This window comes from Arthrobacter sp. NPDC093128 (assembly GCF_040683875.1).
Classification (GTDB): Bacteria; Actinomycetota; Actinomycetes; order Actinomycetales; family Micrococcaceae; genus Arthrobacter.
The window spans coordinates 55,760-111,829 of record NZ_JBFBEY010000018.1; the positions used below are offsets into that span (position 1 = coordinate 55,760).

General features: G+C 67.0%; 50 protein-coding genes and 1 pseudogene (1 of these 51 running past the window's edge). 22 read left to right on the forward strand and 29 right to left on the reverse strand.

Annotated features, from left to right (window positions below):
- The 4 genes in view from AB0N24_RS19985 to AB0N24_RS20000 are tightly spaced (at most 53 nt apart) and all read left to right on the forward strand, a layout consistent with a single transcriptional unit that may run on beyond the window.
- Positions 1-175, forward strand: partial view of a sugar ABC transporter permease gene (locus tag AB0N24_RS19985; RefSeq protein WP_364128021.1) — the end only. Its footprint begins 857 nt before the window's first position; only the last 175 of its 1,032 coding nucleotides appear in the window; its start codon lies off the left edge, out of view; it ends in the stop codon at positions 173-175.
- A gap of 7 nt (positions 176-182) precedes the next feature.
- Positions 183-1,043 carry a carbohydrate ABC transporter permease gene (locus tag AB0N24_RS19990; protein ID WP_364128023.1) on the forward strand — a complete coding sequence of 287 codons (861 nt, stop codon included), beginning with the start codon at positions 183-185 and terminating at the stop codon, positions 1,041-1,043.
- A gap of 53 nt (positions 1,044-1,096) precedes the next feature.
- Positions 1,097-1,873, forward strand: coding sequence for a ThuA domain-containing protein (locus AB0N24_RS19995; protein WP_364128026.1), 777 nt, complete (start codon positions 1,097-1,099; stop codon positions 1,871-1,873).
- Entirely contained in the window at positions 1,870-2,991 is a 1,122-nt protein-coding gene (locus AB0N24_RS20000; RefSeq protein WP_364128029.1) for a Gfo/Idh/MocA family oxidoreductase, read from the forward strand. The genes AB0N24_RS19995 and AB0N24_RS20000 overlap by 4 nt, the downstream gene beginning before the upstream one ends.
- Before the next feature lie 28 nt (positions 2,992-3,019).
- On the opposite strand, the gene AB0N24_RS20005 is transcribed toward AB0N24_RS20000, so the two are convergent.
- Positions 3,020-3,418 (reverse strand): hypothetical protein, encoded by a 399-nt coding sequence (locus tag AB0N24_RS20005; RefSeq protein WP_364128032.1) that lies wholly within the window; start codon positions 3,416-3,418, stop codon positions 3,020-3,022.
- A 161-nt stretch (positions 3,419-3,579) separates the two neighbouring features.
- Here AB0N24_RS20005 and AB0N24_RS20010 point away from each other — a divergent pair, with 161 nt between their 5' ends.
- From AB0N24_RS20010 to AB0N24_RS20025, 4 genes are all read left to right on the forward strand, one after another.
- On the forward strand, positions 3,580-3,756 hold the full coding sequence (locus tag AB0N24_RS20010; RefSeq protein ID WP_104175021.1) for a CsbD family protein: 177 nt from the start codon (positions 3,580-3,582) through the stop codon (positions 3,754-3,756).
- A gap of 219 nt (positions 3,757-3,975) precedes the next feature.
- A complete protein-coding gene (locus tag AB0N24_RS20015; RefSeq protein WP_364128035.1) occupies positions 3,976-4,923 on the forward strand; it encodes an ATP-binding cassette domain-containing protein in 948 nt (315 codons plus the stop codon).
- Between the two features lie 2 nt (positions 4,924-4,925).
- On the forward strand, positions 4,926-6,176 hold the full coding sequence (locus tag AB0N24_RS20020; protein ID WP_364128038.1) for an ABC transporter permease: 1,251 nt from the start codon (positions 4,926-4,928) through the stop codon (positions 6,174-6,176).
- 29 nt (positions 6,177-6,205) lie between these two features.
- The gene (locus AB0N24_RS20025; protein ID WP_364128041.1) at positions 6,206-7,189 is read left to right on the forward strand and encodes a CapA family protein; all 984 of its coding nucleotides are present in this window, start codon (positions 6,206-6,208) and stop codon (positions 7,187-7,189) included.
- Here the strand turns inward: AB0N24_RS20025 and AB0N24_RS20030 are convergent.
- The 12 genes from AB0N24_RS20030 to AB0N24_RS20085 all read right to left on the reverse strand — a co-directional run bounded on the left by AB0N24_RS20030 (position 7,186) and on the right by AB0N24_RS20085 (position 23,364).
- On the reverse strand, positions 7,186-7,392 hold the full coding sequence (locus tag AB0N24_RS20030) for a hypothetical protein (RefSeq protein WP_364128044.1): 207 nt from the start codon (positions 7,390-7,392) through the stop codon (positions 7,186-7,188). The genes AB0N24_RS20025 and AB0N24_RS20030 overlap by 4 nt on opposite strands.
- A 104-nt stretch (positions 7,393-7,496) precedes the next feature.
- Positions 7,497-8,222 carry a hypothetical protein gene (locus AB0N24_RS20035; RefSeq protein WP_364128047.1) on the reverse strand — a complete coding sequence of 242 codons (726 nt, stop codon included), beginning with the start codon at positions 8,220-8,222 and terminating at the stop codon, positions 7,497-7,499.
- A 30-nt stretch (positions 8,223-8,252) separates the two neighbouring features.
- Positions 8,253-9,131 (reverse strand): CPBP family intramembrane glutamic endopeptidase, encoded by an 879-nt coding sequence (locus AB0N24_RS20040; RefSeq protein ID WP_364128051.1) that lies wholly within the window; start codon positions 9,129-9,131, stop codon positions 8,253-8,255.
- Between the two features lie 101 nt (positions 9,132-9,232).
- Positions 9,233-11,896, reverse strand: coding sequence for a magnesium-translocating P-type ATPase (gene mgtA / locus AB0N24_RS20045; RefSeq protein ID WP_364128053.1), 2,664 nt, complete (start codon positions 11,894-11,896; stop codon positions 9,233-9,235).
- 46 nt (positions 11,897-11,942) lie between these two features.
- A complete protein-coding gene (locus AB0N24_RS20050; RefSeq protein ID WP_364128056.1) occupies positions 11,943-14,036 on the reverse strand; it encodes a S8 family serine peptidase in 2,094 nt (697 codons plus the stop codon).
- Positions 14,037-14,179: 143 nt separating this feature from the next.
- Positions 14,180-15,994: an FAD-dependent oxidoreductase gene (locus tag AB0N24_RS20055; protein ID WP_364128059.1), complete on the reverse strand. Its 1,815-nt coding sequence runs from the start codon at positions 15,992-15,994 to the stop codon at positions 14,180-14,182.
- A 25-nt stretch (positions 15,995-16,019) separates the two neighbouring features.
- Positions 16,020-16,856 (reverse strand): aldo/keto reductase, encoded by an 837-nt coding sequence (locus tag AB0N24_RS20060; protein ID WP_364128062.1) that lies wholly within the window; start codon positions 16,854-16,856, stop codon positions 16,020-16,022.
- Positions 16,853-17,689 carry a TIM barrel protein gene (locus AB0N24_RS20065; protein ID WP_364128065.1) on the reverse strand — a complete coding sequence of 279 codons (837 nt, stop codon included), beginning with the start codon at positions 17,687-17,689 and terminating at the stop codon, positions 16,853-16,855. Before AB0N24_RS20065 ends, AB0N24_RS20060 begins: the two co-directional genes overlap by 4 nt.
- On the reverse strand, positions 17,686-19,797 hold the full coding sequence (locus AB0N24_RS20070) for an FAD-dependent oxidoreductase (RefSeq protein ID WP_364128068.1): 2,112 nt from the start codon (positions 19,795-19,797) through the stop codon (positions 17,686-17,688). The genes AB0N24_RS20065 and AB0N24_RS20070 overlap by 4 nt, the downstream gene beginning before the upstream one ends.
- A gap of 3 nt (positions 19,798-19,800) precedes the next feature.
- On the reverse strand, positions 19,801-20,925 hold the full coding sequence (locus AB0N24_RS20075) for a Gfo/Idh/MocA family oxidoreductase (protein WP_364128070.1): 1,125 nt from the start codon (positions 20,923-20,925) through the stop codon (positions 19,801-19,803).
- Between the two features lie 75 nt (positions 20,926-21,000).
- Positions 21,001-22,377 carry an MFS transporter gene (locus AB0N24_RS20080; RefSeq protein WP_364128072.1) on the reverse strand — a complete coding sequence of 459 codons (1,377 nt, stop codon included), beginning with the start codon at positions 22,375-22,377 and terminating at the stop codon, positions 21,001-21,003.
- A 156-nt stretch (positions 22,378-22,533) separates the two neighbouring features.
- A complete protein-coding gene (locus tag AB0N24_RS20085; RefSeq protein WP_364128075.1) occupies positions 22,534-23,364 on the reverse strand; it encodes an IclR family transcriptional regulator in 831 nt (276 codons plus the stop codon).
- Positions 23,365-23,414: 50 nt separating this feature from the next.
- Between AB0N24_RS20085 and AB0N24_RS20090 the strand changes: the two genes are divergently transcribed.
- The 6 genes from AB0N24_RS20090 (at position 23,415) to AB0N24_RS20115 (ending at position 28,595) form a co-directional block, all read left to right on the forward strand.
- Positions 23,415-24,350, forward strand: coding sequence for a LysR family transcriptional regulator (locus AB0N24_RS20090; protein ID WP_364128078.1), 936 nt, complete (start codon positions 23,415-23,417; stop codon positions 24,348-24,350).
- Between the two features lie 162 nt (positions 24,351-24,512).
- A complete protein-coding gene (locus AB0N24_RS20095; RefSeq protein WP_364128081.1) occupies positions 24,513-24,833 on the forward strand; it encodes a YciI family protein in 321 nt (106 codons plus the stop codon).
- A gap of 12 nt (positions 24,834-24,845) precedes the next feature.
- Entirely contained in the window at positions 24,846-25,949 is a 1,104-nt protein-coding gene (locus tag AB0N24_RS20100) for an alcohol dehydrogenase catalytic domain-containing protein (protein ID WP_364128083.1), read from the forward strand.
- A complete protein-coding gene (locus AB0N24_RS20105; protein WP_364128086.1) occupies positions 25,946-27,631 on the forward strand; it encodes an FAD-dependent oxidoreductase in 1,686 nt (561 codons plus the stop codon). The genes AB0N24_RS20100 and AB0N24_RS20105 overlap by 4 nt, the downstream gene beginning before the upstream one ends.
- Before the next feature lie 365 nt (positions 27,632-27,996).
- On the forward strand, positions 27,997-28,227 hold the full coding sequence (locus tag AB0N24_RS20110) for a hypothetical protein (RefSeq protein ID WP_307052004.1): 231 nt from the start codon (positions 27,997-27,999) through the stop codon (positions 28,225-28,227).
- A gap of 128 nt (positions 28,228-28,355) precedes the next feature.
- On the forward strand, positions 28,356-28,595 hold the full coding sequence (locus AB0N24_RS20115; RefSeq protein WP_364128090.1) for a hypothetical protein: 240 nt from the start codon (positions 28,356-28,358) through the stop codon (positions 28,593-28,595).
- Positions 28,596-28,698: 103 nt separating this feature from the next.
- Here the strand turns inward: AB0N24_RS20115 and AB0N24_RS20120 are convergent, their stop codons facing one another.
- A complete protein-coding gene (locus AB0N24_RS20120; protein WP_364128093.1) occupies positions 28,699-29,265 on the reverse strand; it encodes a type 1 glutamine amidotransferase domain-containing protein in 567 nt (188 codons plus the stop codon).
- 206 nt (positions 29,266-29,471) lie between these two features.
- Here AB0N24_RS20120 and AB0N24_RS20125 point away from each other — a divergent pair, with 206 nt between their 5' ends.
- Positions 29,472-29,960 carry a hypothetical protein gene (locus AB0N24_RS20125; protein WP_364128096.1) on the forward strand — a complete coding sequence of 163 codons (489 nt, stop codon included), beginning with the start codon at positions 29,472-29,474 and terminating at the stop codon, positions 29,958-29,960.
- A gap of 102 nt (positions 29,961-30,062) precedes the next feature.
- On the opposite strand, the gene AB0N24_RS20130 is transcribed toward AB0N24_RS20125, so the two are convergent.
- The 4 genes from AB0N24_RS20130 to AB0N24_RS20145 all read right to left on the reverse strand — a co-directional run bounded on the left by AB0N24_RS20130 (position 30,063) and on the right by AB0N24_RS20145 (position 34,817).
- The gene (locus tag AB0N24_RS20130; RefSeq protein WP_364128099.1) at positions 30,063-30,719 is read right to left on the reverse strand and encodes a response regulator transcription factor; all 657 of its coding nucleotides are present in this window, start codon (positions 30,717-30,719) and stop codon (positions 30,063-30,065) included.
- Complete coding sequence (locus AB0N24_RS20135; protein WP_364128102.1) at positions 30,716-32,557, reverse strand: histidine kinase; 1,842 nt, start codon at positions 32,555-32,557, stop codon at positions 30,716-30,718. The genes AB0N24_RS20130 and AB0N24_RS20135 overlap by 4 nt, the downstream gene beginning before the upstream one ends.
- A 228-nt stretch (positions 32,558-32,785) precedes the next feature.
- A complete protein-coding gene (locus AB0N24_RS20140) occupies positions 32,786-33,466 on the reverse strand; it encodes a response regulator transcription factor (RefSeq protein WP_364128105.1) in 681 nt (226 codons plus the stop codon).
- Positions 33,459-34,817, reverse strand: a complete 1,359-nt coding sequence (locus AB0N24_RS20145) for a histidine kinase (RefSeq protein ID WP_364128108.1) — start codon at positions 34,815-34,817, stop codon at positions 33,459-33,461. Before AB0N24_RS20145 ends, AB0N24_RS20140 begins: the two co-directional genes overlap by 8 nt.
- Positions 34,818-35,061: 244 nt before the next feature.
- On the opposite strand from AB0N24_RS20145, the gene AB0N24_RS20150 reads away from it, so the two are divergent.
- Together AB0N24_RS20150 and AB0N24_RS20155 are read left to right on the forward strand one after the other, a co-directional pair.
- Entirely contained in the window at positions 35,062-35,547 is a 486-nt protein-coding gene (locus tag AB0N24_RS20150; protein ID WP_364128110.1) for an ATP-binding protein, read from the forward strand.
- Positions 35,548-35,637: 90 nt separating this feature from the next.
- Positions 35,638-37,008: an LssY C-terminal domain-containing protein gene (locus AB0N24_RS20155; RefSeq protein ID WP_364128113.1), complete on the forward strand. Its 1,371-nt coding sequence runs from the start codon at positions 35,638-35,640 to the stop codon at positions 37,006-37,008.
- A gap of 23 nt (positions 37,009-37,031) precedes the next feature.
- Here AB0N24_RS20155 and AB0N24_RS20160 read toward each other — a convergent pair whose 3' ends face one another.
- Together AB0N24_RS20160 and AB0N24_RS20165 are read right to left on the reverse strand one after the other, a co-directional pair.
- The gene (locus AB0N24_RS20160) at positions 37,032-37,964 is read right to left on the reverse strand and encodes a threonine/serine dehydratase (protein ID WP_364128116.1); all 933 of its coding nucleotides are present in this window, start codon (positions 37,962-37,964) and stop codon (positions 37,032-37,034) included.
- 1 nt (position 37,965) lies between these two features.
- Complete coding sequence (locus AB0N24_RS20165) at positions 37,966-38,763, reverse strand: IclR family transcriptional regulator C-terminal domain-containing protein (RefSeq protein ID WP_364128119.1); 798 nt, start codon at positions 38,761-38,763, stop codon at positions 37,966-37,968.
- 271 nt (positions 38,764-39,034) lie between these two features.
- On the opposite strand from AB0N24_RS20165, the gene AB0N24_RS20170 reads away from it, so the two are divergent.
- Positions 39,035-40,363 carry an MFS transporter gene (locus AB0N24_RS20170; protein WP_364128122.1) on the forward strand — a complete coding sequence of 443 codons (1,329 nt, stop codon included), beginning with the start codon at positions 39,035-39,037 and terminating at the stop codon, positions 40,361-40,363.
- Between the two features lie 45 nt (positions 40,364-40,408).
- Here AB0N24_RS20170 and AB0N24_RS20175 read toward each other — a convergent pair whose 3' ends face one another.
- Together AB0N24_RS20175 and AB0N24_RS20180 are read right to left on the reverse strand one after the other, a co-directional pair.
- Complete coding sequence (locus tag AB0N24_RS20175) at positions 40,409-40,825, reverse strand: hypothetical protein (protein ID WP_364128124.1); 417 nt, start codon at positions 40,823-40,825, stop codon at positions 40,409-40,411.
- A 111-nt stretch (positions 40,826-40,936) separates the two neighbouring features.
- Complete coding sequence (locus AB0N24_RS20180; protein ID WP_364128126.1) at positions 40,937-42,871, reverse strand: primary-amine oxidase; 1,935 nt, start codon at positions 42,869-42,871, stop codon at positions 40,937-40,939.
- Positions 42,872-42,993: 122 nt separating this feature from the next.
- Here AB0N24_RS20180 and AB0N24_RS20185 point away from each other — a divergent pair, with 122 nt between their 5' ends.
- Positions 42,994-43,590 carry a TetR/AcrR family transcriptional regulator gene (locus AB0N24_RS20185; RefSeq protein WP_364128128.1) on the forward strand — a complete coding sequence of 199 codons (597 nt, stop codon included), beginning with the start codon at positions 42,994-42,996 and terminating at the stop codon, positions 43,588-43,590.
- A 215-nt stretch (positions 43,591-43,805) separates the two neighbouring features.
- Positions 43,806-44,765 carry a helix-turn-helix domain-containing protein gene (locus AB0N24_RS20190; RefSeq protein WP_364128131.1) on the forward strand — a complete coding sequence of 320 codons (960 nt, stop codon included), beginning with the start codon at positions 43,806-43,808 and terminating at the stop codon, positions 44,763-44,765.
- A 15-nt stretch (positions 44,766-44,780) separates the two neighbouring features.
- Here the strand turns inward: AB0N24_RS20190 and gdhA are convergent.
- Positions 44,781-46,116, reverse strand: a pseudogene (gdhA, locus tag AB0N24_RS20195) (NADP-specific glutamate dehydrogenase).
- Between the two features lie 216 nt (positions 46,117-46,332).
- Here gdhA and AB0N24_RS20200 point away from each other — a divergent pair.
- Positions 46,333-46,986, forward strand: a complete 654-nt coding sequence (locus tag AB0N24_RS20200) for an AmiS/UreI family transporter (protein WP_364128133.1) — start codon at positions 46,333-46,335, stop codon at positions 46,984-46,986.
- Here AB0N24_RS20200 and AB0N24_RS20205 read toward each other — a convergent pair.
- The 3 genes from AB0N24_RS20205 to AB0N24_RS20215 form a co-directional block, all read right to left on the reverse strand.
- Positions 46,963-48,438 (reverse strand): APC family permease, encoded by a 1,476-nt coding sequence (locus AB0N24_RS20205; RefSeq protein WP_364128136.1) that lies wholly within the window; start codon positions 48,436-48,438, stop codon positions 46,963-46,965. The genes AB0N24_RS20200 and AB0N24_RS20205 overlap by 24 nt on opposite strands.
- Positions 48,439-48,712: 274 nt before the next feature.
- Positions 48,713-50,266: a cytosine permease gene (locus tag AB0N24_RS20210; protein WP_364128139.1), complete on the reverse strand. Its 1,554-nt coding sequence runs from the start codon at positions 50,264-50,266 to the stop codon at positions 48,713-48,715.
- A 15-nt stretch (positions 50,267-50,281) separates the two neighbouring features.
- On the reverse strand, positions 50,282-50,680 hold the full coding sequence (locus AB0N24_RS20215; RefSeq protein ID WP_364128142.1) for a nuclear transport factor 2 family protein: 399 nt from the start codon (positions 50,678-50,680) through the stop codon (positions 50,282-50,284).
- A gap of 277 nt (positions 50,681-50,957) precedes the next feature.
- On the opposite strand from AB0N24_RS20215, the gene AB0N24_RS20220 reads away from it, so the two are divergent.
- Positions 50,958-52,367: an aldehyde dehydrogenase family protein gene (locus AB0N24_RS20220; protein ID WP_364128144.1), complete on the forward strand. Its 1,410-nt coding sequence runs from the start codon at positions 50,958-50,960 to the stop codon at positions 52,365-52,367.
- 215 nt (positions 52,368-52,582) lie between these two features.
- On the opposite strand, the gene nagB is transcribed toward AB0N24_RS20220, so the two are convergent.
- From nagB to AB0N24_RS20235, 3 genes are read right to left on the reverse strand one after another with little or no spacing between them, the layout of a single operon-like run.
- Complete coding sequence (gene nagB, locus AB0N24_RS20225) at positions 52,583-53,389, reverse strand: glucosamine-6-phosphate deaminase (protein WP_364128147.1); 807 nt, start codon at positions 53,387-53,389, stop codon at positions 52,583-52,585.
- Positions 53,370-54,671 (reverse strand): amidohydrolase family protein, encoded by a 1,302-nt coding sequence (locus tag AB0N24_RS20230; protein ID WP_364128150.1) that lies wholly within the window; start codon positions 54,669-54,671, stop codon positions 53,370-53,372. Before AB0N24_RS20230 ends, nagB begins: the two co-directional genes overlap by 20 nt.
- On the reverse strand, positions 54,661-55,935 hold the full coding sequence (locus tag AB0N24_RS20235) for a PTS transporter subunit EIIC (RefSeq protein ID WP_364128153.1): 1,275 nt from the start codon (positions 55,933-55,935) through the stop codon (positions 54,661-54,663). The genes AB0N24_RS20230 and AB0N24_RS20235 overlap by 11 nt, the downstream gene beginning before the upstream one ends.
- Between the last annotated feature and the right edge of the window lie 135 nt (positions 55,936-56,070).

Genomic DNA, 56,070 nt, shown 5'->3' on the forward strand with positions numbered 1-56,070 from the left:
GACCAACGGCGGCCCCGCCAACTCCACCCAGACCATCGCGACGCAGTCCTACGGGCTCTCCTTCCAGGAGTTCAAGTTCGGCGAGGGCGCCGCACTGGGCAACATCCTGGTGATCATTTCGCTGGTGTTCGCGGTCCTGTACCTCCGCGCCAGCCGGCGAGCCGTAGATGAGTGAGGAAACCATGACGACGACAACCACCTCCCGCACGGCCCTCACCCGTAGTTCCGGCCCCGCTCCGGACCGCAGGAACTGGGGGTCCACGGCGCTGGCCATCTTCTTCCTGGCCATCATGCTGTTCCCGGTCTACTGGATGGTCAACGCCTCGCTGCAGCCCAACGGCACCACCCTGGAGACCTCCTGGCTGCCGCTGAAACCGGACTTCACCGGCTACGCCACCGCCATCAGCGAGCAGGGCGGCAACCTGGGCACCAGCCTGGTCATTTCGCTGGGCAGCGTGGCGCTGAGCCTGGCCATCGCCGCTCCGGCAGCGTACGCATTGGCCTACTTCAAGGTCCGCGGCGCCGGCGTCGTGCTCTTCGCGATCCTGATCAGCCAGATGATCCCCGGCATCGTGGTGGCCAATGCCCTGTACACCGCCTACAACGACCTGGGCCTGCTCAACTCCATCCCCGGCCTGATCCTGGCGGACTCGGCGCACGGCATTCCGTTCGCGATCCTGATCATCCGGGCGTTCATGAACGGCATGCCGGCCTCGGTGATCGAGGCGGCCAGGGTGGACGGCGCCGGCCACATCCGCGCGTTCTGGTCCATCGTGCTGCCGCTGAGCCGGAACTCGCTGATCACCGCCGGGCTGTTCACCTTCCTGTTCGCCTGGAGCGACTTCCTGTTCGCCCTGACCCTGACCACCACCGAAGCCGTCCGGCCGGTGACGCTGGGCATCTTCCAGTACATCGGTGCCTACGTGAACGACTGGAGCTCGGTCATGGCGACGGCGGTGCTGGCCTCCATTCCGGCCATCATCCTGCTGGTCGCGGCCCAGAAGTACATCGCGGCAGGCACGACCGGCGGAGCCGTCAAGTAACAGCGCCGTCAAGTAACAGCGTCTTTCAACACTTTCAACACAAGGAGAGAACCATGACTGAAACCAAGAACCCCGTCCGCGTCACCGTCTGGAGCGAGAACCGGCACGAAAAGCGCGACGAGCTCGTCGCCCGTCTCTACCCCGAGGGCATGCACGGCGCCATCAAGGCCGGCATCGAGGAAAACCTTGGCGCCAAAGCCAGCGTCCGCACCGCCACGCTGGACGAGCCCGAACACGGCCTCACCGAGGAGGTCCTGGCCAACACCGACGTCCTGACCTGGTGGGGGCACATGTCCCACGGCGACGTGGAGGACGAGATCGTGGAGCGCGTGCACCGCCACGTCCTCGCCGGCATGGGCCTGATCGTGCTCCACTCCGGGCACTGGTCCAAGATCTTCACCAAGCTCATGGGCACGTCCTGCACGCTGCGCTGGCGTTCCGAGCAGGACCGCGAACTTGTCTGGACCGTGGACCCCACGCACCCCATCGCCAAGGGCGTGCCGCACCCCATCGTGATCGACCAGCAGGAAATGTACGGGGAGTTCTTCGACATCCCCACCCCCGAAGAGCTGGTGTTCATCAGCTCCTTCAGCGGCGGCGAAGTGTTCCGGTCCGGCTGCACGTTCCGCCGCGGCCACGGCAAGATCTTCTTCTTCAGCCCGGGCGACCAGGACTACCCGGTGTACCACCACAAGGACGTCCGCCGCGTCATCGCGAACGCCGTCGAGTGGGCCGTCACCGACCGCCCCGAGCGTGCCTACCCCGAGCTGCTGCGCTACGAGACGAACGATTTCTTCAACGGCAAGAGCTACCAGGGGGCCACCGCGTGAGCACCCCGTTCGCCACCATTCCCGACGACGGAACTCCCCTGCGCGTCGTCGTCGTCGGCGCCGGCGGCATGGGCCGCGCCTGGCTTCGGACCGTGGAAGAGTCACCGTTGGTGGAACTGGCCGGCATCGTGGACCTTGACCAGGGTGCCGCCCGTGCGGCGGCCGCCGCCGCCGGACGCCCGGACCTTCCGGTCGGGACCGGCACCGCAGCGCTGGCGGCCGACGTCGGAGCGCGGGCCGTCATCAACGTCACCGTCCCGGCCGCGCACCACCCGGTGACCACCGAGGCGCTGTCCGCCGGCCTGCCGGTCCTGGGCGAAAAGCCGGTTGCCTCCACCGTGGCGCAGGGCCTGTCCCTTGCCGCCGCCGCCGAAGTGTCCGGCCAGCTGTTCATGGTCAGCCAGTCCCGCCGCTACAACCGGCAGCTTTTCGAGGCGAAGCGCCTGGCCGCCTCGCTGGGCAGCGTGGGGATCGTTTCGGCCGAGTTCTTCAAGGCCCCGCACTTCGGTGGCTTCCGCGATGCCATGGACCACCCGCTCCTGCTGGACATGGCCATCCACCAGTTCGACATGGCCCGGTTCCTGCTCGACGCCGACCCGGTCTCCGTCTTCTGCGAGGAGTACAACCCATCGTGGAGCTGGTACCGCGGAGATGCCGGGGCCAGCGCCATCTTCGAGATGACCGGCGGCGAACGCTTCGTTTTCACCGGCAGCTGGTGCAGCCCCGGACAGGAGACGTCGTGGAATGCTTCATGGCGGATCAGCGGCGAACACGGCACCGTGCTGTGGGACGGTGACAACGAGCCCACGGTGGAGTCCACCGAAGCCACAGGGGCGACAGCCAGCTCCGATCCCGGCCAGGAAATCGCCGGCTCGCTGCGGGACTTCGTGGCAGCGCTCCGCACCGGGAGCACCCCGATGGGACAGGTCCACCGCAACATCATGAGCCTGGCGATGGTGGAGGCCGCCGTGCTCAGCGCCTCAACCGGAACCAGGGTTTCCGTCGATGCCCTGCTGGAAGAGTCCCACCGGCAGGCAATCCTGGAAGAGCGCGATCCCGGCGCGCTGGAGGTCCTCAAGTCCTGGCCTTCGGCCCGGACGGCCTTGTCCGCGTCCTAGGCTGTCCGCGCCTTAGGCTGTCTGCACCCTAGAACATCGGCAGCAGGAAGCCGGCAACCATGGCTGCCGCCCCGATGCCGGTCAGGATCCAGCCAAGGACTCCGGCGGCTTCTCCCCGGACCTCCGGGGCGGTGGCCTGCCACCGGGTGGGCGTCTTCACCGCGTAATGAATGGTGACGGCGTCACCCGGCGCCATGTGACGGATGTCGTGCGGAGACATCGGCGCGTTGTGGACCTGGTAATGGTGGTCGAACCAGCGGAAGCCGACGCCGCTTTCGTCGGAGTAGACAACCCCCTCCGACTTGGTCCACTGATCCTCGAACCGCCTCATTGTCCCCACGGTCACCAGAAGTATCAGGCCGGCGGGCAGGCAAATCCAGGTCAGCACTTCCAGGATGGGGCCTGCAATGTCGAGAACTCCGGGCATGATCTTGATGGTACCGTTCCCGTGCGCCCGATGCGGGGCGGTGGACTTACAAGGACCTGAAAAGTCGGGTGGCAGAAAGCGCAGCCGGTTGCACCTAGGGTGGAGGGGCAACGGTCGGCATCCGCCCGCCTGCGACTGATCAACTGATTGAGGAAACAAACATGGGTTTGGGCGACAAGATCAAGAACGCAACCGAGAAGGCAATCGGCGAGGCCAAGGAAGCATTCGGCAAGCTGACCAACAACAGCAAGCTCGAGACCGAAGGCAAGATTGATCAGGGCACGGCCGACGCGAAGCACGCCGCCGAGGACGTCAAGGACACCATCAACGACAAGTAGTCGTTACCGGATGGCCGGGCCGCGGAGACTTCCGCGGCCCGGCCATTTTTTATGCCCTGCCGGAGGGAATGGCTCAAGTTGCCGTTCCAGGTTCCGGCCCGCGGCCCGGGACCTTCGCCCCTTCCGTTGGCGAGCATCCGCAGCCAGTCTGGTCACATGGCAGCCTGCCCCGGGGGAACAGACACCGGCGGGCAATGATCGGCACAGGCGGCGACAGCCATGGACGAGGCAGTGGTCCACATCAGCGGCTTCCGGATGGACTTCGCGGGAACCACCGTGGTCCGCGATCTGTCCTTCGACGTCCGAGCCGGCGAGACGTTCGGATTCCTGGGCAGCAACGGCTCAGGCAAGACCACCACCATCCGCGCCCTCCTGGGCCTCTACGAGCCCACGGCAGGGATCCTGCACGTCAACGGGCGGCCTTTCAAACCGGAACACGGCAGCCGGCTGGGCTACCTCCCGGAGGAACGCGGGCTCTACAAGAAGGAAAAGGTCATGGACGTCATGACCTACTTCGGCCGGCTCAAGGGCATGGACCGGCACGCCGCGCGGCAGTGGTCCCTGGCCTACCTGGACCGCGTGGACCTGTCCGGCAAGGCCGCCACCCAGGTGGACAAGCTCTCCAGCGGCGAGCAGCAGAAGGTCCAGCTCGGCGTAACCATCATGAACCGTCCCGAGCTCCTCATCCTGGACGAACCAACCAAGGGCTTCGATCCCGTGAACCGCCGGCTGCTGATGGACATCATCGCCGAGCAGAAGGACGACGGCGCCACGGTGGTGATGGTGACGCACCAGATGGAGGAAGTGGAGCGGCTCTGTGACCGCATCGTCCTCCTGAAGGACGGCACGTCCGAGGCCTACGGCACCATCGATGAGGTCCAGAACAGGTACGGCGGCAGGATTGTCCGAATCCGGCACTCAGGGCGCATTCCGGCCTCGCCCCACTATGCGGTGACGCTGGACGAAACCAACTATGCGGAACTGTCCATTTCGGACAACACCGATGAAGCGGCCGTCCTGCGGGAACTCATGGACGCCGGCGTGGTGATCCGCAGTTTCACCACCACCAAGATCTCGTTGGAGGACATCTTCATCCGCGTCTACGGCGAGCAGAACACCCCGTCGTCGCCAGTCGCCACCGGCGTGGGCATGAGGGCGGGGGCTTAGCCGTGGCGCAGCACAATCTGGGCACCGTGATCAGGTTCGAGTTCGTCCGTACCGTCACCAAGCCGCGCTTCTGGATCGGGACACTGTCCGTGCCCGTCATCATGGCCATCGTGTTCGGGCTGATTTTCCTCAGCAACACCAGCAGCAGCACCGCCGCCGAGGCCCAGCGGAACGCCCAGTTCAGCATCTCCTACGTGGATGCCTCCGGCCTGATCACTCCCGCCGACGCCGCCGCATTCGGCGCCACTGCGGCGGCTTCGTCCGAAGCCGGGATCCGCGACGTCCAGTCCGGTGCCGTCGAGGCCTTCTACGAGTTTCCGGCACATCCCGAGAACACCGCAGTGAAGGTGTTTGGGGCGGACAAGGGGGTGTTCGAGAACGGCAAGTACGCCGCCGTCGCCCAGGCCATGCTCGCCCGCGCCGTGGCCATGAGGATCGGCTCACTGCAGCTGTCCAACCTGGCGGCCGGGGCTGTGCAGGTGGAAACCGTCACGTACCAGGGCTCCGAAGTGGCCGGGGGCATGAACTCCGTGATTCCGCCACTTGCCTTCCTGGTGGTCTTTTACGGACTTGTGGTGCTCCTCGCGGGACAGATGCTGAATTCCACGCTGGAGGAAAAGGAGAACAGGGTCACCGAAATGATCCTGACCACGCTGAAGCCAACCACCCTCATCACCGGCAAGGTGCTGGCCCTGTTCATGGTGGGCGTTGTGCAGGTGGCCGTTTTCGCGTCCCCGGTCCTGATCGGCGCGCTCTTCTACCGTGACGCCCTGAGCATCCCCGAGTTCGAGGCGTCCCAACTGGTCTTCGACCCCGCCCGGATGGGCGTTGGCTTCCTGATCCTCGTGGGCGGCTTTGCCCTGTTCACCACCACCCTGGTGGCCATCGGCGCCGTGATGCCCACAGCCAAGGAGGCGGGTAATTTCATGGGCGTCATGATCGCCTTGATCTTCATTCCCTTCTATTCAGTCAGCCTGGTGGTCTCCGAGCCGCACTCGCCCATCGTGCAGGTGTTCACCTACTTTCCGTTCTCTGCGCCGGTCACGGCGCTGCTGCGGAACGCCTTCGGCTCACTGGGCATCTTTGAGGCAGCGATGGTGATTGCCGTACTCTACGTCGGGGCCGCAGTGATGCTCCGTGTGGCCGTGCGGCTCTTCCAGTACGGCTCGATCTCCTACACCTCAAAGGTCCGCATCAGGACCGCCCTCAAAGCGGGGTCCCGGCATGCTGTGGCCGGCCCGGCGGAGCCGTAGGCGTACTTTCGGAGGACCGGAGGCGCAACATGCGCTTGGTGTTGCTGGGTGACGTGATGCTGGGCCGGCTGGTGAACCAGCGGCTCAGATCGGCCACGCCTGCCTTCCCCTGGGGCGACACACTTTCCGTCCTGGCGCAGGCGGATATCAGGTTCGCCAACCTCGAATGCGTCCTGGCCGACGGCGGGACGCCGCAGCCGGGAAAGGTGTTTCATTTCCGCTCGGATGCCCGGAACGTGGCCGTCCTGACGGCGGCCGGCATCAGCGTCGTCTCCCTCGCCAACAACCACGTGCTGGACTACGGGGCGGACGCCTTGCGGGAGACCCTGCCAGCGCTGGACCGCAGCGGAATCCTGCACGCCGGTGCCGGGACGGACCACGAGACCGCCCGCCGGCCCGCGATCAGGCGGGTGGGCCGGACCGCCGTCGGGTTCATTGCCTTTACGGACAACCAGCCGGACTGGGAAGCCGGGCCGCGGCAGCCAGGGATCTACTACGTACCTGTGGACGAACAAGCCCGGGACGACACCCGGGTCCGGGAGCTGCTCTCGTTGGTCCGCCGCACCAAGGCCCGCGCGGACCTGCTGGTGGTTTCGGCGCACTGGGGCGGCAATTGGGGAGCCGATGTGCCGCCCGGGCACCGGCACCTGGGCAAATCCCTGGTCGACGCCGGGGCGGACGTGGTGTTCGGGCACTCAGCACATATCTTCCGCGGTGTGGAGATCCACCGCGGCCGGCCCGTCATCTACAGCGCCGGTGACTTCATTGACGACTATGCCGTGGATGCCGGGGAGCGCAACGACCAGTCCTTCATTTTCTGCGTGGAAACCGCCGGCGGCGTGCCCGTCCGGCTGCACCTCAATCCGACTGTCATCACCGGTTTCCAGGCGCGGCTGGCCGGGAAGAGCGCGCAACGGATCGCAACACGGATGCAGGGGCTGTGCGCCAAGCTGGGAACACGGAGTGAGTGGTCGGCCGAAACGAATGTGCTGGAAATACCGGTGCGCAGTTAGTCCCGTTTGTCCCGCTCGCTGAATTCCTCATCGAGGTCGTAGTGCCGGAATTCGGTCTCCGGGTTCGGTTCGCCCTCGGCCACATACTCGTAATCGAGTTGGCGCTGGACCTGGCTGTCGAGCACCTGAAGGTCCTTGTCCTCGACAGTGGAAAGATCCTCCGGAAACTCGTCTTCCGGGGTGAGATGCAGCTTCTCTGACATGTGGGGCCTCTCTTGGCCAGGAACTGGGGTGCTGTTGTGGCAGCATCCTGACTTCCCCAGATTATCCGCACCTGCCAGTGGGCGGAAGCCCGAAGAGCGGCAGCCTAGCCGGCGGAAGCCCCCGCGCCGGCCTTCCCGCGCCATGCCACCACGAGCAGCCATCCGGTCCAGGCAAGCATCAGCACAATTCCGCCCAGCGTGGGCAGCGCGTTGGACGCCGAAAACCCTTCCGTGCCGATGACCCAGCCCTGCGCCAGGTAGGCCACCCCGGACAGCGCCATCAGGTATCCGATGAACCGGGAGACCCTGCGCGTGGCGGCGATGGCGGCGCCGAACAGCAGGAGTGCCGCTCCCAGGACGAAGCTCTGGTAGCTCCGGACGCCCCACTCCAGCCACCGGATATCCTCCGCAGCGGCGAACCGCAGGGCCTTCTCCCCCTCGGCAGCGCCGGCCCAGGCATCCACGGCGTGCTTGAGGGCCACACCGTCCACACCCTGCAGGACGCCGTAGAGGGCCAGCGCCGCGATTGCCGCCACACTGCCCATCCGGATGGCCCAGGCCGAGGGCCCGTGCCGCACATTTAGGGCGTAGGCCAGCACGATCAATCCGCAGATGAGCAGCGCCATGCCGAGGAACTGGCCGAGGTGGACAGCTGTCCAGACGTCACTGGCCGCATATGCGGTGAACGCCGCGGTGTGGTCGTTGGCGCTGCCTGCCTCCGCATGCTGCAGTCCGGACAGCAGCGAGACGAGCACACCGGCGAGGATCAGCGTTGCGGACAGCCGCAGGTCCGGCCGGCGAAGCCTACTGCTGTCCCAAGAATCTTCCATGGCCGTCGCTTCCTCCCAGCCATCAGGCAGCTAGGGGTTTGCGGGCCTGACCGGCCGGATACGCCGCCGGCGCAGGGCATGTCCGCTGCTGCCCTGGCCGGTGGTCGGGGACCTGACGGCGAGGTAGGCCGCGACCGCCGCGGTCAGCACCACCACCGCCGGGATGAACTGCCACCAGTCCACTGTGTCCATGCTTTGGGACGCATTCATCGACCCGTGCAGGAGGCCCAAAATCAGGATGCTACCGCCTGTTGAGATGTAGGCCAGGCCCAGCAGGTAGCGCGCCACGAGGGCGAAGCCGAAGAGGACTCCCCACGAGAGGGCAACGTCCGCCCACGGCGTCGCCGCGAATCCGCGCTCCGCGAAGGCCTGGGGCAAATGGATCAGGGCGAAGGGAATAGCGGTCAGGAGAGAGCCTCCGAAGACGCCCTTCCGTTCCATGAGTCGCCGCTGGACCACGCCCGCCCACGCCAGTTCCTCCCAGATGTTGCCCAGCACGGCGCCGATGACCACGGCCTTCAGCAGGTAGAGGCCGGCGGTGGCGGCCCACCCGCTGCCCGGCTCACGGAGCGTGCCGGTCACGACGGCGGTCAGCAGCGTCAGGACCGGCAGGGCCAGCAACGCAATGACATACCAGCCGGCGCCCACGCGCCAGCGGACCACGCCGCTGAACAGGCGGCGAACCCCGGGGCGGCCGTCCGTTGCCGCCGTGACGAGGACCGCGGCCCCGAGCAGGACGAGCAGTTCCACCAGGAGCCCGGGAGTGACGTCCTGCAGCAACAGGATGGCGAGGCACTGAGCAAGCCATGCCAGCGGGATGGCAAGCAACAGGAACGCGGCGACGGGGTGTGCCGCGATCCGGGAACGGATGCTTCCGGCGGGTGCCGGTGCAGTGGATTCAACGCTCATGGGTGCCTCGGATTCAGGCCAAAATCACCAGATGCCAACAGCTGCAGATTACGCCAGATGCACCGCTGAATCCATGGTTTCCCGCCCGTCCCGGTGCCAGGTCAGCGGCCATGGGTGGTCCTGGTTTTCCTCTTCCGGCCGCCGCGGACCAGCTGTCCGTGGAGCGGGCGGGCCACCGGGGTGCTGAAGCGGGCTGCACGGCGGGAAATGTGGTGCGTTGGCCGCCTGCGCGGGATGATGGCAGGCCGGACCGGAGGCTGTTGGGCTGTGCGGGCGAAGAACCAGCTCTTGGCGAATTCAACCATCACCAAATACACCACGGTCATTCCCAGCAGCGCCAGGAAGAAGGGCGTGGGCAGCGGATCGAACCCCAGGACGCCGGCCAGCGGCGATATCGGAAGGAAGATGCCCAGCGCCACCACGCCCAGGGATGCAACCAGCAGGCCAGCGGAAGGGCGGCTCCGGAGGAAAGGAACCCGCCGGGTGCGGATGGCAAAGATGATGAGCGTTTGCGTGGCGATCGACTCGATGAACCAGCCTGCCCGGAATTCCCCAGGCACCGCGTGGAACGCGAACAGCATCAGGGCGAAGGTGGCGAAGTCGAAAAGGGAGCTGATGGGTCCGAAGAGGAACATAAAACGCCGGATGAAGCCGATGTTCCAGTGCGAGGGCGCCAGCAACTGCTCCTTGTCCACGCGGTCACCCGGGATGGCCAACTGGCCGGTGTCGTAGAGCAGGTTGTTCAGCAGGATCTGCCCTGGCAGCATCGGCAGAAAACTCAGGATGACGGACGCCGTGGCTGCACTGAACATGTTGCCAAAGTTGCTTGATGTTCCCATCAGCACGTACTTGATGGTGTTTGCGAAGATCCGCCGCCCTTCCATCACCCCCTCCGCCAGTACGCCCAGGTCCTTGTCGAGCAGCACAACGTCGGCGGCGTCCTTGGCCACATCAGTGGCGCTGTCCACGGAGATGCCGATGTCCGCCGCGTGCAAAGCCAACGCGTCATTGACGCCGTCGCCCATGAACCCGACGGACCCCCCGCTTTGGCGCAGCAGGCGGATGATCCGGGCCTTCTGCTCGGGCGAGACGCGGGCGAAGATGCTCGCCTCGCGTGCCGCCGCGGCCAGTTCGGCATCGGAGGGGGCCTCCACCTCGGCGCCGGTGAGCGTCCCGCCCGAGAGCACCCCGAGCTCAGCACAAACCTTCTCAGCGACCTTGGCATTGTCCCCGGTGGCGATCTTGACCGTGATGCCGAGCGCCTCGAGCTGGTCCAGTGACGCCCGGGCGTTGGTTTTGGGCCGGTCCAGGAAGACCAGCAACCCTTCCAGGACCAGGTCCTTCTCGTCGGACGGTTGAATTGCCGTCAACCCCCGGGCCGGCCGGCTCGCGACGGCCACAACGCGGGATCCCGCGTTGAACTGTTCCTCCAGCATCGCCTGCGCGCCTGCCGGCGTGGCCACGCAGAGCGCCAGGACATCTTCCGGCGAACCCTTGGTGACCAGCCGTGCCGGGCCCCCCTCTTCGCTGATCAGCACGCTGGTCCGGCGCCGCAGGTGGTCGAAGTCAATGACGTCGAGCCGCTCGTAGTTGTCCGGCCGGAACCCGGCCGCGTCGGCGGAAGCCCAGAGCGCCGCGTCCAGCGGGTTCAGTCCCACCGTGGAGACCTTCGATTCCGCGTAGTCCGCCTCCGTGGCGAGAAGCCCCAGCGTAAACACGGCATCCGGTGACACTCCGTCCCTGGCGGGCAACGCTGCGGTGAAGCTGATCCTGCCTTCGGTAAGGGTGCCGGTCTTATCTGTGACCAGCACATCCATGTCCCCGAGGTCCTCAATGCACACCAGCCGTTTGACCAGCACTTTGCGTTTGGCCAGTTGACGGGTGCCCGTGGCCAGGCTCGTGCTCACGACGGCCGGCAACAGCTGCGGCGTGATTCCGACGGCGATGGCCAGCGAAAACAGCAGGGATTCGATGACCGGCCGCTGCAATAGGAGATTGGCGATGAAGATCAGTGTGGTGAGAACGATGGCTACCTGCAGCAGCAGGTAGGAGAAGCGTTTCAGGCCGAGCTGGAACTCGGTCTGTGGCTGCCGCTCACCAAGTCCCAGGGCGATGCGGCCGAATTCGGCCCGCCCGCCCGTGGCCACTACCACCCCTGTGCAGCTCCCAGATTGGACCACGGTGCCCATGAACAGGCACGACGTCAGGTCCGCGAGCGCAACCGTACCGCGCACCGGCTCAGGGTCTTTGCTCACCGGCAGCGATTCGCCGGTCAGGATGCTTTCGTCGCAGAGCAGGTCCTTCGCCGTCAGCAGCCTCATGTCGGCCGGGATGATCGCACCAATGGCCAGATGCACGACGTCGCCGGGCACCAGGGCGGTAACGCCCACCTCGTCTATGGTCCCGTCGCGGAGAACCGCGGCAAGGTGGGTGACGCGTGAATGCAGGGCCTCGGCGGCGCGTTCGGCCCGGAATTCGTTGGTAAAGCCCAGACCGACACTGACCAGCAGGATCAGGCCAATCACGATGGAGTTTGTGGCATCCCCCAGAAAGAGCGACAGCCCGGCAGTGATGGTGAGGAGAATCAGGATGGGGCTGCCCAGTTGCCGGCCCAATACGGACCATCCGCTGGCTTGATGCGTCCGTACGGCGTTGGGGCCAAGTTCGGCCAGCCGTTTGGCGGCTTCCCCGCCTGTCAGTCCCGCACTGCCGGATCCCAGCTGGTCAAGGAGCTGTTCCACGGGAAGCTGGGCGGCATGCGCCATTGTCACTTGCCTGGGGAGTTGCTCCCGGACGTGGAGGTCCGGCACGTTAGGACAGCCGCCACACGTAGGCGTAGGGCTGCGGGAACTGGGTGATCCGGAAGGCCCGGACCACGATCTTGGCCTCCCCCGGCGGCATGCCCGTCCAGAGGACCTGTTCCACGTTGTTCCGGTGGTCGAAGCCGGCGGTGATGCCGGAGTTGCCGTGGCGTTCACTGCCGTCGGCCGCGAGCACAATGAGGTCCAGGTCGTTCTGCAACTGGGGGCCGGGCGGATCGGACCACACGAGGGTGATCTTCAGCGTCACCCCGGCGGCCGTGAGTTCCGGGTCCCCGGCCGGGCCCCGGTTCCGTCTCCCCTTGGCGGCAACCTTGGGGACCTCCTCGGGGATGTCGATGGTGAAGGAGTCCTCCTCCCCCTGCTCCAGCGGGCCGCCTTCACCCAGGCCCGCATTGCCCGGCTGCCCGGGAAGGACCACGGACCGGGAGAGGTTCACCCGGCCCCAGCCGGAGCTGCCGTTGGGCGATTCCCCGGCTTCGCTGGGGTTGTACTGGCCGGGCAGCACGTCGGCGCCGTTGATCAGGAGGGCTTTGATCAGTGCAGCGCTGGGCGCGGCGAGGCCGTTCTTCACCAGGGTCTCCCGCAGCACGGCGGCGCAGCCGGCAACCAGCGGGGTTGCCATGGAGGTGCCGGAATCGAAAAAGAACAGCGGGTCCGTGGACGTGCCGAAGGTGTTGCCCATCGGGGCGTTCCGTGAGAGCGCGGACAGGATGCTGGTTCCCGGCGCCACAACGTCGGGCTTGACGCGCCCCTCCTTGGTGGGCCCGCGGCTGGAGAAGGCCACCATCCCGTCCGGGTTGTTCGCCTGTTTGTCCCGCTTGACGGGATTCGCGGGGAAGTCTCCAGGCCAGTAGGTGCCGTAGGACGGCGCGAACTCCTTGCGGAGGCTTTCGCTGGCGCCCACGGTGATGCAGTTCTTCGCGGCGGACTGGGAACCGATGGAGTTCGAGTCCACCGTCCCGTCGCTGTTGCCGTCCACACCGTCGTTCCCGGCCGCAAAGCAGATCACCTGGTCCTGGTGGTTCCAGACGAATTCGTCGATTTCCCGCGAGCTCGCGTCATACGGGAGGTTCAGTCCGGGAACGCCCCAGGAGTTCGTGTGCACGCGGGCGCCGTCGTCGTAAGTCTTTTGGAAGAGGTCGTTGAGGTTGACAGGGATGCCGCCGAGGCCGCCGCTGGAGTCGAGGACGCTCTGCAGGATCAGCTGCGCCTCGGGCGCGGTTCCCTCAATGTCCCCGCCCATAGTGGCCGAGTTCCCACGTCCCAGTACGGAGCCTGCGACGTGGGTGCCGTGGCCGTGCGGATCGTCCGCCTTGTCCGGCGCTGTCCGGCCCAGCGCGTAGAGCGCCTGGACCCGCCCGGTGAACGCCGGATGCGGATTGGCGGCGTCGCCGGTGTCGAATCCGGTGTCAGCCACCGCCACCACCTCGCCGCCCCCTCGGTACGTGGTCCCGTTGAGCTGAACCTCGGCATTCAGGATTTCCCGTGCCACGTTGTTGAAGAGCTGGCGGTCGCGCACCGGGTGGATCTCGCGGATCTCATCGATTTTCGCGAGGTCGGGGAGCTGGCCCACCGAGGTGGTGATCCGCAGCTTGCCGGGTGTCACCGCCACCGCGTCCGGCTCCACCCGGGCTGCCGCGGCAACCCGCGCTATCAGGTCCGGGGTGGCCTCGATGCCCGGGTGCAGGAGCAGGTCCACGCGTTCCAGCCGGCGGTCCGGATGCGGTTCGTGGTCCGCCAGCGACCGGACGTTGCCCGCGTCCGCGCTGCGCGGCAGCAGGGGTGGCGGGATCTTGAAGACCCGGGAGTAGACGTCCGCCCAGCTCACGAACGGCAGGGCGCGCACCCGGTTCAGGTCTTTCGGCGGGAACGCGGCGAGGTAGGTGTTGTCCGAGACGTATTCCTGCATCTCGACGTCGATGCCCGCAAGTTCAGCGCGCTGTTCCGTTGTCAGCGGCTCGGCGGTTTGGATGAGGATGTGGTCCGACTCGGACGCGTCCTCGGCGACCAGCCCGGCGTCACGCAGGGCACGGTTCTGTTTGATCGGATCAATGGTGATGCCGTTGATGGTGATTTCAGACATGGAATTGTGCCTCCAAGCAATCCGCCGGAAATAGCGCGTCGGCAACTGCCTCGGCACCCGGCGGCCGGTTGCGCTCTAGAAGGAGACCCGGGCCCCGCCGAGCGACGGCCCCGGAAGGTGAGCGTCAGCTTACGCTCGGCACCCTAGGCGGTCAACGGCGCGTGGAAGACCGCCGGCAGTGCGCCGTCGTCCTCGTAGGTGGTGGCTCCGGCGAGGTCCCGTCCGGCGATGTACCCGAACGTGAGGGCGGGTCCCAGGTTGATGCCGCCGGCGGGGTAGTTTCCGCCCATCACGTTCGCCTGGTCGTTGCCTGCCACGTACAGGCCACCGATCGGCTGGCCGTCGGTATTCAGCACGCGTGAGCGGCCGTCGGCTTCCAGCCCGGCGAAGGTACCGAAACTGCCGGGCACCACACGGACCGCGTAGAACGGCCCTTTCTCGAGCGGGCCGAGTGCGGGGTTGGGCCGGGTCCCGGCATCCCCGCCATAGCGGTTGAAGGCCGTCTCGCCGCGGCCGAAATCCGGGTCCACGCCATCACGGGCGCTGCGGTTGAACTCCTCGACAGTGGCTTTGAGGCCGGCCGGGTCGATGCCGCACTTCGCCGCGAGCTCCTCGATGGTCCGGCCCTTCTTGAGGTAGCCGGAGCGCAGGTACGGGTACAGCAGGACCGGCAGCGGCTTGGCCACGCCCAGCGGGAACCTGCGGACGAACCGGCTGTCCGCGATCTGCCATGACTCGGCCGTGCCGCCCGCGGGGGTGGCTTCCATCAGCGCGGCCACGTAGTCGTAGTAGCCGTTGGCCTCGTTGACGAAGCGTTTGCCGTTCGCCAGGACGCCGATGCTGCCCGGCTTGGCGCGGTCCATGATGTGCGGGAAGGTCCCGGTCCGGCCGCTGCGGTACGGCACCAGCGATACGGGGCACCACGCGGCAGCGGACTTCACATCGGTCTTGAACCGTGCTCCCACGGCCTGGGCCAGGCTGATGCCGTCCCCGCTGGTTTCCTTGGGTGCCAGCGTCCAGTGCTCTCGGCCCGTGGGCGTGTGGGGGAAGAGCTCCTTCCGGCGCTGGATGTCGTTGGGGAAGCCGCCCGCGGCGAGCACTACACCGCGTGCTGCGTTGATCTGCACTTCACCGTCCGGGGAGCCGACGACGGCGCCGGTCACCTTGCCGGTGTCGTCGGTAAGCAGCCGCCTCGCAGGCGTGGAAACGCGGATGTCCACGCCCAGGTCGTCGGCGGACTTCATCAGGCGCCCGGTCAGGGCCGTGCCGTTGACCAGCTGCATGTTCCGCCGGTGCGTCAGCAGGTCCAGGATGTGGCGGCTCAGGCGCCAGCCGGCGTGGAGGATTCCTTTGGGATTTCCCCGCGAGGCGGAGAGGAACTTGGTGAGGTCCGGACCGGCCATGATGCCCATACCCAGGAAGGACGTCTCGTAGAGCTGGTGGCGCATCTTGCTCCGGAGTTCCGGACGGATCCGGCGGGCGTTGATCGGTTTTGGCCCCACCGAACGGTTGCCGGTGCCTGCACCCGGTACCTTGCCGTAGATGTCATTGATCCTGGCCCCCGGGACGAACTGCAGGGACGTCTTGGCCTGGAAGAAGCCGACCATGTGCGGCACGGCCTCGAGGAAGGCATCCACCTTGTCCGCCTGGTACTGCCCGCCCAGGGTGTGGCGCAGATAGGTGCGGAAGGTTTCCTTGTCCTCGTCCACGCCAGCCGCCCGGGCCAGCGGGTTGCCGGGGGTCCAGGCCCAGCCGCCGGACCAGGACGTGGCGCCGCCGCAGACATCCGCCTTCTCCACCACGATGACCCGGAGGCCGTGGTAGGCAGCGGTGACGGCTGCGGACAGCCCGCCGGCGCCGGATCCGACCACCAGGACATCGCAGTCCAGGGCGGAAGGCCGGCGGTCCTGTTCCGGTGTGGAGGCCGGCGCCGTGGTGGAGTCGGTGCTCGCGTTCATGGGGTTCTCCATTGTCTTTCGTTCTCTAGTGTCCGTAGTTGTCTGAATCGAGCCACGGCGGAGCGCCGGTTTCCAGTGCACTAATGGCCGCCAGCTGGACCGGCGTCAGCTCGAAGCCGAAGACGTCCAGGTTCTGCCGCTGCCGGGCGTCGCTGGCGGATTTCGGCGTGGCGATCCGGCCCTGCTGCACATGCCAGCGGAGCACGATCTGCCCGGGCGTCCTGCCCAGTTCCCGTGCCGGCCCGGTGATGGCCGGGCTCGCCATGAAGTCCCCGTTGCGGCCCAGCGGGCTGTACGCGCCCGTGGTGATGCCGTGCTCCCGGTGGAACGCGAGCTGTTCCGGCTGGCCGTGGGCGGGGTCCACCTGCACCTGGTTCACCGGCACCGTCAGCCCGGCAGCCAGGACTCTGCGCAGGTGGGAAGGCTTGAAGTTTGAGACACCCCAGGCACGGATGGACCCGTCATCCGCCAGTTGCTGGAGGCCTTTGCAGGCTTCGACGAAGCGGCCCAGCGCGGGGTTGGGCCAGTGGACCAGGAACAGGTCCAGGTAGTCGACGCCCAGCCGCCCCGCGGAGCGCTCAAAAGCGGCGCGGACCCCGCCCCGGCTGTGCCAGTCCTTGTTGAACTTGGTGGTGATGAAGAGGTCCTCCCGGGCAATCCCGCTGCGCCGGATGCCCTCGCCGACGGCGTCTTCGTTGCCGTAGTTTTCGGCGGTGTCGATGTGGCGGTAGCCGTTGCCGATGGCGCGCTCCACGGCGTCCGCGGCTTCCTCGCCCGCCATCGGCCAGGTGCCCAGCCCGATCAGCGGGACGCGGACTCCGGCGGTGAGCGCCGCCGTCGTCCTTTCCAGTACTTCGCTCATTTAGCTCCTGCTTTCTGAAGGCTGTCCGCCGCCTGCAGCACGGCGTCGGAAGCGGCCTTGAGGGTCCGGGCCCAGCCCAGGCCGCCGAGTTGGGCAACGCGCCGGTCCGACGGCGTCTCCACGCTCACGGGGGTTCCGGCAGGGAAGGCCGCCACCAGTGCGGCGAGATCGAACTCGCCCTCGCCGGGAACGCCGCGCTCTGAACGGGACTCGGCCACGAGGCCCTCGCGTCCTGCGGGCCGCAGAGCCGGGCCGTCGCACAGCTGCACCAGCGGGACGAGGTCCACGCTGCCGGCCAGCTGGTCCTGGGTGCCGCCGAAGCGGTTAAAGTGCAACGCGTCCACCACCACCTGGCAGCCTGCCTGGCGTGCGAGCTCCGCCGCGGCGCGGAGGGACTGTACCGGTTGGTAGGAGATCGGCTCCAGCGTAGGCACTATGCCGAACCCCTGACCGTCTTCCGTCATCCGGGCGAGGGTGTCCGCCAATCGGGAGGCGTCCGCGTCGGCTCCGGCGACGGTCAGCGAACTGGCGCCCAGGGCCTGGCCTGCTGCCATCATCCGCAGCCAGGCGTCGCGCTGCTCGCTTCCGTCCAGGAGCAGGAACTCGATGTCCTTCACCGTCACCCCGGTGTCCCTCATCCGCGCCAGGGTTTCCTTCAGCATGGGCGAACCCGGCTGCAGGTTGTAGGCGCGCTCGGTGCCGGTAACCGGCCGCACGCGTGCGCCGATGAAGTCGAAGCCCGCTTCAGCGGCAATGGCCACGAGGTCCGGCGGTGCCGTCCCCACGAGGGAAAGCTGGGCCAGGCCCACCTGGCGGCGTGGGGAGGGTGTCATGAGGCTGCTCCGTTCATGGTGAGTTCGCGGTTTGCGATGCGGCTGGAGTGGCTGCCGGCGGGTGCGTGGGCCGGCGCATGTTCAGCCAGGGCAGCGGCCACGCGCTGGGCGGCGTCGTAGCCGCTCTTCACGGCGTGGGAGGCGATGGCCGGGGTATGGTCCACGACCGTCCCGGCGAGGGTCACGGGAACCCCGGCCGCGAGGCTGAGCCCGGCGTCGCGTTCACGGGCCGGCACGGAGCCGTCCAGCGGAGCGACGGAACGGGAGACCAGCAGCTCCCCGGGGGCGTCCAGCCACTCACCTCCGTCCCGCCCGTCGGGGCCGCCGGCCGAGCTGACGCGGACCCGGGCGCCGTCATACTCCTCGATGGTGGCGCCGAGGCGGATCCGGACGCGCGGATTGGCTTGGAGCCGTGGCACGGCCAGGATCTTGGCGCGGCGCCCGGCTTCGGGTGCCATGACTTCCTGCGGGCCCACCAGCAGCACGGCGGTGCCGCGGTCCGCCAGTGTGTCCGCCACTGTCATGGCCACGGAATCCGCGCCCCAGATGGTCACGGCCCCGGGGATGTACTTGCCGTCCAGAACCCCGGCGTGGGCAGCCAGCCAGTCACGCACGTCCAGGACATTCGGCGACTCATCGCCGGGGAAGCCGGCGGCGGGGCGGAGGCCGCCGGTGGCGAGCACGACGGCGTCGGCGCCGGTTTCGCGGACCAGCGCACCGACGTCGCCGGTGTCCACGTGCGTGCCCAGCCGGACGTCAATGCCGAGCCGTGCGTTCTCCTCCGCCGACCACTCAGCGAAGCGGTGGAAGTCCGGGGTGGACTTCATCCGCTCGGCCAGGGCGAACTGGCCGCCGGGGCGGGCGCCGTCGTCGAGCACGGTCACTTTCGCGCCGGCTTCGGCGAGTTCGCGGGCGGCGGTGAGGCCGGCGGGACCCGCCCCCACCACCACCACACGGGAGCCTTCGCGCACGGCGGGCGTGGGGACGGGGACGCGGGAGCGGCCGACGGCCGGGTTGACCGTGCACGTGACCTGGCCGAGCCCCAGGTTGTCGATGCAGACGTTGCAGGCGATGCACGGGCGGTAGCTCTCGCCGTGCAGCACGCCTCCGACGAAGGCGGGGTCGGCGTGGATGGCTCGGGCCAGGCTGACGAAGTCACAGGTGCCGTCGCCGAGGACCTCTTCGATGATGGCCGGGGAGTTCAGTCGGCCGGCCATACCCAGCGGGAGCCCGAACCGGCGGTACGCCTTGGCATAGTCGGCCAAGATGCCCGGCTTCCATTCGCCGGACTGGACAATCCATTCGCCGGCCTCGTAGCTGCCGGCGGAGATGTCCAGGAAGTCGAGGTGTTCCATGTGCGCCTTGGCGATGATCTCCAGTTGCTGCTCCGCCGTGATGCCGTCCGCCGGGCCTTCCACCACGGAAACACGCATGCCGATGATGGCATCCGGAGCTGCCCGGCGGACTTCGTCGATCACCAGGTTCATGAAGCGCTCCGGGGCGGCGAACTCGTCCTGGCGGTGGTTGGACAGCGGAGACATGAACTGATGGATGAGGTAGCCGTGGGCGCCGTGGATGTTGATGGCATCGAAGCCGGCGTCCACGCCCCGGCGGGCAGCATGGCCGTACGCCGCCGCAAGGTCCTGGCACTCCGCGGCGGTCAGTTCGCGCGGCACCTCGCCGCCGGCCACTTCACACGGCACCGGCGACGGCGCCAGGTTCTTGAACCCGGACACCGCGGCTTGGGCGGTGCGGCCGCCGTGGTTGAGCTCGACGGCGGCGAGGGCGCCTTCGGCGTGCAGCGCGTCGGTGAGTTTGCGCAGCCCTGGGATCATGGCATCCGTGTGCAGGCCCAGCTGGTGGGTGCGGCCCTTGCCGTCGGCGCGGACATAGGTAGCCTCGGTGGTCACCATGCCCAGGCCTGCCTTGGCCCGCGTCACGAGATAGTCGACGTATTGCTCGGTGATGTGGCCGTCCGTGGTGCCGTAGTTTCGCTCCATCGGTGCGGAGGCCAGCCGGTTGCGGAGGGTCCGCGGGGGGCGGCCGTTGCGGCCCAGAGTGAGGGGGCGGGCGGCGTAGCGGCGTTCCTGAATGCTGTCCTCGGCCATGCCTTAGCCTGCGACTTTCGCGGAGACCCCGGCAGGGACCTGAGCCCCGGCGAAGCGGACAGGCAGCCCGGTACGTGAGGATTCGTAGACCGCCAGAAGGATCCGAAGCGACTTGAGGGCATCCCTACCGGTGATGGCCGGTTCGCCGTCGGTTTCCAGGGCACGCACAAAATCCCGTACCTGGCTGGTGTGGTGCGGAATCAGCTGCCTGTTGATCGTTGAGAGATCAACATTGGGCTCCACGCCGTCAGGATGAACAGGGTCCACGACGATCTTTTCGCCGACTGCCCACAGGTCAAGCCGCCCGTCGCTTCCTTCCGGGAACTCCGTCAGTGAGGCCGAGGCGCCGGTTTCACCCGTGACCCGAAGCTGGATTCCCAGGTTGGGTGAGACTGCCGTTGATGCTTCCAGGGTTGCCATCGCTCCCGAGGTGAAGGTGATGACGGCCGTGGCCGAATCTTCCACCTCTATGTAGTCCCCGTGCCGGTAGGTGTTGACCTTCCCGTAGACCTCGGCGACATCGCCGAGGTACCACTGCAGCAGATCGATCTGGTGGATGGCCTGCGTCATCAGCACGCCGCCGCCGTCGTTGTCCCAGGTCCCCCGCCACGCGTCGCGGGAGTAGTACTCCGGGGAACGGTGCAGCATCACGGAACACTGGGCCATGATGGCCTGGCCCAGCGTTCCATCGTCGATGGCGGAGCGGATCCGCTGGGCCGCGGGCCAGAAGCGGCGCTGGAAGAGGACGCCCAGCCGGACTCCCGCTTCCTCGCACGCAGCGACCATACGTTCCGCCGCGTCCAGCTTGGTGGCGATCGGCTTTTCGCACAGCACGTGGACTCCGGCGGCAGCCGCCTGCAGCACCACTTCCTCGTGCGTTGGGTGCGGCGTGCAGACCGAAATGATGTCCACGCCGAGGTCCAGCAGCTCGGCCACGGTGTTCACAGCGTTCGGAACATCCCAGGATTCGGCGGTGGCACCGGCCCGGTCCAGGTCGATGTCGCAGACCCCGACGATCCGGACGTTGTCCAGGGCGCCGAAGGCCTCGAGGTGGTTGCGGGAGATCGCGCCGCAGCCGACGATGCCGACGCGGAAGGTGCGGGTGCTGGCGAATGCTGATGAAGTCACGGGAGGATCAACTTTCTGGTGCGTGAGTGGGTGGGAGGGCGGGACGCTGGGCGGCAGGTACAGGGCCGGAAGGCGCTACGCGGACATGCTGCGCTTGCGGGGCAGGCCGAGCTCTTCGAGCGGGGTCTTGTGGGTTTCCCGCGCCGTCGCGATGGCGATGGCTGAGACTGCCAGGCAGACCACCGTGAAACTGGCCACGGGGATCCAGCCGCCGGGGCCCGGCTGTGCCAGCATCGTGGCGATGACCGGGGCGAACCCGGTGAGGATCAGGCCCACCTGGCTGCCGATGGCCATCCCTGAGTAGCGGACCGCTGCGGGGAACATCTCGGGGAAGAAGACCGTCCAGACGCCGTTCCAGCAGGAGTAGAACACGCTCATGTTCAGGAACCCGAAGACGAAGATCATGGCGACGTTGTGCTCGCTGATGGCCCAGAAGTAGCCGAAGGACGTGACAGCGCAGCCGAGGGCGCCAACCAGGAGCACCTTCTTGCGGCCGAGCCTGTCCGAGATGATGCCGGCCAGCGGGATGGTGAACATGGACAGTCCGATGGTGACGGCGTTGACGCTGAGCATCAGGGTCCGGTCCAGCCCGATGGAGGGTCCCGTGGCATAGGCCAGGGCGTAGACGGTGAAGGTGGTCTGCATGACGGAGAACAGCATGACGAGGGCGACGCGAAGCACGTCGCGCCACTGGGTTTTCAGCACCTCGGCAGCCGGGATGCCCTGGGGCGTTTTCGATTCCACGGCCTCTTCGAAGACCGGCGGTTCCTCCAGGCGGGTACGGATCCAGTAGGCGACCCCGAGGACCACCACGGAGAGCCAGAACGGGATACGCCAGCCCCAGCTGAGCAGCTGGTCTTCCGGGAGGGCGGCCAGCGGGATGAAGACCACCGTGGAGAGCACCATGCCGGAGGCGTAGCCGGTCATCACGAAGCTGGTGAAGAACCCGCGGCGGCCTTCCGGGGAGTGCTCCATGGTCAGGGTGGACGCACCGGCGGCCTCGGCGCCGGCGGAGAAGCCCTGCGCCAGGCGGCCAACGAGCAGCAGTGCCGTGGCCCAGTAGCCGATCTGGCCGTACGTGGGCAGGAAGCCGATGCCGATGGAGGCGACGCCCATGATCACCAGGGTGATCATCAGGGCCTGTTTGCGTCCGATCTTGTCGCCGAAGTGGCTCATCACGATGCCGCCAAGCGGCCGGGCCAGGTAGCCGACGCCGAACGTGGCCATGGCACCGAGCAGGGCCACGACCGGGTCGCCGCCGGGGAAGAAGATCTTGGGGAAGACCAGGGCCGCGGCTGTTCCGTAGATGAAGAAGTCGTAGTACTCCAGGGTGGAACCCAGGAAGGAGGCCAGGGCTGCCTTCTTGGGCATTTTGGCGGGAGGGGTTTCCGTCCCGTCCAGGCCGGCGGCTTGCTGGGTAGCTGCCGTCGGGGGCTGCATTAGGTGTCCCATAGTGTCTCCTCATTGAGTGTCACGGGGTTGAATGGTGGTGGCCGGCGCCAGCTTGAATGGCGTTCCGGTGGGAAGTTTCGAAGCCGCGGCTCTGAAGAAAAACTGTATGAGCGGCGTCACGAACTGCGGCGCAGAATCCCATTCAACGGGACGCGACTAGTTCGCCGTGTCCCGGGTTTTGAGGTCCTGGCGGTCCGACTCCAGCCACGGCCGGGTGCCGTAGGGGCGGCGTTCCGCGCCCATGGTGCGGGACAGGCCGCGGCCGGCCGCTACCAGGACGGGAAGGATGACATGGGGGTTCTCATGTGCCGTGGGAAGCACGACGGCGATGGCACCGATCACGCGGTTTCCCTCACCGAAGACCGGCACCGCGTAGGCAGTGTTCTCCGGTACCAGGACCCCGGCCATCCGGACATAGCCCCGCTCCCTGATCAGCGCCAGATGCGCCCGGACTTTGACGGGGTCCGTTTCCGTATTCGGCGTGGTCTTCTCCAGCGGGCCGGCGAGGAAGCGCTCCTGCACGTGGCGGGGCATGTGCGCCAACATGGCCATGCCGGATGTCGTGTTGTGGATGTCCAGCCTGCCCGCCACCGCTGCCAGGTTGGTTGCCGTGCCGTGCTGGTCCAGCTGTTCCAGGTACAGCACGCTCCGGGACTCGACATCCGGGATGGACAGCGACACCTGTTCGCGGACGGCGGCGTGGACGCCTTCCAGGAAGGGAAGGCCCCGGCGCCGGAACTCCTCCAGGGGGTTGCTGCGGGAGGCGAGTTCCCACATCTTCATGCCCACGCCGTAGTCCCCGGCCTCGCCGCGGTTCAGTAGCCCGCTGTCCACGAGATCGTTGGCCAGGCGGTGGGCCGTGCTGCTGGACATCCCGGTGATGTGCACCAGTTCGCGGAGCGTCAGCCTCGGATGGCCCTTGGAGAAGGCGTCCAGGATCTTCACGACGCGCTGGATGACGGACTCCCCCGATGCGGAGTTCGCCATGGTTCCTCCCGGGTTGCCGTCTGCGCCGTTCCTGCCAATATAGCCTTGGCGTGACAACACCTGAGCAAGGAACCAGCGGGAGGAACGGCGTGGAGCTGCGGCAGATCGAGGCATTCCTGGCAGTGGCCGAGGAATTGCACTTTGGCCGCGCCGCCCACCGGCTCCGCATGGCTCAGTCGCCGCTGAGCCAGACCATCAAGAAGCTGGAGAAGAGCCTCGGCACTGCGCTCTTCGAACGCAACACCAGGGCCGTTTCGCTGACCACCGCCGGATTCGCTTTCCTGCCGCACGCCCGGAAGATCCTCGAGGAGTTCGACCTGGCACGGCGGGCTGCCACGGCGGACAGCGGGGAGGTCTATGGCCGGCTCAGCATCGGTTTCTCCGGGGCCCTGAACCACAAGACCCTTCCGCCGCTGACCAGGGCATTGCGCAACCGCTACCCCCGCCTGGAGCTGACGCTCACCGGCGGACTGCTCACCCAGGATGCCCTCGACCAGTTGCGCAACGGCTCCCTGGACCTGTCCTTCATCGGGCTTCCGGTGGACGCGCCCTCACTGGCCACCCGGAGCATCGCAGTGGAGCCGCTGGGTGCCATCTTGCCCGAAGACCACCCCCTCGCTGGCCGGGCCGCCATCAGCCTTGCCGAACTGGCAGTGGACGGATTCATCACCATGCCGGCCGCGCAGGGGTCCACCCTGCGGGAGGCCATCTTTTCGGCCTGCACGGCGGCCGGCTTCCGGCCCCGCGTGGTTCAGGAAGTCTCCGACCCCTACACCGCACTGTCCCTCGTGGCCGGCGGCGTGGGGGTTAGCCTCATGCCCGACTCAGTTGCCGGCATCATGCCGGGCGGCACAGTGTTCCTCCCGCTCTCGGGTGCGGCACCGCTGCTGGATTCGGGCATCGCGTGGAACCCCGCCCTCATCTCGCCGGCCTTGAAGCTGGCCCTGGAGCTCGCCGACACCGTCCTCCCAACGCCCGGACGCTGACGCCGCACCACCGCTGACTATGTGCCATTCGCACATAGTCATTGACCAAGTAAGTATTGGACTTGTCTCAATTCAAATTCCACCATGGGAGTGACATCAAACGTGTGACCGTCCTGCAAGAGGGCCGCCGCATCACCGCTCAATGAAGAGGAAACGTTCCCCATGGCAACTTTCGCCGTCACCTACACTTACGCCGACGCCACCGCCGCCGGCCGCGACGAGCACCGTCCGCGGCACGTTGAGTTCCTGAAGTCCCAGTACGACGGCGGCCGGCTGGTCACGAGCGGTCCGTTCGGCCCCGGCGAAACCCCCGGCGCCCTGCTGATCGTCAAGGGCGATTCCAAAACCGACGTCGAGGCCCTGATGAACCAGGACCCGTTCTACATCAACAACCTCGTCGAAATGCGGAACATCCGGCAATGGAACATCGTCTTTGGCGCCGAACCAGCCGGCGCTGACGCGGCCAACGCCGGCCGGAACTAAGGCGGCCGCACCATGCTGACCGCACGGACCGTCGCCAAGGAAACTATCCGCTACGAGGAGGTGGCCGAACCCGGCCTGGACGCGGGCCGCGCCCTGGTCCGCGTCCACAACGTCACCCTTTGCGGCACCGACCTGCACATCTGGGAGGACGACTACCCGGCCGGGCTCCCGGTGGTCCAGGGCCACGAGTTTTCCGGCGTGGTCGAAGCCATCGGCAACAACGCGTCCGGCGTCCGCGCCGGGGACAGGGTTGCCGTCAGCCCCATGACCTACTGCGGGGCGTGCCAGCCGTGCCGCTCGGGCCGGTTCAACGTCTGCCGGAACATCGGCTGCATTGGCTGCTATTCCGACGGCGCCCTGGTGGAACTGCTCAGTGTCCCGGTGGACAAACTGTGCCTGGTTCCCGATGGCCTGGACCTGGACCTCGCCGCCATGGCCGAACCGGCGTCGATCGCCATGCAGGCCGTCAACCGGGGCCGCCCTGTGGCAGGTGAAACCGCGCTGGTCCTGGGCAGCGGGCCCATCGGACTGCTCGCAACGCTCTACCTGACCGACCTGGGCGTGAACGTGGCCTGCGCGGACACCGAAGCTGACCGGCTCGAACTGGCAACGGCCTTCGGCGCAGTGGACACGCTGCTGGTGGACCCTGCCGCCGGTTTCCCGGATGCCGAACAGGCGGGGCGGCTGGATCAGCTCACCGGCGGTTACGGCCCCGGCCTTGTGCTCGAAGCCACCGGCGCACCGTCCTCGCTAGAGAACGCCATCCGGCTCGTGGCCAGCGCGGGCCGCATCGTCCAGGTGGGTATCTCGGCACGCTCGGCCACCGTGTCCATGAAGGACATTCCCTTCAAGGAACTGGACCTGATGGGCAGCCGCAACAGCCTCAACCTCATCCCGGACGGGCTGGGCCTCCTGGCCCGCCATCCGGACCAGGCCCGCGCCCTCCTGACCCACCGTTTCGCCTTCGAGGAGCTGCAGCAGGCGTACGGGCTGATGCGCAACCGCAGGAAGGTGGGCAAGATCCTCATCGAAATGCCGGCCGCCCGGGCCCGCGCCCGCCAGGGATTAATCAGCGAATCTGCCGTCGGATCAGCGCTTTCCGGAGCCTCGGCATGAGCAACGGCCCGAACGCGCACAGAGTCCTCACGCCGGTGGAGCAGCTGGTCGCCGCATATGACGTGGTGGTGGTGGGAAGCGGCGCCGCCGGCCTGGTGGCGGCAGTCCGCGCGGCCGACGCCGGGCTGAGCGTCCTGGTGGCCGAGAAAGCCGCCCAGCTGGGCGGCACCACCGCCGCAGGCGGCGGGGTGATGTGGGCTCCGAACAACCATCTGGCCGGTGGGGCCGGTTTCCGCGACAGCCACGACCGCGCCGTCGCTTACCTCACGGAGGCAGCCGGGCACGTCCTGTCAGCGAAAGAAATCGACTGGTACGTCCGCACCGCGCTGCGCGCCGTCGAATACCTGACCGGCAAAACCCGGGTGTCCATGACCCCGATCGCCCGCCCGGATTACCACCTGGAGTGGAACGGAGCAGCCGACGGCGGACGCGGCCTGGACAACAACGCCTTCGATCCGTCGGACTACCCGGGCCTGGCGGAGGCCATCCGGCCGTCGTCGTACTTTCCGCTCCTGACCATGACCGAACGGGACGGGCTCAACGGCCGTGCGGCCGATCCTGAACTGCTCGCCCGCAGGGCAGCCACCGGTGTCCGGACGATGGGCGGGGCCCTGGTGGGGCGGCTGCTGGCGAGCGCCCTGGACCGGGGCATCCACATCGCTGCCGAAGCACCTGCGGAGGACCTGGTACGCACCGATAGCGGCTGGACGGTGATTCTGGGAGGCGAGCCGACGCCGGGAGGTGCGCAGGACGGCGAGGGAACGAGACGCCCAACCCCCGCCGGCAGGAAAGTGGAGGCGGCCGCCGTCGTACTGGCCTCCGGAGGGTTCGAGTGGAATCCCCGCCTGCGCAAGGCCTTCCTTGCGTTTCCCGTGACGCCCATCAGTGCCCCATCAAACGAGGGCGACGGGCTGGAACTGGGCCTCAAGAACGGGGCGGCGGTGGCGGATATGACGGCCATCTGGGGCGTCCCGGTGATCTCCGCGCCCGGGCATCAGTACGACGGACGGCAGTCCGGCCGGATGGGCAATGTGGAGATGACCCTGCCGGGTTCCATCCTGGTGAACGCCGCCGGTAAGCGGTTCGTCAACGAGGCACTGAATTACCACGACGCCTGCCGCGTGTTCGCGTCCGTGGACCCGCACACGGGGCGGCAGCAGAACAACCCGGCATGGCTGGTGTTCGACTCCGCCTACCTGTCCAAGTACCCCGTGGCCGGCTCAACTCCCGGGTCACCGGCGGAATGGATGACCTCCGCCGGGTCCGTGGAGGATCTTGCCGGAAAGCTCAGGATGAGCCCGGCCGGGCTCAGGGACACCGTGGCGAGGTTCAACACGGATGCTGCCGCGGGCGTCGATACAGTGTTCCACCGCGGGGCAACTCCCCAGGACCGCTTCCTGGGCGATTCGGGCAACACCCCCAACCCCTGCTTGGCTCCCCTCGCCACCGGGCCGTTCTACGCAGCGCCGGTTTCGGCAGGGGTCCTTGGCACCTCAGGTGGCCTGGAAACCGACTTCGACGGACGGGTCCTGGACCGCCGCCGCCGGCCGATCCCCGGGCTGTACGCCGCGGGTAACGTCTCGGCCAGCGTGTTCCGTAACAACTACCCCGGCGGCGGCGCCACCCTGGGCTCGGCCATCACCCGCGCCTTCGCCGTGGGCGAGCACCTGGCGAAGCGCTAAGAGCACCGGACAACACCACGGCAAGGGGCCGACGGCGGGAATGACCGCCGTCGGCCCCTTGCTTTTTGCCCCAGACCGGCCCGGCAGTGTGACGCAGCGCACACAACAAATTCCACCGAAATGATTGCCATGCGGCCAGGCGGTCCGCCACACTAAGGGTGGATCCGCAGGAACGGCAAACGTTCCCGGTCCCTCCGCCGGACGCATCGCGCCGGCCCAGCCCCATCACAGAATGCCGGGCACCCTCACATCATTTCCAGCCTTAGCCGGCATTTCTTTGCCCTACCCGATTTCCCTTCCGGAAACAGCCCTCACCAAATCATCCTCAGACGCCCCTGACCCTTCACCGCGAGAGAGAGCACCCCATGATCAAGCACCACTCCGACATCCTCCTCGAGATCATTGCCCACGATCCCGCCACCATCGAAAACGACCTCAACAGCGCCGTGGACATCGCCCTCCGGCACGCCATGCAGGAGCGGCGCCACGGCGTACTGGTCACCCAGACCGGCTTCTCCACCTACACCGTCGCCGTGAGCCGCGACGTGCCCTACGGCGAAACCCGGGAACTGCGCCAATGGGCTTCGATGGCATAGGGACACGCGGGCCCGCACCTGTACGCACCTGCAGCCCCGCTGTAGCGTGGAACGGTAAGTCCGCCTAGAACGGGCCGGCGCTTTGAGCAGGCCGGACAGATCCGACACCGCAAGATCAGGAGCAGTCCATGAGCACGGAACACAACGAGCCCGAAGACATCGTGAGCGACGGAGTCGAAGACAAAACCAGCCCGCTGCCGAAGGACAAGCCGGCAGACCGGGCCTCCGGCCGCCACGCCGCCTCCGGACCCGCCGATAGCGGCCCCGCCGGCGCGGGCGGCACCAAACCCCCGGGACCGGCCGAGGAGCAGAACAGCGAAACCGGAGACAACCGGGGCCTCACCACGGAACCCAGCTCCAGCGACTGACCAGGGACCCGGAACTTAAGCAAAGGAGAGGGTCCCGACGGGGGCAATTTGCCGTCGTCGGGCCCCTCTCCTTTTTTGCGCGCTCCGATTTGGACGCGGCTGCTTAGGCCGTCTGGCCGGCGTGCTCGCCTTCTTCGATCTCTTCGAGCAGCTTGTCGTTGAACGCCTTGAGGTCACCGGGGTGCCTGCTGGTAACGAAGCCCTGGTCCACCACCACTTCCTCGTCACGCCAGTCCGCGCCTGCGTTCTTCAGGTCGGTCTGGAGCGTGTGGTACGAGGTCAGCTTGCGGCCGCGGACCACACCGGCGTCGATGAGGAGCCAGGGCCCATGGCAGATGGAGGCCACGGGCTTGTGCTGCTCAAAGAAGCTGCGGGCGAAGGCCTGGGCGTCCTTGTCCACGCGCAGGTGGTCGGCGTTGACCACTCCGCCGGGGATCACCAGTGCATGGAAATCGGAGGCGTTGGCCTCAGCCACGGTGATGTCGACGTCGAACTTCTCGCCCTTTTCGGTGCCGTCGTAGCCCTGCAGCTTCCCGGCCTTGGGCGCCACCAGGGTGGGCTCACCCCCGGCTTCCTTCACGGCGTTCCAGGGGCTGGTCAGCTCCACCTGCTCCACGCCGTCGGTCATCAGGAACGCCACCTTCTTGCCTGCAATGTTGTGCGCTGACATATGTCCTCCTCCTGCCGGATGCCTTACGGGTTTAACACTAGGAACCCCGGAAATAATAAGCAAGCTGATAATCCTGCTGCCCCGGACAAACAGTGCTAGCACGGAAGTCACGGACGGGACCCCGCGCGCACCATGGAAACACCGGACCAGGAGAGCACTCCGGAACCGGAAACCACCCACCCCAATAGGAGCAAGAAGTCATGTCCATGACCGCCGGAACAAAGAAGTCCCGTCCTTCCCGCGCGAAGATCGCCCTCGTCTCAGCAATGACGCTGGGACTTGCCGCAGGTGGTGTCGCCCTGGCCGCACCCGCCCAGGCCGCCACCACCAACTACGCCTGCCAAGTGGTGCCGCTGAAGCCCATCTTTGCGGGGTTCAACTCGTCCGGCACCAAACTGGTGGACTACCGGATCAACGTCTACTGCGCAGCCAACCGCTCCGTCTACATCGAGCAGCAGCGCTGGGAGAGCGACGACTGGCCCAACGGTGACGACCATCTCGGCAACTCGGCCTTCAGCCGCTACCTCGGCCCCGCCAACGGCTGGCACACCATCCACAATGTCCGCACCCTGACCAACACGGAGATCGGCAACGAGGAGGTTTACCACAAGGTCCGCCACCAGGAAGGTGCCAACGGTGTCTGGTCGCCGTTCACCGGCTGGACCGGCAGCGGCACCACCTCGATGTCCAACTAGCTCCGTCGAACTCGCAGGGTGTCCAACTAGCAGGATCTTCAGCTGGCCAGGTCCTGGCCAACCAACCGGCGGCAGCTCCCGAAAGGGGCTGCCGCCGGTTGGCTATTGCTGGCGCAGGTAGGTGAGCACGGCAAGGACCCGGCGGTGGTCCTCGGGTTCCGGCCGCAGCCCGAGCTTCAGGAAGATGCTCCTGATGTGGGCCTCCACCGTCCGCTCCCCCAGGAACAGGGTCTTGCCGATTGCCTGGTTGGTGCGCCCCTCGGCCATCAGCTCCAGGACATCCCGTTCCCGGCCGCTGAGCTCGTCCTCCCGCTGCCGGCCGTTGTGCGGCCGGGCCACCATGCGGGCCACCAGTTCCGGATCGACGGCGGTGCCGCCCGCCGCCACGCGGTGGAGGGCATCGATGAAGTCGTCGATGTCGGAGACCCGCTCCTTGAGCAGATAGCCGAGCCCTTTCGCTCCGTTCCCGAAGAGCGACATGGCATTTTCGGTCTCGACGTATTGGGACAGCAGCAGCACCCCCGTGCCGGGCTGGTCGCGCCGGATGGCCGTGGCGGCCTGGATGCCCTCGATGGTGAAGGTGGGCGGCATGCGGATGTCGACGACGGCGACATCCGGCCGCAGGGCGGCAACGCACTCCAGGAGTTCCTGGGCATCCGCGGCCTCGCAGACCACCTCCAGCCCTTCGGAACTGAGCAGGGCGGCAAGTCCCCGGCGGAGCAGCGCCGAGTCGTCCGCAAGGGCGACGCGCAGTGTCATGGCATGTCCTCCGTTGGATCTGCCGAGAACGGCAGCGTTGCGGCCACGGTGGTTCCGCGGCCTTCAGGGCTGGTGACCGCCAGGGAGCCGCCCAGTGCCGCGGCCCGGTCGGCCAGTCCCAGCAGGCCGCCGTCGGCGCCTGCGCTGGCCCCGCCGATCCCGTTGTCCGTGACGCGGAGGCCGAGCTCGGTTTCCGTGCCTTTTACGCCGATCAGCAGGGTGGAGGCTCGGGCGTGCTTGGCCGCATTGGTGACGGCCTCGGCGCAGATGAAATACGCCGCGAGTTCCACCTGCGGCGGAGGCCTCTGCGGCAGGTCGACTTCCAGCTGGATGGGCAGTGCGGAGCGCTCCGCGAGCGCCGTGAGCGAGCCGGCCAGGCCCCTTTCCCGCAGCGACGGCGGATAGACGCCCCTGGCCAGTTCACGCAGTTCGGCCAGGGCAACGGCAAGCCCGTCACTGGCGTGGTCCACCAGGTCCTTCATCTCCACGGGGCTCGCGGCACGCCGCGCCCTGGCCAGGTCCATGGACACGGCGACCAAACGCTGCTGCGCACCGTCGTGCAGGTCCCGTTCCAGCTCACGACGCCGGGCGTCCCCGGCGGTGACGATCCGTTCCCGGGAGCGGCGGACCTCGACCAGCTGGTCCCGCAGCTGCTGCTCCATGTTCTGGTTGTCCAGTGCCAGTGAGGTGGCGCTCCGAACCGCGGCCAGCAGCTGCGGCTGGTCCCTCAGGGCTTCGTCGAAGACTAGCGCCCCGACGGGCGTGCCGTTGCGTTCCAACACCATGGCTGCCCGCCCGGATCCGTCCTCCGGGACTGCGCGGGGCACGCCGTCGTCGTCCACGAACCCCGACAGCGCCGGCGACCACCGCCACAGGCTGAGGGTGGGGTCCCGGACCGATCTCCGCAGGGCGCGGATGAGCCGGTCGCTGACCGGCGCCATCCCGATTTCCACCATCAGATCGCTCAGCGCACCTCGGGCGAACCGGTAACGCCACAGGCCGAGCAGGACGGCGAGGGGGACGATGGCGGTCGCCGGATACTGCCAGAGCAGGGCCTCGTTGGAGAGTGAGCCGGTCAGCTGAACCACAGCAAGTGACACCCAGACGGTGGACGCCGTCTTGATGATTACAGCCAGCCACAGTGGCAGGAACGCGGCCCGATAGGCGGATGAACCGGACCGCCAGCGGGACACCAGGATTGCCACAATCGCCAGGCCCACGCCCACCTGGACAATCCTGGCCATGTCGCCGATGGCGTTGGTGAGCTGCGGGCTGTCCCACAGGAGCAGCAGGTTTTGGGACGTGGACTGCCCTGCGGCGATATGCAGCCGCGGATCAAAAAACGCCCAGCTGGCGGCCGCGACGACCACCCAGGCGGCAAAGAAGAAAATCACCGCACCGCGTTCCGCCCGCGAGCGAAGGACTCCCGACGGGAAGCTCAGGGCCAGCTGAAGCAGCGGCGGCTGGTACATCAGCGTCAGCCCCACTCCCACTGTAAACAGGACCGGATCGCTGGACCGCCGCACGCCGGCCGCCAGCCACAGCAGCCCGGCGACCACCAGGAGCAGACCGGGATTCCGGTTGGGCCGGGTCTGCCATGCCGTCACCCCCGCCAGCACGAAGGCCAGCCCCACCGCGATGAACAGAATGAGCTCGAAGACGGAGAAGGGCGCACGGTCAGGGTTTTCGCCCCAGCGGATAACGCCCTGGGCGTTGAGGACACCCAGTGTCCGGGCAGGATCCTGCAATGCCTCCGGCCGCCAGTCGATCGAGAGCAGCACCAGGGCCAGGACGCCCACGGTGGCAGATACTACAAGTACCAGTTGCTTGGGAGTCACGGTGCTTCCCTCCGCCAAGCTTAAGAATCCCACTTCGCCCAGTCTCCGGCCAGAGTTCGGAGCCATAGTCCGCCGCGGGCCCCCTAGGACGGTCCCTCAACTGCCGCGGGCATCCAGCTTCAGCACGCTACCGCAACGGTGACCATCCACCAGGGCGACAGGAGCAGCCAAGGCAGGGGCGATCCTAAGCCGCTGTGAATTGCGCCCAGTCGGGCAGTGGATGCTTTGCTACCCCAGCAGCCGCCGTTCGTAGGCGAAGGCAACCAGCTGGAGCCTGGTGCGGAGCCCCAGCTTGTCCAGCACGCTGCGCAGGTGCGTCTTAATGGTGGCCTCGGAGACGAACAGGCTGTCGGCCATCTCGGCGTTGGCCAGCCCTTTGGCCGCGAGCAGGAAGACGTCGCGTTCCCGCGCCGACAGCACCTCGAGGACGGAGAGGTCCGGCCCTGCGGAGGGCAACGTCCGCGCCGCATGCTGGAAAAGCTCATGGACGGAGCCGGGCGCGATGACTGAGTAGCCGGAGTGGACGGTACGGATGGCGGCGAGGAGGAATTCAGGTTCCGCGCTTTTGAGCAGGTATCCGCTGGCCCCGGCCTGGACGGCCTCCACCACCGCCTGGTCGCGGTTGAAGGTGGTCAGGGCGATGATCTTTGGCTTGTTCCCGCCCTCGGCATCCGCCTGCTGCAGGATGCGCTGTGTGGCGGTGACCCCGTCGAGCACAGGCATCCGCAGGTCCATCAGCATCACGTCAGGGTTCCGTTCCATCGCGAGCGCCACTGCCTCCTCGCCGTCGCCCGCTTCCCCCGAAAGCTCCATGTCCGCCTGGCTCTCGATGAGCATCCGGATTCCGGCACGGAAGAGGGGCTGGTCGTCCACGAGCGCCACCGAGATGCGCCCTGCGGTATCAGCCACGGACGGCCGCTTCCGGCCGGGCGTCTTCGAGTGGCGCCGCTTCCAGTTCCGCTGCTTCCGGCCCTGTGGCCTCCCGGCCGTCCGCTCCGACGGCGGCGTGCAGCCCGTAGGGCACGAATGCGGTGACCCGGAACTGCTCACCGTCCGGGCCCGCGGTCACCCAGCCTCCGGCCAGGTGCGCCCGTTCACGCATACCGGGTATACCCCGCCCCACCCGTTGGGCACCGTCCGCCTCTTCTGCGGTTCCCGACCCTGCGGCTCCCGACCCTGCGGCGGCCAGGGCGGACGCCACATGCAGCGCCAGCCCGGGGCCGGTCCAGTCAAAGTGCAGCCGCACAGCAGTACCGCGTCCGCCGTGCTTCAGTGCGTTGGTGAGGCACTCCTGGACGATGCGGAACACGGCCAGCTCCTGGCCGGCGGTCATCTCCACCGGAGTGCCCGATTCGCTGCGGTGGATCGCCAGGCTGCCCTGCCGCATCCTGTCGACCAGCGGGGCCACATCACTGAGCCGCGGCTGCGGCGCCACCATGCCGTCGTCGCGGACCCCTTCGATGACGCGTTGCGCGTCCACGAGGGCACCGCGGGCAGAGCTGGCAATATTTTCGAGGGCGCTGAGCACGGCCCTGGGCTGGTCCGAGCTCAGGTAGCGCGTGCCGTCGGCCTGCGCCGCGATGACTGCCAGGGAGTGGGCCAGGACATCATGAAGGTCCCGGGCAATGCGCGTCCGTTCCTGCTCCACGATGAGGTCGATTTCGGCTTCCTTCAGGCCCGCCTGGGCAATGTTCCGGGCGTGGAACAGGCTGCCGCGTTCCTGGTAGAGCGCCAACGCGAGTCCGACGGCGGAGCAGCCCGCGGCGATGAGCGTCAGGACGGAGAAGAGCTGCCAACCGTGGACCTGGAGGGCCACGCGGTCACCGCCGTACAGGGGGTAGAACCAGCCCACGCCGTAGCCGTACCGCCAGGAGATCATCAGGAACGTCATGGCCACGATAAAGGCCGCGTTGGCCGAAACGGCAATGATGACCGTCCGTTTGCCCGCGGTCCACAGGATGAACGCCAGGGCGATGAACGATCCGATGTAGATGGCCCAGTGGTTCGGATACATCGCCGGGATGACGTAGAGGAACTGGCCGGTCAGCAGGAGCGCCGTCAGGGCGAGGGATGCCATCGGCTGCCACACCGACACGGCGATGGTCAACGTCATCAGCGCCAGCGGGACAGTTCCCGGCCAGACGTTGAGTCCGGGCCACGGCCCCATCCTTCCTGCTTCGCCAACGCACCAGAGTGCGAAGAAAAGAACGGCCGCCACAGGGGCGCCCCAATGCCGCATTGATTTCAGAAGTGGTTCCATGCCTGTCACCCTATCCACGCGCCGCGGCGCACCGGCGTCAATGGCTGCCATTTCCGCCTGAGCTCAACCTCAAAGCCAGCAGATTCATCCTTCGGGCCAGCGCCCCGTGGAACTTGAGCCAATATTGCGTCAACCTCGCGGAGTCCCTGATTCTTTCGTTCCACCCTTGAGTCATAACATCCAGGCGGGAACCCAGCACCCGTGAGAAGAAAGCATCAGAGGCTGCAAGGAAGCAGGACTAGCCATGAAAAAGGCTCCAGCTGATAACGAGGTCACCGCGATCCACGGTGTCATCACCGATCAGAGTCCGGTGGATTTCCACGCCCTCGGGCTCGCCGGCTGCATAGACCGGCTCGCCGCCCCGCTCCGGGAGCAGGGGACCTCGGTCCGGTGGGAGACCCCGCACCACGGCATCGAGATACCGGCCGGCAGTGCCGAGCTGCTCTACCACGTTGCCCAGGAAGCCCTCAGCAACGCACTCAAATACGCGGGCGCCACCGAACTGACCGTCCGGCTCGCTGCAGTGCACCACGGCATCCGGCTGATCGTGGCCGACAACGGCACCGGGTTTGACCGCAACGACCACACCGGCAATCACACCGGCAACCGGCCGCAGGGTTTCGGACTGCTCCTGATGTCCATCGCGGTCCACGAAGCCGGCGGCACCGTAAACGTCGACGCAGCCCCCGGCAAGGGCACCTGCGTCACGGTCACGCTTCCGCTGGACTAACCACACGATTCTCTGGGGGGATCACAATGCATCTCAGCCCGGGCCGCTGCGCCCACGGAACCAACTACCGGCTCCAGTATCATTTTGCTCATGACCAGGCCTGCGGTGAAGGTCCCTGTCGCGGGCGTATCGCGCACCGCACTGGATACCGTATGGGACAGGATCTTCTTCCTGGTCGGTGGTGTCGCCGCCGTCTGGTTGACCTATCTTCTCGTTGAGCTCAGCTTCCAGTGGGGCTGGGGCCAGATCTGGTTCACGTTCATCTTCTGGGCGATGCTCGCCTACCTCGTACTACCCCGGCTCCACTCGATCCTGACCCGCGTGTACGTGCCCGATTACTTCATCGGGCGCGCCCGCACCAGCGACGGCCTGCTCGGGGATCCCGTCAACGTTGCCCTGCTCGGTTCCGAAGGACAGCTCCACCGGGTCATGCGACTGGCGGGCTGGACCGTCGCCGATGACGTGACCCTGGCCAGCAGCTGGAGGATCATCACGTCCACGGTCCTGCGCCGCAGCTACCTCGAGGCCCCGGTCAGCCCCCTCTTCCTGTTCGGCCGCCAGCAGGACTTCGCGTACCAGCAGGAAGTGGACGGAAGCCCCGGCAAGCGGCACCACGTCCGCTTCTGGCACTGCCCGCCCGGCTGGCTGCTCCCCGGCGGGGTGGCCGTGGACTGGCTGGCCGCCGGTACGTACGACCGCAGCGTCGGCTTCTCGCTGTTCACGCTTCAGATCACGCACAAGATCGACGAACACACGGACGACGAGCGCGACCATATCGTCAGGTCCGTTTCCGACGCCGACCCGTCGGCTGCCGTCCGGGTGATCCGGGACTTCTCCACCGGCTACCACACCCGCAACGGCGGCGGCGATGAAATTGCCACCGATGGCGACCTTCCCATCGTTGACCTGCGCGGAACACCGGCGCCCGGTGTGGCCGTTCCCCGGCTCCCGAGCGACAGCCGGAACAGGCGCCCCGCCCCCACCATCATCGGCGCCGCCCTCGTCGCCGGCCGCGCACTGGCGGCGGCCGCCCTCGCCATGTCCTTCGTGCTGTTCCCCGAAGAGCACCTGGAACCGCTCCTTCAGCCCGCTGGCGGCTCCGGCAATGGCTCCGGCTCCGGACTAACCGCGGACCAGGCGCAGCTGGTGCTCTACGCCGGCCTGGCCGTGGTGGTGCTCTTTGCGCTCGCCGAACTGCTGCTGGCCTGGCTCGTTTTCCTGGGACGGAACTGGGCGCGCACGCTCACCATGGCCGTGAGCACCGTCGCGATCGGCCTGCAGGTCATCGATGTGGCGAACGGCGGTCCCGGCATCACGCTGCAGACCAACCTCCCCGGCCTCACACTGGACATCCTGCTCATCCTCGCCCTCTCCAGCCAGCGGTCCCGCGTCTATGCCCGCCGGGACCGCAAGGAACCAAAGCGGATCTCGGCCCGGCCCGGAGGCCGCGCAGCGATCTGATCGCTGAGGTTTGGCTTGAAAAATCAGACGGTGGACGGGTCCGTATTGGCGCCGCACAGGATCACGGCAACGCGTTCACCGTCCGCCGGGACGTAGGCCCCCGAGGTCAGGGCGGCAAAGGCGGCCGCCGCGCCGTGCTCCACGATCATCCGGTAGTCGGACCACAGCTGCGAGCGCGCGGCGACAATCTCGTCGTCGGACACCAGCACGCTCTTCACCCCGGTCCTGACCGCGACGTCAAAGCCGATCTGTCCGATCCGCCGTGCCCCGAGTGAGTCGGCGGCGACGCCGGCGACGGCAACATCCACCGGCTCCCCCGCCTTCAGCGCGGCGTGGAGCGTGGGAGCCGCGGCGGGCTCCACGCCCACCACATTGGCCAGGCCTTCGACGGCGGCCGCGATCCCGGCCATCAGTCCCCCGCCGCCCACAGCCACCAGCACGGTGTCCACGCCGCCCAGCTGTTCCAGGAGTTCCGAACCGACGGTGCCGGCACCTGCGGCGATCTCCGGCTGGTCGTAGGCGTGGCAGTACACGGCGCCGGTTTCAGCCGCATACGCGATGGCGGCGTCATAGGCGACGGCGTATTCAGCGCCCCGCTGGATGACGGTTGCCCCGGATTCCCGGAGCTTCTTCACCTTCATTGCGGGGGCGGTCTCGGGGACAAAGACGGCAGCCGGCACTCCGGCCCGGGCCGCGGCATACGCGTTGGCGAGGCCGGCGTTGCCGCCGGAGGCCACCACGATGCCCACGTCGTCCTTCAGCTCGCCCCGCTCGCGGCAGGCAAGCACGCGGTTGAAGGCACCCCGGGCCTTGAATGTTCCGGTGTGCTGCATGAACTCGCACTTCAGCCAGACGTCCCCCGGAAAGGTGCCCCGGTCCGCTTCAATGACGGGCGTGCGGCGCACCAGCCCCGCAATCCTGGCAGCGGCTTCATCGACGTCGGTGCGTGTGATCATTTCATCCCCGGGTTGAAGTGTTGTGTGGTTCGGTGGCGCGGCCGCCGTAATCGTGGCCGATCTGCCGCGCGGCGTCCTGCAGGAGCGGAACGACTGTTTTTTCGATCGCGTCCGCGGGGGCCCGGTGGGTCTGCAGGGACACATTGACGGCGGCGACGACGTCGTGGCCGCGCCAGACCGGGACGGCGACGCCGCGGAGGCCTTCCTCCAGCTCCTGTGAAACCATGGACCATCCCCTGGCCCGGGCCTGTTCCACTTCGGCCTGCAGCTGGTCGAGGGTTCCGATCGAGCGCTCGGTGAACCGCTGCAACTGGACGGAATCGAAGTATGTTCGCAGCTCGGCGTCGGACAGCGCACCCAGCAGCACCCGTCCCATGGACGTGGCCCAGGCCGGGAACCTGGTGCCCACGCTGATGGAGACACTCAGGAGCCGTGGTGACGGGACGCACGCGACATAGACGACGTCGGTGCCGTCGAGGATACACAGCGACGTTGTCTCGTTGAGGTCCGCAGCAAGGGACTTGAGGTGCGGCTCCGCGATCCTTGGGAGAGCCAGGTTTGCCAGGAAGGACTGCCCGATGTCCAGCGACCTGGGCGTCAGCTCGAAGTGGGCGCCGTCGGCGCGAAGGTAGCCGAGGTCCGTCAGCGTCAGGAGGAACCTCCGCGCGGAGGCCCTGGTCATGTCCGACTTCGCGGCGACCCGGGAGACAGTCAGGCGGGGTTCGTCCGGGGTGAAGGACCGTAGTACGTCAAAGGTCTTCTCCACCGACTTCACGAAGTACGCGGCTTGCTCCGCCATGGAATCGCTTGCCCTCCCTGAAGCTCATGTCCGGCACCAGCGGGCGCTTGGCCGCAGGCTTATTCCGATCATATCCGGATAACCCGCAGCGCAATCTCCATGGCGGCACCCCTCAGTTGGGGAGAAGCAGCCGGGAGCCATTGTGAGGCACCCCACTGTGCGGTACCCTATTCATTAGTCGCATATCGCACAGCTGTTCGTAATGCGTACAAATCAAAAATCGCATCCATGCACCGGAGCAACCGTCTTTCAGTGTGGAAGGACCATCAGAATGACCAATCTTGCAACCACGGCCGAGACCGCAGAGGCGCAGCGCAAGCTCAAGCGCGCCAAGAAGGCCGCGCTGGCCGCATTCCTCGGCGGCGCCCTTGAGTACTACGACTTCTTCATCTACGCCACGGCAGCATCGCTGATTTTTTCGAAGATCTTCTTCCCGTCGGGTGACGCCACCGTCGCGCTGCTCGCCTCGTTCGCGACCTTCGGCGTGGCCTATGTGGCCCGTCCCTTTGGCGCAGTCTTCTTTGGCCACCTCGGCGACAAGATCGGCCGCAAAGCGACCCTGGTTCTCACCCTCGTTCTGATGGGTGCGGCCACGTTCCTGATCGGTGTCCTTCCTGACTTCAACACCGCCGGCTACTGGGCGCCCGCCCTGCTGGTGCTGCTCCGCCTCATGCAGGGCCTCTCGGCAGGCGCTGAAACCGCGGGAGCCTCGGCCTTGACCACGGAGGAAGCCCCCACCGGCCGCCGCGGTTTCTTTGCCAGCTTCGCCATGAGCGGTATTTCCTTCGGCATCGTGCTGGCCTCCCTGGCCTTCCTGCCGGTGGCCGCCATGAATGAGGCGGACCGGCTCGCATGGGGCTGGCGCATCCCGTTCTGGCTCTCCGTCATCGTGCTCTTCGTTGCCTATATGGTCCGCCGTTCGCTCGAGGAACCCGAGGTCTTCGAGGAGAAGCACGATCACGGCGAACTGGTGAAGCTGCCTTTCGCCAAGATGTTCAAGACCCACCCGGCCCAGTTCTTCCAGGTGGCCCTGATGTCCTTCGAAACCGTCACCAACACCTTTATGCAATCCTTCGGACTGGCTTACGCCGTCTCCGTCGGCGTCCCCGCCTCCACCATGCTCTGGGTCAGCATCCTCGGTAACGTGATAGCCATCGCCACGCAGCCCCTCATGGCGGCACTGTCGGATAAGTTCGGCCGCCGGCCGGTCTTCATCACCGGCGTCATCGGCTCCGGCGCGATGATCTTTGTGTACTTCTCGGTCATCTCCACCGGCAACATCCCGATGATCTTCGTCGCCAGCACCCTGATCACCGCCGGCACCTATGCCATGTCCAACGCGATCTACCCTGCCTGGTTCTCGGAGCTCTTCAACGTCAAGGTCCGCTACTCCGGCATGGCCATCGGGCTGCAGGTGGGCATCCTCTGCGCCGGTTTCACGCCGCTTCTGGGAACCGCCCTGGTGGGCGCCACCAAGGCCAACTGGGGTCCGGCGGCCTGGATTGTGGCGGCGTCCTCGCTGCTGGCGGTCGCCGGCGCACTGTGGGCCCGCGAAACCCACAAGACACCGCTGCGTGAACTGGGCAACCCCGTCCGCTAAAGCATCGGTGGCTGGGCCTGCCGAAACCCTCGGACCTCGGCAAGCTCAGCCGCCGGACACGCGCCGCAGCCGGGCCAACAGCGTCGCGGCGAGCAGCGCCGTCGTAATTTCCAGGGCGATGACGGCCAGCAGCCCGCCAGCGGCAGAACCCGCCGCGGATCCGGCAGCCGCTGCCGCCGGCAGGGCGGCGTGGCTGTGGCCGGCCGCCCCGCTGCCGGAACCTGCGCCGTAACCGGAACCACCGCCCAGCAGCAGGGAGGCGTGCAGCACCGTCATCGCCAGCCCGCACGCCATCACCTGCCGCAGGGAACCCACACGGCCCTCGCGCCAGATGTGCACCGCACACGGCAGGCAGACGCCCACCATGGCGAGCATCAGCAGGTTCAGCCAGGGCCCGTGGTGGTTGCCCGCAGCGAGCCAGAGGTGCACCAGGCAGGATGCTGCGGTGGCCGCGCCAACCATCCGCGGATGAAAGGCGGGCCGCGGATGGCCGGCCGGAATTGGCCGCAAACGCGGCCCAGGGACGCGGCCGGCGGCGCGGTCCCATCCCCGCAGGGCTGTCATGACGTGGGCCTAGCCGTGGCAGTGTCCGCCGGCGGCAGGCTGTGAACCCGCCGGCACGTCCAGCACGGGGCTGCGGTCGAAAAAACCTTCCGGGCGGAGCTTGAAGCCGACCGTGTCCACCGGCATGATGGGCCAGTCCTCGATCCGGGGGAAGTGCGTCAGCCCGAAGGTGTGCCAGACCACGATGTCCTGGCCGTCAATCTCGCGGTCCTGGGCGATGTACGCCGGCAGGCCGGCCCCGCCGGAATGCTGGTTCACAAAATCCCCCGTGGGGTAGCGCTCGTCCTCCGCGAACCGGGTGACCCACAGGTCCTTGGTGGCGAACGCCGCCCGGCGGGCAATCGAGGACTCCGGATCCGCGAGCAGCGTGGGCTGGTTCTGGGCATGCAGCTTGTAGCCCACGGGTTCGCCCAGCCGGTTGCGCGAGTCCGGGTTGGAAATGATCCAGGTCCGGCCAGTGCGGGCATCGGCCTCGCGGACGCCGTCGGACTCCCGGGCCAGGACAGTCCGCTTCCGGGAGAACGCGTTGCCGCGCTCGTTTCCCTCACCCATGGCCTGCCGGACCACGTCCTCCTCCTCAACCCTGTTGGTGAAGCCGTCGATGGCCATGTCCAGCCGGGCGCTGAAGAGGTGCTGATGGAACGGCGCGCCCAGCCCCGGGGCGAGCTGGGAAATGTTGGCCGAGCCGCCTTCCGGGAAGGCACTGGTGAACACGACGCCGGTGGCTTTGGCCTCGAATTCAATGGTGCCGTCGAGGTAGAGGTACCAGTAGAAGCCGTAGTCGTAGTTGCCGATGGTGGTGAAGAAGGAGATCACCAGCCGGCGGTTGCGGCGGGTGTAGGTGATGCCGGACCAGAGGTCGCTGTGCTTGGCCAGGATGCCCCAGTCCTCCTCGTGCATGCAGATCCCGTTGCGGATTTCGCGCGGGTTGCCGAACGCGTCGCTGATCACCGGACTGAGGTAGGTGATCTCGCCGAGGCAGTCGCAGCCCAGTTCGAGCGAGTTGGCGTACTGGCCCACCAGGTATTCGCCGGTGTCGAAGTAGTTCTGCCAGGACCGGATCGGGGACGGGTCTCCATAGGGAACCACCATCTCGGCGATGGAGGCCCGGTTGACGACGGGGCGCTTCCGTTCCCCGTCCTGGAAGGCGAGGTTGTGCAGCACCACGCCCTCGCGGACGTCGAAGCCGACGTCGACGCTCCACTTTTCCCATTCCACGTGGTTGCCGCCGGTGACCGTAAAGCTGGGCCCTTCGGGCTGGGTGATGCTGATGGGCTTCTGCGTGGTCCGCAGCGGGCCGGTAAGTTCCGGATCGGTGTAGTTGCCGTGCTCTGCGGGAACCGGGACGGCCCCCAGGTCCAGGACCTGCGTGACTTCCTTGCTGACGACGTCCACGTACGCCACGAGGCCGTCCACCGGATGCGCCCAGGCGCTGTCCTCGGGAAACTCCTGCACAAAGGCCAGTCCGCGGAGGATGCGGCGGCCCTTCTCCCCGGGGTATTCGAAGACGCCGGCGGACAGCGGCGCGACGCGGACCTTGCCGACGTCCAGCCCGCGGTCCGCGAGGGCCTTGAGCCAGCGTTCGTCGGACGCCAGGAGTTCCTCGACGACTTCAAATTCCTCTTCCAGGACGGGCAGTTCGCCCGTGGCGGCGGTGTCGAGTTCGACGGCGGAGGTCACCGCGCCGCTCGTGGCGGAGACAGTTACGTCGAGGGGACGCCCGCCGGACACATCGTGGATGAACACCCGGAAGCGCCGGTCCTCCGCATCCGCCGCCGCGCCCCGGGCCGGGTCCAGCAGGCCGAGGTAGGCGATCCGCTTCTCCGGCCCAAGCAGTCCCCCCGCCCGGAGAATGCCCTGGACCTCGGTGATTTCGGCACCCGTCGCCAGACTGAACGGGGTGAGGCGGTACGGCGTGAGCGTGTCAGTTATGGAGGGTGTCATGACGGCCTTTTGTCCGGGACCTTGGCAGGTCGGATTTTTATTTTCTATAGTTGTAGAGAATAAACCGTCCGTAAGATGGATCACAAGGGTTCGACACAAAATAGTTCCGGGGGAGCGCCAGCGTGCCAAAGATTGTTGACCATGACGAGCGACGCCTGGAGCTGGTCGATGCAACCTGGCGGATCATCGCCAGGCTGGGCATCGAGGGCGCCACCATGCGGGAGATCGCCCTGGAGGCCGGCTTCGCCAACGGCGCCCTGAAGCCGTACTTCCCGACCAAGGACACCCTGTTGACGTTCGCGTTCGGGCATGTCTTCAACCGGACCAACGAACGCATCCGGGAAGTGACCGAGGGCAAGGCCGGGATTCCGGCGCTGAAGGCGTTTTGCATTGAGGTGCTGCCGCTGGATTCCGAGCGCGTCAATGAAGCGCGGATCGTCGTTCCGTTCTGGCAAAAAGCCATCAACGATCCCGGGAAGGCCGCCATCCACCGCGAGTCCATGGAGCAGTGGCACGCCTCCATCCTGGGATACCTGGCCGAGGCCAGGGAGCACGGGACCGTCAGCGCCGCCGTCGACGACTCCGCCGTCGCCGGCCACCTGCTGAACATGCTGCTCGGCGCGCAGATTGCCGCCGCCCTCGCCCCCGAGGGCCGGGCGGATCCGGGCCTGGCCGCCCAGCTGGACGCCTTCCTGACCCTGCTGTCTCCCTCACGCTAAGCCCCGCACCCTTGAGTTTTTGTCCACTTGGAGGGACTTGAAGCCCGCCTAACTCCCTCCAAGTGGACAAAAACTCGAGGGAGGGAAGTTTTTTTCGCCATGTGTCGAAAAAAGAATGACACCGCGGAAGTTCGGCGCTAACCTGAAATGACTGTGTCGCAGGACACAGCCTTGGGGGACAACTTACAGATGGCCGACCGGCGTCAGGAACATCCATGTCTGCAACTACCGCCCGCCCCGCGGGCCAGGACCTCACCTCCAGCGTGGCCACGTCGTTTGACCACTGGCGGCACCTCGTGGCGGAGTCCTTTGTGCCGCTGGCGGCGGAAACCGACCACCCGGACGCCTTCCGCGGCCGCATGCGGTCCCGCGTGCTGGACCGCATGGCAATCGTGGAGGTCTCGGCCACGTCCCACAGCGTCCACCGCACACCGGCCCTGCTGGCGCAGTCCGACCAGCGCTATTTCAAGCTCAATCTCCAGCTGGAAGGCACCGGCCTCCTCATCCAGGACAACCGCGAGGCTGTGCTGCGCCCCGGCGACCTCGCCATCTACGACACGAACCGGCCGTACACGCTCGCCTTCGAAGAGCAGGCGCGGATGATGGTGGTGATGTTCCCCCACGACGCACTGACGCTCCCGCCGGACTACGTGGGCCAGCTTTCCGCGGTCTGCCTGGCCGGCGGCAGTGGCCTGACCGGCATCGTTGGCCCGTTCATTGCCCAGCTCGCGGCCAACCCCGAGCTGCTCAGCGGCCCCAGCGGGTCCCGGCTGGCCGCCAACGCCCTTGATCTTGTCTCAACGATGCTTCACTCGGAACTGGACATGGCGGCGGACACCATGAAGCCCCAGGTGCTGCTGGCCACGTCGGTCCGCGAATACATCGAGGCCAACCTGGCGGATCCGCAGCTGTCACCGGCCAGCATTGCGGCGGCACACTTCATCTCCACGCGGCATCTGCACAATGTCTTCCATGAATCCGGCGCCACCGTGGCCAGCTGGATCCGGAGCCAGCGGCTCGAACGCATCCGGCGCGACCTGAGGGACCCGCTGCACACGGGCGCGTCCGTCGGTGCCGTCGCCGCCCGCTGGGGATTCCTGGACGCGGCGCATTTCAGCCGCTCCTTCCGGGACGCTTTCGGCGAATCCCCCAGCGACTGGCGGCGCGGCGCCTAGCCTGCGTCAGGGCGCCTAGATCAGGCCCTGCGCGAGCATGGCGTCGGCAACCTTGACGAAGCCGCCGATATTGGCGCCCAGCACGTAGTTGCCGGGCTCGCCGTATTCGTCGGCAGTCTGGGCGCAAAGGTCGTGGATGCCCACCATGATCTCCGTGAGGCGCTGTTCCGTGTGCTCGAAGGACCAGGAATCGCGGCTCGCGTTCTGCTGCATCTCGAGGGCCGATGTGGCCACCCCGCCCGTTGGCGGCCTTGCCCGGAGCGAACAGCACACCGGCCTCCTGGAACACCGCCACGGCGTCCCGGGTGGACGGCATGTTCGCACCTTCACCGACGGCGAGCAGTCCGTTGCGGACCAGCCGCGCGGCAGCGTCGCCGTCGAGCTCGTTCTGCGTGGCGCACGGGAGGGCGACCGTGGCGTCGACGTCCCACACCGAGCCGCCGTCGACATAGGAGACTCCGGGGCGGCGGACCTCATAGTCCTTGAGGCGTCCGCGCTCCACTTCCTTGATCCGGCGCAGCAGGCCGACGTCGATTCCCGCCTCGTCCACGATGTAGCCGGAGGAATCGGAGCAGGCCACTACGGTGGCGCCGAGAGCCTGGGCCTTCGCGATGGCATTGATGGCCACGTTGCCGGAGCCGGAGACCACCACGCGCTGCCCGTCGAAGGATGAGCCCCTGGTCTTCAGCATCTCCTCTGTGAAGATCACCGTGCCGAAGCCCGTGGCTTCAGGCCGCACCAGCGAGCCGCCCCAGGAGATGCCCTTGCCCGTCAGGACGCCGGATTCGTAGCGGTTGGTGATGCGCTTGTACTGGCCAAAGAGGTAGCCGATTTCGCGGCCGCCCACGCCGATGTCGCCCGCCGGCACGTCAGTGTATTCGCCGATGTGGCGGTACAGCTCGGTCATGAACGACTGGCAGAAGCGCATCACCTCGGCGTCGCTGCGGCCGCGGGGATCGAAGTCGGAGCCGCCCTTGCCGCCGCCGATCGGCATGCCGGTGAGGGCGTTCTTGAAGATCTGCTCGAAGCCGAGGAATTTCACGATGCCCAGGTACACGGACGGGTGGAACCGCAGGCCGCCCTTGTAGGGGCCCAGGGCTGAGTTGAACTCCACCCGGAAGCCGCGGTTGATCTGCACCCGGCCGGAATCGTCCGTCCACGGCACCCGGAAGATGATCTGGCGTTCGGGCTCGCACAGCCGCTCCAGCACCGCGCCTTCAAGGAACTCGGGGTGGCGGTCGTGGACCGGGCCGAGGCTTTCGAACACCTCGGTCACAGCCTGGTGGAACTCGGCTTCGCCCGGATTCCGCGCCAGCACCTTGTCCCGGATAGCTTCCAGCCGTGCGTCCATGATGATTCCTTACGTCGAACCGGGCGCGGAAAGTCTCCGCATAAGCCGCGCCGGCACCCTTTTATTGAAACTTCAACGTATCCAATTGTGACTGCGCGGGCCGCGCCTGGCCAATCGGCCTTCAGCTAACCTCCGTGTTGTGACATTTAATTTCCATAAAACGAAAATTACGGCTTCGGTTCCGGCTTCGGTTCCGGCTCCGGCGGGGGACTTCTGATGGCCCACATTGGCCTGCTTCTCTCCGGAGCCGCACTGCTGCTCAACGGCCTGGCGCTGCTGGGCACCCTCCCCCGCCGGGACGCTGCCGTGTTCAGCCTGGTCATCGGCGGCACCCAGTTGGTCCTCGGCGTCGCATACCTGGGGATTACCGGCGACGGCGGCCTGCATTTGCTCCTCGGCGCCTCCGGGATGTTCCTGTTCGGGCTGACGTATGTCTACGTCGGCCTGGATTTCCTGCTGGGGCTCGGGTCCAAGGGGCTCGGCTGGTTCTGCGGGATGGTGGGCCTGTGCGGCCTCCTGCTTGCCGCAGCCTGGTCCGGAGAGGACCCGCTGCTGGCCGTCCTTTGGCTGTGCTGGACCTACCTGTGGCTGATGTTCTTCCTGCAACTGGCGTTGGGGTTCGCCCGCCTGACGCCGCTGATTGGCTGGTCCCTCATCCTCACCAGCCAGGCCTCTGCCACGGTGCCTGCATTTATGGGCCTGACCGGCCGGTGGCCCGTCGAACCGGAGATTGCCGCGGGAGCGGCCGTGTCGCTGCTGGCGCTGTTGCTGCTTGCCGGCGGACTCGCCTGGCGCGGGCGGCACCAAACCGCCGCCCGCCCCGCCGTCGCCGCCGTCGAAAGTCCGTTACCCGGCGAACTCAAGGTCTAGGTTCCGGGCCCGGTTCTCCACCCGGATCTCGACCAGCACTCCGGCCAAAAAGATCACAGGGACGGCCACCAGCAGCCCCACGGCCGTTTCGGCGCTTCCGCCGATGAGGGCCGTGAAGTTGCTGACCACCAGGCAGAGCACCCACGCCAGCAGCACGGACGCGAGCACCGGGGCGATGAGGGTCTGCCACCGCTGTCCGGTCACGCGTTCCCGGCGGAAATAGCCGACGACGGCGAGGGAGGACAGCATGTACAGCACCAGCAGTGCCGCGACGGCAAGGCCGCTGAACCAGGAGAAGAGCGTCAGCACCGGGTCCAGTCCCAGCAACGCGAACGGGGCCACGAGGAGGGCGGCGACCGCTGTCTGGATCCAGGCTGCAGTGGCGGGCGCACGGTGCTTGTTGGTCCTGGCGATGACGGCGGGCATGGAACCGCGTAGCGCCAGCGAGTGGAGGTAGCGGTTGATGCCGTTGTGGAACGCGATGATGCCGGCCAGCAGGGACGTCACCAGCAGGACGCCGGCGGTCACTCCGGCCCACGGTCCGAACATCTCAACGATCGGGCCGATCACGAACGAGGTCGCGTCGCCGGATTCGAGTGCTGCTCCTGCTGCGCCGACGACGTGGGACGGACCGTAGAAGCTGACCAGCATCCAGGTGATGAAGGAGAAGAAGACGGCGATGATGCCCACGGAGAGATAGGTGGCCCGCGCAACGGTCCGGTGCGGGTCCTTGGCCTCGGCGGAGTAGATGGCCGTCGATTCGAAGCCGAACATGGAGGCCACCGCGAACATGATGGCCACCCCGGGAGCTCCGCTGGCGATGGCTTCCGGCGCGAACGAGGCTGCGAAGTCCAGCCCTTCCGGGCCGCCGCCCTTGAACAGGACGGAGAAACCGAACATCAGGAGAATGGCCACTTCCAGGCCCACCAGGACGGCAAGGACGCGGGCGCCCAGCTCGATGTTCAGGGATCCCAGGACCTGGACGCCGGCCATGGTGACCAGCGCGAGCAGCCACCACGGAACCGTAATTCCGGCGGAGGCCAGCAGTCCGGAGAAGGCCGCTCCGTACAATCCGTACATTGCCGCCTGCACCGTGCTGTAGGCCAGCAGGGCCAGCCAGGCAGCGCCGGCACCGACCTTCCGTCCGAACGCTGCCGTGACGTAGGCGTAGAAGGCGCCGTTGGTCTGCACCTTGCGGCTCATGGCCACAAAGCCGACAGCGAAAATCACAATGACGATGCCGACGACGAGGTAGGCGCCCGGGGCGCCGGCACCGTTGCCGAGCGCGGCCGCGAGCGGTGCTGCTCCGACGATTCCGGTCAGCGGGGCCTGTGCGGACAGGACAAAGAACAGGATGCCCAGGACGCCGATGCTGCCTGCGCGCAGTGCAGTGGAGTGTTCCTGGCGGGACCCGGGTTCTGCGGTCCGGGATTCGGGATTCGAAATACTCATTGGGTCCTTCTTAACGGTCATGAGTGCTGGGGAATGTGCTGGGGTGTCCCGGGGAAAGCCCTTGGGAAGGGTGCTGGGCCCGGGCAAAGCTGCACTGTGAAATCCAGCATGGCAGCCGCCTCCGGATGCGGCTTGTCGTGCAGCGATCAGTTGTTGTTCCTGAGCGCAATGACGTGTTTTCGAGGACAGTGGCTCACCCCGGGAACGCCAAAGACCGGTCACCGCCTGTGTGCGGTAACCGGCCTTTGGATCGTTGTGTGCCAGGGACGGAGGATCAGCTGATTTCTGCCGGAACCGGTTCAGCCGGCTCCTCTGCAATGATCGGGACATTCTTGGCACCTGCAGCCCTGACGAACCTCGGACCGGCGGGCCCGAAGGCGTCGGCCGGTTCCGGGAAGAGCCAGAGCACGAGGGGGTAGAGGACCGCGGCCAGGCCGATGGAAACGGGGATGCTCAGGTCTACGCCTGCGGCCAGGTCGCCGAGGGGTCCGGTGAACTGCCCGGGGATGTTCACAAAGAGGATGCCCATCACCGCCGCGAAGATCCAGACGGCCATGGCCCGCCAGTTCCAGCCATGGTTGAACCAGTACCTGCCACCGGTCTGCCGGCGGTTGAAGACCTGCAGGGAGTCGGCGTCGTACCAGCCTCGACGGACAATGTAGCCCACCGTCATGATGATCATCCACGGCGCGGTGCACGTGATGATGAGAACGGCGAAGGTGGAAATGCTCTGCACCACGTTGAACGCGAACTTGCCCACAAAGATAAACACGATGGCAATGGAGCCGATGAAGATGGTCGCCTGGACGCGGGAAAACCTGGGGAAAACGCTGGAGAAGTCCAGGCCGGTGCCGTACAAGGCAGTGGTCCCGGTGGACATGCCGCCGATCAGCGCGATCAGACAGACCGGCAGGAAATACCAGGCCGGGGAAACCGCCAGCAAGCCGCCCACATAGTCCGACCCCTCGAAGAACGATGGGGCCTCCGTGGCGATGATGGTGGCCGTCACCAGCCCGAAGCCGAACGGAATGAGGGTGGCAACCTGCGCGAAGAAGGTGGCCGCCATCACCCGGATCTTGGGCGTCTCAGCGGGGATGTAACGGGACCAGTCCCCAAGGAAAGCGCCGAAGGAGACGGGGTTGGACATCACGATCAATGCAGAACCGATGAAGGACGGCCAGAACAATGCGTTCGTGGCGGCATCCGCGGCCGGCCCGAAGATGCCTGCATAGGAGGGATCGAAGGCGCCGGCAAAGGCGAAGATGCCGAGCAGGAACAGCAGCGAGGCCGCCACCACAGCGATCTTGTTAACCAGCAGCATGAACCGGAAGCCGTAAATGCAAACCGTCAGGATCAGGAGCGCAAAAACGCCGTAGGCGATGCTGAGGGTGACGGGGTTCTGCGGCAGGCCGATCAAACGGTTGGCCCCACCGACCAGGGCATCGCCGGAGCTCCAGACGGAGATGGAGAAGAAGGCGAAGGCTGTCAGCAGGGACAGGAAGGAACCCACCACCCGCCCATGGACTCCCAGGTGCCCGGAGGATGAAACGGCATTGTTCATCCCGTTGGTGGGACCAAAGACGGCCATGGGCGCGAGGATCAGCCCGCCCACCACCACTCCCAGGAGGGTAGCCAGCAGCGCGTCCTTGAAGGAGAGCCCGAAAAGGATGGGGAAGGAGCCGAGAACCACGGTGGCAAACGTGTTGGCGCCGCCGAACACCAGCCGGAATAGGTCCAGGGGCCGGGCGCTACGGTCCTTCGCCGGGATGGGCTCGATACCATGCTTTTCGACCTCAGTCGCTGCCGGTACGTCGGAGTTGATCGTCATGAGGGGTGCCTTTGCCTAGGAGACGGACGCCGGTGAAAGGTGTTCGTGGATGGCCAGGATTCCGCCGTCCGGGGTCCTGGAAAAGATGATGGACTCACGTTCATGGAGCACATCCCGGGCTCCCGCCACCTCGACAACTGTCCGGACATCGTGGCTGAAGACGGCGCCAGTGCCGGCGAGCTGGACGGCCTGGCCCGAGCTCTGGCACTCAACAACCCTCCAGCCGGAGTCGAGCCAGCTTCGCCAGAGGTTCCGGTAGTCCTCCAGTGATTCAATTCGGGAAGGTTCCGTGTGGAACAGGAAAGTGGCGTCCTCCGCGAAACACCGGAAGTAGGCGTCGAAGTCGGCGGCCGCAAAGGCGTCGACGAGCCTCGTGGCAGCCGCCTGGACTTCTGTCCTGGTAAGAATTTCCATGGTCCGCTCCTCGGCCGCTGGGCTTCATGTCGTTGGATTTAGCCTTCGTGATGCAACTCACAATGTGATCATTGAACATCATCCATTGCCTCATAGGCAACAATTGGGCAGTGAGCCACCCGTTTGTTACGCGGCGTCCCGGCGCAACCGTTCGCCAGCGGTCAAGTGACCTTCACGGAAAGACAAGACCCGCAACGCCCGACGGCGCACGCTTGAAGCAGCGCTGACAGGCCGTACCGGCCTGCGGTCCCTGACCTACTCGAAGTGGAGTATCCCAATGGAAACTTACGACGCCCTTCTGGCCTCGATCACCCCGGACACCGGCGAGACCCGGACCATCCTGGACCCCGCCACCGGCACCGCCGTCGGCGAAGCCCCCGTGCACACCGTTGCGGACCTGGAGGAGGCCATCGCCGCAGCGTCGGCCGCCCAGCCCGCATGGGCTGCACTGGGCCACGAGGCCCGCAGCGCCGCGCTCCTAAAAGCAGCCGACGCCGTCGAACGCTCCGCCGAAGAACTCGCCCGGCTGCTCTCCCGCGAGCAGGGCAAACCCCTGAACGGCCCCAACGCCCGCTTCGAAGTCGGCGCCTGCGCCGCCTGGCTCCGCGCCGCCGCCACCACCCCGCTGGACCCCGAAGTGGTGGTGGACGACGGCGAAACCTACGCCGAACTGCACTACAAGCCCATCGGCGTCGTCGGTGCCATCGGCCCGTGGAACTGGCCGATGATGATCACCATCTGGCAGATCGCCCCCGCCCTCCGGATGGGCAACGCCGTGGTGGTCAAGCCCTCCAAGATGACCCCGTTGTCCGTCCTGGCCCTCGCCAAGGTCCTCAACGAGGAACTCCCCGACGGCCTCCTGACCGTCGTTTCCGGGGACCGCGAGGTCGGTGCCCGGCTAGCCGAACACCCCGCGATCGGCAAGATCATGTTCACCGGCTCCACCGCCGCCGGCCGGTCGATCATCAGGTCCTCCGCGGACACCGTCAAGCGCCTCACCCTGGAACTCGGCGGCAACGACGCCGGCATCGTCCTGCCCGACGCCGACCCGAAAGGAATTGCAGAGGGGTTGTTCTGGGGGGCGTTTATCAACACCGGCCAGACCTGCGCGGCGCTGAAGCGCCTCTACGTGCACGACGACATCTACGACGCCGTCTGCGAGGAACTCACCAAGGTGGCCGCCGCGATGCCGATGGGTGTGGGCCTGGACGAGAGCAACGTCCTGGGCCCGCTGCAGAACAGGGCCCAGTACGACATCGTGGCCGGGCTCGTCGAAGCCGCCCGGGACTCCGGCGCCCGGATCCTGACCGGCGGCAACCCGGACCCGGACCAGCCCGGCCACTTCTACCCCGCCACCCTGGTGGCCGACATCGACAACAACAACCCGCTGGTGGCCGAGGAACAGTTCGGCCCCGCCCTCCCGATCATCCGCTACAGCACGGTTGATGAGGCGGTCGCCATGGCCAACGCGCTCGACGTCGGACTCGGCGCCTCCGTCTGGTCCCCGGACCTCGCCGCAGCCCGCAGGGTCGCTGCCCGGATCGAGGCCGGCACCGTCTGGATCAACAAGCACGGCGCCGTGGACCCCCGCGTCCCCTTCGGCGGCGCCAAGCAGTCCGGCTACGGCCTGGAATTCGGCGTCGAAGGCCTCAAAGCCGTCGGCGTCCCGCAGGTCATCAACGGCTAGGCGATCACGGCAAGGCCGCACCGCGCGGATCTGGGCGGCGCGCAGCCATCACACAAAGAATCCGAGGCTTGTCCGCAGAACCGCACCTTGTAGGTACGGAATCGCGGACAAGCCTCGGAGCCCTTGCGCTGGGATTCCCTCGTGTTGGACTGGAGTTTTTGTCCACTTATAGGGACTTCGGAGGCGATTTGCGCCCATTATCTGGACAAAAACTCCTAGGCCGGCTGCTGCAGCCAGGGCCGGGTGGGCGTCTGGCCCAGTTGGTCGTTGAACTCCTGGGCGTCCCGGTAATAGTCCAGCAGGCTGAGGCGGGAGGCGGCTTCGGGGTCCAGGATGACCACTGCCCGGCGGTGCATCTGCAGCACCGAGGCGGGGCAGTGTGCGCTGACCGGTCCTTCCACCATGGCCTGGACGGCATCAGCCTTGTTCTCGCCCATGGCCACGAGTACCGCCAGCTTGGCTTCACGGATGGTCCCCAACCCCTGGGTCAGGCACAGCCGCGGGACGTCACCCTCCGGGAAGAACCGCGCGTTGTCCGCCCGGGTGGCTCCGGCCAGGGTCTTCACCCTGGTGCGCGAAACCAGGGACGAGGTGGGCTCATTGAACCCGATGTGGCCGTTGGCGCCGATGCCGAGGATCTGGATGTCCACTCCGCCGGCCGCCGTGATGGCTGCGTCGTAGCGTTCGGCCTCGGCCACGAGGTCCGGGACATCCCCGTGCGGGGTGATGAGCTGCTCCAGCGGCAGGTCCACATGATCGGCAAACTCCCGCCGGATGGTGGAGTAATAGCTCTGTTCATGCTCCGGCGGCAGCCCCGCATATTCGTCCAGGGTGAAGGCCGTGACCTGGCTGAAGCTGAGCTGCTCTTCGCGGTGCCGCCGGATGAGTTCCTGGTACGTGGATTTCGGCGAACCTCCCGTGGCTAGCCCCAGTACGGCCGGTCCCTGCCGGACCCGGGCATCGATGATGTCGGCGGCCCTGCCCCCTACGTGTTCGGCGGACTCACACAGAATAATCTGCACGCGCATCCCTTTCCTGAGTTAGTGGTGTGCCGGCCCGGTAGGCCTGCAACAGTTCAAGTTCTTCGGTGGTGACCAGCACGTCGGCACGGAACCCCGCGGCCAGCACACCGACCTGGACGGAACCCGGCTGGACGGAATCCGGCTGATCCAGGCCCATGAGCCGGGCCGGGGTCGCCGAGGCCGCGGTGACGGCGTCAGCCAGGGGTATCCCCCAGCCCACGCAGCGGCGGACGTTCTCCAGCAGCAGGCTGGTTGCACCGGCGATCGCTCCGGGATGGGCATCGTGCCCGTCGGGAACCAGCCGCGCCACGCGGTCCTGGACCAGCACGTCCAGGCTGCCGAGCGTGTAGTGGCCGTCGGACATCCCTGCCGCGGCCATGGCGTCCGTGATCAGGGCAATCGAGTCCGGGCCCACCAGGTCGAAGACCATGCGGACGATCTCCGGGTCAAGGTGCACGCCGTCGGCAATCAGCTCCAGGACCATCCGGTCCGGTGACTGCCGGGCCGCCTGCAGTAGGACGGGGATGGGGCCGGGCGTGCGGTGTCCCAGCGCGGGCATCCTGTTGAACAGGTGCGTGGCCGACCACGGTCCGTCCTCGGCACCCATGCCACTCGCACCGCCGGACCATCCGCCGAGGGCTTCCCGCGTGCCGGCCGCCGTGGCGTCGGTGTGGCCGAGCGACGGGACCACGCGGTAGTCCCGGCACAGGGCAACGAGTTCCGCGAAGTGCGCGGTTTCCGGTGCCAGCGTGATGGACCGGACCGTGCCCTGTCCCGCCTCGAGCCACTCCTTCAGGAGTTCCGGGCTGCCATCGATGATGGCCGCCGGGTCCTGCGCCCCGCACATGCTCCTGGTGATGAACGGTCCTTCCAGGTGCAGGCCGGCCAACGTGCCGTCCTGCACCAGCTCCCGCAGCACCGCGATCTGCTCCAGCAGCACATCCGACGGCGCCGAAACGAGCGAGGCGAGTACCGACGTCGTCCCCTGCGCGGCGTGGAAGCCCGCGGCCTGGCGGGCGCCCTCCGCGTCCGCGGAGAAGGTGTGCCCGACGGCGCCATGGCAGTGCACGTCCACCAGCCCGGGCAGGATGAGCGGAACCCGGGTTGTTTCGACGTCGACGCCGGCGGGCAGTTCCGCCGTCGGGCCGCACCAACGGATGCGGCCCCCGGCGATCACCACGGTGCCGTCGTCGGTCACTCCGTCGCCGGTCCGGCCGGTGACGAGGCGCCCCCGCAGCCCCAGCCCGCCTCCGGCTTCGGCCGGCAGGCCGTCAGCTCGCATCGGCTTTGACCATCGAACCGTTCTCGTCAGTCTCGTCTTCACGTCCCATGGTCCGCAGGTTCCAGCGCCGGATCACGAAGCGGAACACCACGTAGTACACCGCCGCGTAGACCAGCCCGATGGGGATCAGCCACAGCGGGTTTTGGGCGATGCCGAAGTTGAGGACGTAGTCGATGGCACCCGCGGAGAAACCGAACCCGTGGTGGATGCCCAGGAAGTTGACCAGCATCATCGACGTGCCGGTCAGGACGGCGTGGACGACGTAGAGCGGCCAGGCCACGAACATGAACGAGAATTCCAGCGGTTCGGTGATGCCGGTGAGGAAGGCGGTGAGGCCGGTGGAGAGCATCACGCCGCCGACGATCTTCTTCTGGGATGGCTTGGCTTCGTGCCAGATGGCCAGGGCGGCCGCGGGCAGGGCGAACATCATGATCGGGAAGAACCCGGTCATGAACACACCCGCTGAGGGGTCACCGGCGAAGAACCGGTTCAGGTCGCCGTGGGCGCCGTTGTAGTCGCCGATGATGAACCAGACGATGGAGTTCAGGATGTGGTGCAGGCCCAGCGGGATGAGCAGTCGGTTGAGCGTGCCGTAGACCCCGCTGCCCACCACGGTGTTGTCCGCGACGGCATTGCCCACCGCGGTCAGGCCGGTGTTGAAGAAGGGGTAGATGAGTGCCATGACCACGCCGATCACGATCGCGGCGAAGGAGGTCAGGATGGGCACCAGCCGGCGGCCGGCGAAGAAGCCAAGCCAGTCCGGCAGCGTGGTTCGGTGGAATTTCTGCCACAGCCACGCCGTCGTCAGGCCCATCACGATGCCAGCGAGCACGCCGTAGTTGATGACTGGATCCTTGCCGCCTTCCGGAGCGGCGCCCAGCACCAGGGGTGCCATGACCTTGAAAACGTTGGTTAGGACCAGGAAGCCGACGACGGCGGCCAGCGCCGTGGACCCGTCGCCCTTCTTGGCGAAGCCAAAGGAAATACCGACCGCGAACAGCAGCGGGAGGTTCTCAAACAGGGCGCCGCCGGCCGCGCCGATCACCTGGGCAACGGTGGTCAGGCCTTCGAACCTGCCCAGCAGGTCGTCCTGGCCAAGCCGCAGGAGGAGGGCTGCTGCGGGAAGGGCGGCGATGGGGAGCATGAGGCTGCGCCCGAAGCGCTGCATGTTCTGCAGCGCTTTGCCGCTGCCCTTGGCCTTTCCGGGGGCCGGCGCGGCCAACGGGCCGGCACCGACGGATGCGGACGGGTTTTCCGTGGTCATGTTGTTCCTCGTTTCGAAAGGGGGGTGCTTGTGCGGGGATGCGGGATTCAGTATTGTTTTGCTAACTGGTTATAACCAGTGACAATCATCACTGTGAAGTGCACCGGGCTCAGTTGTCAACCTCAGGCAGGAAAA

Excerpts from the sequence above, each read along its gene's own strand:
- AB0N24_RS19990 (WP_364128023.1), top strand. The coding sequence starts at position 183 with ATGACGACGACAACCACCTCCCGCACGGCCCTCACCCGTAGTTCCGGC.
- AB0N24_RS19995 (WP_364128026.1), top strand. The coding sequence starts at position 1,097 with ATGACTGAAACCAAGAACCCCGTCCGCGTCACCGTCTGGAGCGAGAAC.
- AB0N24_RS20005 (WP_364128032.1), bottom strand. The coding sequence starts at position 3,418 with ATGCCCGGAGTTCTCGACATTGCAGGCCCCATCCTGGAAGTGCTGACC.
- AB0N24_RS20010 (WP_104175021.1), top strand. The coding sequence starts at position 3,580 with ATGGGTTTGGGCGACAAGATCAAGAACGCAACCGAGAAGGCAATCGGC.
- AB0N24_RS20015 (WP_364128035.1), top strand. The coding sequence starts at position 3,976 with ATGGACGAGGCAGTGGTCCACATCAGCGGCTTCCGGATGGACTTCGCG.
- AB0N24_RS20025 (WP_364128041.1), top strand. The coding sequence starts at position 6,206 with ATGCGCTTGGTGTTGCTGGGTGACGTGATGCTGGGCCGGCTGGTGAAC.
- AB0N24_RS20030 (WP_364128044.1), bottom strand. The coding sequence starts at position 7,392 with ATGTCAGAGAAGCTGCATCTCACCCCGGAAGACGAGTTTCCGGAGGAT.
- AB0N24_RS20035 (WP_364128047.1), bottom strand. The coding sequence starts at position 8,222 with ATGGAAGATTCTTGGGACAGCAGTAGGCTTCGCCGGCCGGACCTGCGG.
- AB0N24_RS20040 (WP_364128051.1), bottom strand. The coding sequence starts at position 9,131 with ATGAGCGTTGAATCCACTGCACCGGCACCCGCCGGAAGCATCCGTTCC.
- mgtA (WP_364128053.1), bottom strand. The coding sequence starts at position 11,896 with ATGGCGCATGCCGCCCAGCTTCCCGTGGAACAGCTCCTTGACCAGCTG.
- AB0N24_RS20050 (WP_364128056.1), bottom strand. The coding sequence starts at position 14,036 with ATGTCTGAAATCACCATCAACGGCATCACCATTGATCCGATCAAACAG.
- AB0N24_RS20055 (WP_364128059.1), bottom strand. The coding sequence starts at position 15,994 with ATGAACGCGAGCACCGACTCCACCACGGCGCCGGCCTCCACACCGGAA.
- AB0N24_RS20060 (WP_364128062.1), bottom strand. The coding sequence starts at position 16,856 with ATGAGCGAAGTACTGGAAAGGACGACGGCGGCGCTCACCGCCGGAGTC.
- AB0N24_RS20065 (WP_364128065.1), bottom strand. The coding sequence starts at position 17,689 with ATGACACCCTCCCCACGCCGCCAGGTGGGCCTGGCCCAGCTTTCCCTC.
- AB0N24_RS20070 (WP_364128068.1), bottom strand. The coding sequence starts at position 19,797 with ATGGCCGAGGACAGCATTCAGGAACGCCGCTACGCCGCCCGCCCCCTC.
- AB0N24_RS20080 (WP_364128072.1), bottom strand. The coding sequence starts at position 22,377 with ATGGGACACCTAATGCAGCCCCCGACGGCAGCTACCCAGCAAGCCGCC.
- AB0N24_RS20085 (WP_364128075.1), bottom strand. The coding sequence starts at position 23,364 with ATGGCGAACTCCGCATCGGGGGAGTCCGTCATCCAGCGCGTCGTGAAG.
- AB0N24_RS20095 (WP_364128081.1), top strand. The coding sequence starts at position 24,513 with ATGGCAACTTTCGCCGTCACCTACACTTACGCCGACGCCACCGCCGCC.
- AB0N24_RS20100 (WP_364128083.1), top strand. The coding sequence starts at position 24,846 with ATGCTGACCGCACGGACCGTCGCCAAGGAAACTATCCGCTACGAGGAG.
- AB0N24_RS20105 (WP_364128086.1), top strand. The coding sequence starts at position 25,946 with ATGAGCAACGGCCCGAACGCGCACAGAGTCCTCACGCCGGTGGAGCAG.
- AB0N24_RS20110 (WP_307052004.1), top strand. The coding sequence starts at position 27,997 with ATGATCAAGCACCACTCCGACATCCTCCTCGAGATCATTGCCCACGAT.
- AB0N24_RS20115 (WP_364128090.1), top strand. The coding sequence starts at position 28,356 with ATGAGCACGGAACACAACGAGCCCGAAGACATCGTGAGCGACGGAGTC.
- AB0N24_RS20120 (WP_364128093.1), bottom strand. The coding sequence starts at position 29,265 with ATGTCAGCGCACAACATTGCAGGCAAGAAGGTGGCGTTCCTGATGACC.
- AB0N24_RS20125 (WP_364128096.1), top strand. The coding sequence starts at position 29,472 with ATGACCGCCGGAACAAAGAAGTCCCGTCCTTCCCGCGCGAAGATCGCC.
- AB0N24_RS20130 (WP_364128099.1), bottom strand. The coding sequence starts at position 30,719 with ATGACACTGCGCGTCGCCCTTGCGGACGACTCGGCGCTGCTCCGCCGG.
- AB0N24_RS20145 (WP_364128108.1), bottom strand. The coding sequence starts at position 34,817 with ATGGAACCACTTCTGAAATCAATGCGGCATTGGGGCGCCCCTGTGGCG.
- AB0N24_RS20150 (WP_364128110.1), top strand. The coding sequence starts at position 35,062 with ATGAAAAAGGCTCCAGCTGATAACGAGGTCACCGCGATCCACGGTGTC.
- AB0N24_RS20155 (WP_364128113.1), top strand. The coding sequence starts at position 35,638 with ATGACCAGGCCTGCGGTGAAGGTCCCTGTCGCGGGCGTATCGCGCACC.
- AB0N24_RS20160 (WP_364128116.1), bottom strand. The coding sequence starts at position 37,964 with ATGATCACACGCACCGACGTCGATGAAGCCGCTGCCAGGATTGCGGGG.
- AB0N24_RS20165 (WP_364128119.1), bottom strand. The coding sequence starts at position 38,763 with ATGGCGGAGCAAGCCGCGTACTTCGTGAAGTCGGTGGAGAAGACCTTT.
- AB0N24_RS20170 (WP_364128122.1), top strand. The coding sequence starts at position 39,035 with ATGACCAATCTTGCAACCACGGCCGAGACCGCAGAGGCGCAGCGCAAG.
- AB0N24_RS20175 (WP_364128124.1), bottom strand. The coding sequence starts at position 40,825 with ATGGTTGGCGCGGCCACCGCAGCATCCTGCCTGGTGCACCTCTGGCTC.
- AB0N24_RS20180 (WP_364128126.1), bottom strand. The coding sequence starts at position 42,871 with ATGACACCCTCCATAACTGACACGCTCACGCCGTACCGCCTCACCCCG.
- AB0N24_RS20190 (WP_364128131.1), top strand. The coding sequence starts at position 43,806 with ATGTCTGCAACTACCGCCCGCCCCGCGGGCCAGGACCTCACCTCCAGC.
- AB0N24_RS20200 (WP_364128133.1), top strand. The coding sequence starts at position 46,333 with ATGGCCCACATTGGCCTGCTTCTCTCCGGAGCCGCACTGCTGCTCAAC.
- AB0N24_RS20205 (WP_364128136.1), bottom strand. The coding sequence starts at position 48,438 with ATGAGTATTTCGAATCCCGAATCCCGGACCGCAGAACCCGGGTCCCGC.
- AB0N24_RS20210 (WP_364128139.1), bottom strand. The coding sequence starts at position 50,266 with ATGACGATCAACTCCGACGTACCGGCAGCGACTGAGGTCGAAAAGCAT.
- AB0N24_RS20215 (WP_364128142.1), bottom strand. The coding sequence starts at position 50,680 with ATGGAAATTCTTACCAGGACAGAAGTCCAGGCGGCTGCCACGAGGCTC.
- AB0N24_RS20220 (WP_364128144.1), top strand. The coding sequence starts at position 50,958 with ATGGAAACTTACGACGCCCTTCTGGCCTCGATCACCCCGGACACCGGC.
- AB0N24_RS20230 (WP_364128150.1), bottom strand. The coding sequence starts at position 54,671 with ATGCGAGCTGACGGCCTGCCGGCCGAAGCCGGAGGCGGGCTGGGGCTG.
- AB0N24_RS20235 (WP_364128153.1), bottom strand. The coding sequence starts at position 55,935 with ATGACCACGGAAAACCCGTCCGCATCCGTCGGTGCCGGCCCGTTGGCC.